This window comes from Actinomadura latina NBRC 106108, from assembly GCF_001552195.1.
Taxonomy (GTDB): Bacteria; Actinomycetota; Actinomycetes; order Streptosporangiales; family Streptosporangiaceae; genus Spirillospora; species Spirillospora latina.
Genome location: NZ_BCQS01000039.1, coordinates 1 through 57,671, shown reverse-complemented (window position 1 = coordinate 57,671; position 57,671 = coordinate 1). Strand labels below are relative to the sequence as shown.

46 protein-coding genes and 1 pseudogene (1 of these 47 running past the window's edge) are annotated in these 57,671 nt (G+C 73.7%); 29 read left to right on the top strand and 18 right to left on the bottom strand.

Features of this window, described 5'->3' with window-relative positions:
* The 4 genes from AL2_RS32975 to AL2_RS32960 all read left to right on the top strand — a co-directional run.
* Window positions 1–10,100, top strand: partial view of a non-ribosomal peptide synthetase gene (locus AL2_RS32975; protein WP_083947145.1) — the 3' portion only. It extends 1,951 nt beyond the left edge of the window; only the last 10,100 of its 12,051 coding nucleotides appear in the window; the start codon falls outside the window, past its left edge; it ends in the stop codon at window positions 10,098–10,100.
* A 99-nt stretch (window positions 10,101–10,199) separates the two neighbouring features.
* The gene (locus tag AL2_RS32970) at window positions 10,200–11,216 is read left to right on the top strand and encodes an ABC transporter substrate-binding protein (protein WP_083947144.1); all 1,017 of its coding nucleotides are present in this window, start codon (window positions 10,200–10,202) and stop codon (window positions 11,214–11,216) included.
* On the top strand, window positions 11,216–12,511 hold the full coding sequence (locus AL2_RS32965) for a lysine N(6)-hydroxylase/L-ornithine N(5)-oxygenase family protein (protein ID WP_067640669.1): 1,296 nt from the start codon (window positions 11,216–11,218) through the stop codon (window positions 12,509–12,511). Before AL2_RS32970 ends, AL2_RS32965 begins: the two co-directional genes overlap by 1 nt.
* Entirely contained in the window at window positions 12,508–12,705 is a 198-nt protein-coding gene (locus AL2_RS32960) for an MbtH family protein (RefSeq protein ID WP_067640668.1), read from the top strand. The genes AL2_RS32965 and AL2_RS32960 overlap by 4 nt, the downstream gene beginning before the upstream one ends.
* A gap of 76 nt (window positions 12,706–12,781) precedes the next feature.
* Here the strand turns inward: AL2_RS32960 and AL2_RS32955 are convergent, their stop codons facing one another.
* The 3 genes from AL2_RS32955 to AL2_RS32945 form a co-directional block, all read right to left on the bottom strand.
* On the bottom strand, window positions 12,782–13,645 hold the full coding sequence (locus tag AL2_RS32955) for a CE1 family esterase (protein ID WP_067640667.1): 864 nt from the start codon (window positions 13,643–13,645) through the stop codon (window positions 12,782–12,784).
* Window positions 13,646–13,744: 99 nt separating this feature from the next.
* Window positions 13,745–14,686 (bottom strand): RNA-guided endonuclease InsQ/TnpB family protein, encoded by a 942-nt coding sequence (locus AL2_RS32950; protein WP_312032882.1) that lies wholly within the window; start codon window positions 14,684–14,686, stop codon window positions 13,745–13,747.
* A gap of 108 nt (window positions 14,687–14,794) precedes the next feature.
* Window positions 14,795–16,477 (bottom strand): MFS transporter, encoded by a 1,683-nt coding sequence (locus AL2_RS32945; protein ID WP_067640665.1) that lies wholly within the window; start codon window positions 16,475–16,477, stop codon window positions 14,795–14,797.
* 290 nt (window positions 16,478–16,767) lie between these two features.
* Here AL2_RS32945 and AL2_RS32940 point away from each other — a divergent pair, with 290 nt between their 5' ends.
* The 3 genes from AL2_RS32940 (at window position 16,768) to AL2_RS32930 (ending at window position 20,331) form a co-directional block, all read left to right on the top strand.
* On the top strand, window positions 16,768–17,790 hold the full coding sequence (locus tag AL2_RS32940) for a phosphotransferase family protein (RefSeq protein WP_067640662.1): 1,023 nt from the start codon (window positions 16,768–16,770) through the stop codon (window positions 17,788–17,790).
* Between the two features lie 329 nt (window positions 17,791–18,119).
* Entirely contained in the window at window positions 18,120–18,572 is a 453-nt protein-coding gene (locus tag AL2_RS32935; RefSeq protein WP_067640660.1) for a MaoC family dehydratase, read from the top strand.
* Between the two features lie 112 nt (window positions 18,573–18,684).
* A complete protein-coding gene (locus tag AL2_RS32930; protein ID WP_210748120.1) occupies window positions 18,685–20,331 on the top strand; it encodes a long-chain fatty acid--CoA ligase in 1,647 nt (548 codons plus the stop codon).
* A gap of 14 nt (window positions 20,332–20,345) precedes the next feature.
* On the opposite strand, the gene AL2_RS32925 is transcribed toward AL2_RS32930, so the two are convergent.
* Entirely contained in the window at window positions 20,346–20,951 is a 606-nt protein-coding gene (locus AL2_RS32925; protein ID WP_067640655.1) for a TetR/AcrR family transcriptional regulator, read from the bottom strand.
* 231 nt (window positions 20,952–21,182) lie between these two features.
* Between AL2_RS32925 and AL2_RS39915 the strand changes: the two genes are divergently transcribed.
* The 5 genes from AL2_RS39915 to AL2_RS32900 are packed head-to-tail and all read left to right on the top strand — an operon-like array spanning window position 21,183 to window position 25,963.
* Complete coding sequence (locus AL2_RS39915) at window positions 21,183–21,962, top strand: ABC transporter ATP-binding protein (protein ID WP_067640652.1); 780 nt, start codon at window positions 21,183–21,185, stop codon at window positions 21,960–21,962.
* Window positions 21,955–22,662, top strand: a complete 708-nt coding sequence (locus tag AL2_RS32915; RefSeq protein WP_067640649.1) for an ABC transporter ATP-binding protein — start codon at window positions 21,955–21,957, stop codon at window positions 22,660–22,662. Before AL2_RS39915 ends, AL2_RS32915 begins: the two co-directional genes overlap by 8 nt.
* Window positions 22,662–23,540 carry a branched-chain amino acid ABC transporter permease gene (locus AL2_RS32910; RefSeq protein ID WP_067640647.1) on the top strand — a complete coding sequence of 293 codons (879 nt, stop codon included), beginning with the start codon at window positions 22,662–22,664 and terminating at the stop codon, window positions 23,538–23,540. The genes AL2_RS32915 and AL2_RS32910 overlap by 1 nt, the downstream gene beginning before the upstream one ends.
* 4 nt (window positions 23,541–23,544) lie before the next feature.
* Window positions 23,545–24,729 carry a branched-chain amino acid ABC transporter permease gene (locus tag AL2_RS32905; protein WP_067640643.1) on the top strand — a complete coding sequence of 395 codons (1,185 nt, stop codon included), beginning with the start codon at window positions 23,545–23,547 and terminating at the stop codon, window positions 24,727–24,729.
* Window positions 24,650–25,963 (top strand): ABC transporter substrate-binding protein, encoded by a 1,314-nt coding sequence (locus AL2_RS32900; RefSeq protein ID WP_157438519.1) that lies wholly within the window; start codon window positions 24,650–24,652, stop codon window positions 25,961–25,963. The genes AL2_RS32905 and AL2_RS32900 overlap by 80 nt, the downstream gene beginning before the upstream one ends.
* Window positions 25,964–26,050: 87 nt before the next feature.
* Here AL2_RS32900 and AL2_RS32895 read toward each other — a convergent pair whose 3' ends face one another.
* From AL2_RS32895 to pfkB, 7 genes are all read right to left on the bottom strand, one after another.
* The gene (locus AL2_RS32895) at window positions 26,051–26,812 is read right to left on the bottom strand and encodes a DeoR/GlpR family DNA-binding transcription regulator (protein WP_067640639.1); all 762 of its coding nucleotides are present in this window, start codon (window positions 26,810–26,812) and stop codon (window positions 26,051–26,053) included.
* A 164-nt stretch (window positions 26,813–26,976) separates the two neighbouring features.
* Window positions 26,977–27,261, bottom strand: coding sequence for an HPr family phosphocarrier protein (locus AL2_RS32890; RefSeq protein ID WP_067640637.1), 285 nt, complete (start codon window positions 27,259–27,261; stop codon window positions 26,977–26,979).
* Between the two features lie 25 nt (window positions 27,262–27,286).
* A complete protein-coding gene (locus tag AL2_RS32885; RefSeq protein WP_067640632.1) occupies window positions 27,287–28,327 on the bottom strand; it encodes a zinc-dependent dehydrogenase in 1,041 nt (346 codons plus the stop codon).
* A complete protein-coding gene (locus AL2_RS32880) occupies window positions 28,324–28,827 on the bottom strand; it encodes a PTS mannitol transporter subunit IIA (protein WP_067640630.1) in 504 nt (167 codons plus the stop codon). Before AL2_RS32880 ends, AL2_RS32885 begins: the two co-directional genes overlap by 4 nt.
* Window positions 28,811–29,110: a PTS lactose transporter subunit IIB gene (locus tag AL2_RS32875; RefSeq protein WP_245667097.1), complete on the bottom strand. Its 300-nt coding sequence runs from the start codon at window positions 29,108–29,110 to the stop codon at window positions 28,811–28,813. Before AL2_RS32875 ends, AL2_RS32880 begins: the two co-directional genes overlap by 17 nt.
* 51 nt (window positions 29,111–29,161) lie before the next feature.
* Window positions 29,162–30,340: a mannitol-specific PTS transporter subunit IIC gene (mtlA, locus tag AL2_RS32870; protein ID WP_067640626.1), complete on the bottom strand. Its 1,179-nt coding sequence runs from the start codon at window positions 30,338–30,340 to the stop codon at window positions 29,162–29,164.
* A 40-nt stretch (window positions 30,341–30,380) separates the two neighbouring features.
* On the bottom strand, window positions 30,381–31,319 hold the full coding sequence (gene pfkB / locus AL2_RS32865; protein WP_067640624.1) for a 1-phosphofructokinase: 939 nt from the start codon (window positions 31,317–31,319) through the stop codon (window positions 30,381–30,383).
* Window positions 31,320–31,589: 270 nt separating this feature from the next.
* Between pfkB and AL2_RS38840 the strand changes: the two genes are divergently transcribed.
* From AL2_RS38840 to AL2_RS32855, 4 genes and pseudogenes are all read left to right on the top strand, one after another.
* Window positions 31,590–32,138: a helix-turn-helix domain-containing protein gene (locus AL2_RS38840; RefSeq protein ID WP_210748119.1), complete on the top strand. Its 549-nt coding sequence runs from the start codon at window positions 31,590–31,592 to the stop codon at window positions 32,136–32,138.
* Complete coding sequence (locus AL2_RS38835) at window positions 32,032–32,304, top strand: transposase (RefSeq protein ID WP_245667096.1); 273 nt, start codon at window positions 32,032–32,034, stop codon at window positions 32,302–32,304. The genes AL2_RS38840 and AL2_RS38835 overlap by 107 nt, the downstream gene beginning before the upstream one ends.
* A pseudogene (locus tag AL2_RS38830) lies at window positions 32,270–32,509 on the top strand (zinc ribbon domain-containing protein); the annotation flags it as partial. The gene AL2_RS38835 and the pseudogene AL2_RS38830, both read left to right, overlap by 35 nt.
* Before the next feature lie 182 nt (window positions 32,510–32,691).
* Window positions 32,692–33,627: an AraC family transcriptional regulator gene (locus AL2_RS32855; RefSeq protein ID WP_067640622.1), complete on the top strand. Its 936-nt coding sequence runs from the start codon at window positions 32,692–32,694 to the stop codon at window positions 33,625–33,627.
* On the opposite strand, the gene AL2_RS32850 is transcribed toward AL2_RS32855, so the two are convergent.
* Complete coding sequence (locus AL2_RS32850) at window positions 33,624–34,739, bottom strand: carbohydrate kinase family protein (protein ID WP_245667095.1); 1,116 nt, start codon at window positions 34,737–34,739, stop codon at window positions 33,624–33,626. The genes AL2_RS32855 and AL2_RS32850 overlap by 4 nt on opposite strands.
* A gap of 254 nt (window positions 34,740–34,993) precedes the next feature.
* Here AL2_RS32850 and AL2_RS32845 point away from each other — a divergent pair, with 254 nt between their 5' ends.
* Together AL2_RS32845 and AL2_RS32840 are read left to right on the top strand one after the other, a co-directional pair.
* Window positions 34,994–35,215, top strand: coding sequence for a phosphoheptose isomerase family protein (locus AL2_RS32845; RefSeq protein ID WP_067640620.1), 222 nt, complete (start codon window positions 34,994–34,996; stop codon window positions 35,213–35,215).
* Window positions 35,216–35,312: 97 nt separating this feature from the next.
* The gene (locus AL2_RS32840) at window positions 35,313–35,567 is read left to right on the top strand and encodes an EF-hand domain-containing protein (protein ID WP_067640618.1); all 255 of its coding nucleotides are present in this window, start codon (window positions 35,313–35,315) and stop codon (window positions 35,565–35,567) included.
* A gap of 46 nt (window positions 35,568–35,613) precedes the next feature.
* Here AL2_RS32840 and pgi read toward each other — a convergent pair whose 3' ends face one another.
* Window positions 35,614–37,260: a glucose-6-phosphate isomerase gene (gene pgi / locus AL2_RS32835; protein ID WP_157438518.1), complete on the bottom strand. Its 1,647-nt coding sequence runs from the start codon at window positions 37,258–37,260 to the stop codon at window positions 35,614–35,616.
* Window positions 37,261–37,464: 204 nt separating this feature from the next.
* Here pgi and AL2_RS32830 point away from each other — a divergent pair, with 204 nt between their 5' ends.
* From AL2_RS32830 to AL2_RS32820, 3 genes are all read left to right on the top strand, one after another.
* Window positions 37,465–38,262, top strand: a complete 798-nt coding sequence (locus tag AL2_RS32830) for an acyl-CoA thioesterase (RefSeq protein ID WP_067640616.1) — start codon at window positions 37,465–37,467, stop codon at window positions 38,260–38,262.
* Window positions 38,263–38,375: 113 nt separating this feature from the next.
* Window positions 38,376–39,395 (top strand): lactonase family protein, encoded by a 1,020-nt coding sequence (locus AL2_RS32825; protein WP_067640614.1) that lies wholly within the window; start codon window positions 38,376–38,378, stop codon window positions 39,393–39,395.
* Between the two features lie 70 nt (window positions 39,396–39,465).
* Complete coding sequence (locus AL2_RS32820; protein WP_067640612.1) at window positions 39,466–40,845, top strand: NADP-dependent succinic semialdehyde dehydrogenase; 1,380 nt, start codon at window positions 39,466–39,468, stop codon at window positions 40,843–40,845.
* A 4-nt stretch (window positions 40,846–40,849) separates the two neighbouring features.
* Here the strand turns inward: AL2_RS32820 and AL2_RS32815 are convergent, their stop codons facing one another.
* Window positions 40,850–41,827, bottom strand: a complete 978-nt coding sequence (locus AL2_RS32815; protein WP_067640610.1) for an ornithine cyclodeaminase family protein — start codon at window positions 41,825–41,827, stop codon at window positions 40,850–40,852.
* Between the two features lie 159 nt (window positions 41,828–41,986).
* Between AL2_RS32815 and AL2_RS32810 the strand changes: the two genes are divergently transcribed.
* Genes AL2_RS32810 through AL2_RS32795 form a run of 4 tightly spaced genes read left to right on the top strand, consistent with a single transcriptional unit; the run spans window position 41,987 to window position 46,570 of the window.
* Complete coding sequence (locus tag AL2_RS32810; protein ID WP_067640608.1) at window positions 41,987–43,192, top strand: branched-chain amino acid ABC transporter substrate-binding protein; 1,206 nt, start codon at window positions 41,987–41,989, stop codon at window positions 43,190–43,192.
* Window positions 43,192–44,091 (top strand): branched-chain amino acid ABC transporter permease, encoded by a 900-nt coding sequence (locus AL2_RS32805; RefSeq protein WP_067640607.1) that lies wholly within the window; start codon window positions 43,192–43,194, stop codon window positions 44,089–44,091. The genes AL2_RS32810 and AL2_RS32805 overlap by 1 nt, the downstream gene beginning before the upstream one ends.
* Complete coding sequence (locus AL2_RS39570) at window positions 44,088–45,839, top strand: branched-chain amino acid ABC transporter ATP-binding protein/permease (protein WP_067640605.1); 1,752 nt, start codon at window positions 44,088–44,090, stop codon at window positions 45,837–45,839. Before AL2_RS32805 ends, AL2_RS39570 begins: the two co-directional genes overlap by 4 nt.
* On the top strand, window positions 45,836–46,570 hold the full coding sequence (locus AL2_RS32795; RefSeq protein WP_067640603.1) for an ABC transporter ATP-binding protein: 735 nt from the start codon (window positions 45,836–45,838) through the stop codon (window positions 46,568–46,570). Before AL2_RS39570 ends, AL2_RS32795 begins: the two co-directional genes overlap by 4 nt.
* Here the strand turns inward: AL2_RS32795 and AL2_RS32790 are convergent.
* Entirely contained in the window at window positions 46,554–48,704 is a 2,151-nt protein-coding gene (locus tag AL2_RS32790) for a thiamine pyrophosphate-dependent enzyme (RefSeq protein ID WP_067640601.1), read from the bottom strand. The genes AL2_RS32795 and AL2_RS32790 overlap by 17 nt on opposite strands.
* A gap of 186 nt (window positions 48,705–48,890) precedes the next feature.
* On the opposite strand from AL2_RS32790, the gene AL2_RS32785 reads away from it, so the two are divergent.
* The 3 genes from AL2_RS32785 (at window position 48,891) to AL2_RS32775 (ending at window position 52,101) form a co-directional block, all read left to right on the top strand.
* Window positions 48,891–50,354: an aldehyde dehydrogenase family protein gene (locus tag AL2_RS32785; protein WP_245667094.1), complete on the top strand. Its 1,464-nt coding sequence runs from the start codon at window positions 48,891–48,893 to the stop codon at window positions 50,352–50,354.
* 84 nt (window positions 50,355–50,438) lie between these two features.
* Window positions 50,439–51,584, top strand: coding sequence for an NAD(P)/FAD-dependent oxidoreductase (locus tag AL2_RS32780; RefSeq protein WP_067640599.1), 1,146 nt, complete (start codon window positions 50,439–50,441; stop codon window positions 51,582–51,584).
* Window positions 51,577–52,101 carry a Glu/Leu/Phe/Val dehydrogenase dimerization domain-containing protein gene (locus AL2_RS32775; RefSeq protein ID WP_210748615.1) on the top strand — a complete coding sequence of 175 codons (525 nt, stop codon included), beginning with the start codon at window positions 51,577–51,579 and terminating at the stop codon, window positions 52,099–52,101. The genes AL2_RS32780 and AL2_RS32775 overlap by 8 nt, the downstream gene beginning before the upstream one ends.
* On the opposite strand, the gene AL2_RS32770 is transcribed toward AL2_RS32775, so the two are convergent.
* Both AL2_RS32770 and paaZ read right to left on the bottom strand, forming a co-directional pair.
* The gene (locus tag AL2_RS32770; RefSeq protein ID WP_067640595.1) at window positions 52,079–53,005 is read right to left on the bottom strand and encodes a LysR family transcriptional regulator; all 927 of its coding nucleotides are present in this window, start codon (window positions 53,003–53,005) and stop codon (window positions 52,079–52,081) included. The two genes, AL2_RS32775 and AL2_RS32770, sit on opposite strands and share 23 nt — an antisense overlap.
* 60 nt (window positions 53,006–53,065) lie before the next feature.
* Entirely contained in the window at window positions 53,066–55,123 is a 2,058-nt protein-coding gene (gene paaZ / locus AL2_RS32765) for a phenylacetic acid degradation bifunctional protein PaaZ (RefSeq protein ID WP_067640594.1), read from the bottom strand.
* 154 nt (window positions 55,124–55,277) lie between these two features.
* On the opposite strand from paaZ, the gene AL2_RS32760 reads away from it, so the two are divergent.
* Window positions 55,278–56,852, top strand: coding sequence for an AMP-binding protein (locus AL2_RS32760; protein ID WP_067640592.1), 1,575 nt, complete (start codon window positions 55,278–55,280; stop codon window positions 56,850–56,852).
* Window positions 56,853–56,878: 26 nt separating this feature from the next.
* On the opposite strand, the gene AL2_RS32755 is transcribed toward AL2_RS32760, so the two are convergent.
* Window positions 56,879–57,553, bottom strand: a complete 675-nt coding sequence (locus AL2_RS32755; RefSeq protein WP_157438516.1) for a hypothetical protein — start codon at window positions 57,551–57,553, stop codon at window positions 56,879–56,881.
* Window positions 57,554–57,671 lie beyond the last annotated feature (118 nt).

Below are 57,671 nucleotides of genomic sequence, written 5' to 3'. Positions count from 1 at the left end.
TCGCGATCCCGCACGGCGCGCTGGCGAACTTCCTGCTCGCGACGCGCGCGCAACTGGACCTGAGCGCCGGGGACCGGCTCGTCGCGGTGACGACGATCGCGTTCGACATCGCCGCACTGGAACTGTTCGTCCCGCTGATCAGCGGCGCGACCGTCGTCCTCGCCGACCGGGCGGCCGTCCGCGACCCGGCCGCGCTGGCCGGGCTGCTGAAGGACGCCACGGTCGTGCAGGGCACCCCGTCGCTGCTCGGCACGCTCGACCCGGCCGCGCTGACGGGGCTCCGGGTGCTCGTCGGCGGCGAGGCGCTGCCCCCGGCGCTCGCCGAGACCCTGCGGGCGCGGGCGGCGCTCGCGACGAACATGTACGGGCCGACGGAGGCGACGATCTGGGCGACGTCCGCGGACCTGCCCGCGCCCGGCATCGGCGGCCCGTTCCGGAACACCCGCGCGCACATCCTCGACGCGCGGCTCCGCCCCGTCCCGCCGGGCGTGCCCGGCGAGCTGTACCTGGCGGGCGCCCAGCTGGCCCGCGGCTACACCGGCCGCCCCGGCCTCACCGCGGAGCGGTTCACCGCCGACCCGTACGGACCGCCCGGCTCCCGCATGTACCGGACGGGCGACCTGGCGCGGCGCGCCCGCGACGGGTCGATCGAGTACCTCGGCCGCACCGACGACCAGGTGAAGATCCGCGGGTTCCGGATCGAGCCGGCCGAGACGCAGGCGGTCCTCGCCGCGCAGCCGGGCGTCGCGGCGGCGGCCGTCGTGGTCCGCGAGGACCGCCCCGGCGAGCCCCGGCTCGTCGGCTACTACGTCCCGGCGGGCCGCACCGACGAGGCGGCCCTCCGGGACGCGCTCGCCGGCGCGCTGCCCGCGTACATGGTGCCGTCCGCCCTCGTCGCCCTCGACGCGCTGCCCCGCACGGTCAACGGCAAGCTCGACCGCGCCGCGCTGCCCGCGCCCGAGGCCGGCGTCACCGGCCGCGCCCCGCGCGACGCCCGCGAGGCCGCCCTGTGCGCGATCTTCGCCGAGCTGCTCGGCGTCGAGGGGATCGGCATCGACGACGACTTCTTCGCGCTCGGCGGGCATTCGCTGCTTGCGGCCCGCGTCGCGGCGAAGGCCCGCGCCGTCCTCGGCGCGGACCTGTCCATCGCGGACGTGTTCGAGGCCCCGACCGTCGCCGCCCTCGCGCCCAGGCTGGTCGCGACGGACGTGCTGCGGGTGCGCGATGTCGGACGCCCCGAGATCGTCCCGGCGTCGGCGGCGCAGCGCGGGCTGTGGCTGGAGGAGCGGCTGCGCGGCCCGTCCGCGTCCTACGCGCTGCCCCTCGGCCTGCGCCTCCGCGGCCCGGTGGACGCGGACGCGCTCGACGCCGCGTTCGCCGACGTCGTCGCGCGCCACGAGGCGCTGCGGACGCTGCTCGTCGAAGGACCGGACGGCCTTCCCGTCCAGCAGGTCCGGGAAGCGGACGCCCGCCTCTCCGTCATCGACGCGCGAGGCGAGACCCCGGGACGCGTCGCGGCCATCGAGCGGGACGCCGCCGCGCACGTCCTCGACATCGGCCGCGACCTGCCCGTCCGCGGCACCCTCGTCCGGACCGGCGACGACGAGTGGTCGCTGATCCTGCTCCTGCACCACGCCGCCGCCGACGAATGGTCGTTCACGCCGCTGCTCGCCGACCTGGCGCGCGCCTACGATGCCCGGCGCGGCGGGCGCGCGCCCGACTGGGAGCCGCTGCCGGTCCAGTACGCCGACTACGCGGCCTGGCAGCGCGACGCCGCGCCCGACCCGGCCCCCCAGCTCGGCTTCTGGGCGGAGGCGCTCGCCGGCCTGCCCGCCGAGACCGTCCTGCCGTTCGACCGGCCGCGCCCGGCGGAGGCGGGCCACCGGGGCGGGCTCGTGCCGTTCCGGCTCCCGGCCGGCCCGGTCCGGCGGCTGGCCCGCGACACCGGGACCAGCGTGTTCATGGTGCTGCACGCCGCCGTCGCCGCGCTGCTCCAGCGGTCCGGCGCCGGCGACGACATCGCGCTCGGCTCGCCCATCGCCGGACGCGCCGACGAGGACCTCGCCGGCCTGGTCGGGGTGTTCGTCAACCCGCTCGTCCTGCGCGCCGACCTGTCCGGCGACCCGACGTTCGGCGAGCTGCTCGACCGGGTGCGGGCCGCCGACCTCGCCGCGTTCTCGCACGCCGACGTCCCGTTCGAGCGGGTGGTGGACCGGCTCGCCCCGGAACGCTCGCTGGCCCGCAGCCCGCTGTTCCAGGTGATGATCGTCCATCAGCGGCTGGACGACGTGCGCCTCGCGCTGCCGGGCGTCCGCGCCGAGCCGTTCCTGCCCGAGACCGGCGGCGTGAAGTTCGACCTCGACCTCTACTTCGCCGAGGGCGGCGACGAGGTCGAAGGGTTCGCCGCGTTCGCCGCCGACCTCTTCGACGCCGCCACCGTCGAAGGGCTCATGGACGGCCTGGGCGACCTGATCGCCCAGGTCACCGCCGACCCCGGACGGCGGCTCTCCTCCCTCGGCACACCCGTCGAGCACCCCGACACCACCCGGGAGTTCCCGATCCGGACGGCCGCCGCCCTCATCGAGGACCAGGCCGCGCGAACCCCCGGCAAGGCCGCCGTCGTCTTCGGCGACACCGTCCTCACCTACGCCGGCCTCGACCGCCGCGCCGAGGCGCTCGCCGACCGGCTCGCCGCCGCGGGCGCCGGCCCGGAGCAGGTCGTCGGGCTCGCGCTGCCGCGCTCGGACGCGTTCGCCGTCGCGCTGCTCGCCGTGCTCAAGACGGGCGCGGCCTACCTGCCGGTCGACCTGTCGTATCCGCCCGCCCGCGTCGAGGCGATGCTGGACGCGGTCCGGCCGCTGCTCGTCCTCGGCCGCGACGAACCGCCCCGGGACGCGCCCCGCCGCGTCCGCCCGGACCCGCACCCGGACCACCCGTCCTACGTGGTCTTCACGTCCGGGTCGACCGGGACGCCGAAGGCCGTCGCCGGCACCCAGCGCGCCCTCGCCAACCGCCTCGCCTGGGGCGCGGACCTCGCCGCGCCCGGCGTCCGCGTCGCCAAGTCGTCGCCCGCGTTCATCGACGGCACGACCGAACTGCTCGGCGGCCTCGCCGCAGGCGACACGGTCGTCATCGCCGACGCCGCGACCGCGGCCGACGCCGTCGCGCTCGCCGACTTCATCGAACGGCACCGCGCCGGGCTCGTCACGCTCGTCCCGAGCCTGCTCGCCGCGTTCGCCGAGAACGGGCTGCCGCCGTCCGTCACCACCTGGATCAGCAGCGGGGAGGCGCTGCCCGCCGCGCTCGCCGAGCAGGTCCCGGCCCGGCTGATCAACCTGTACGGGTGCTCGGAGGCCGCCGGCGACAGCCTCATCGCGGAAGCGGGGGGATTGGCGCCCATCGCCAACACCCGCGCGCACGTCCTCGACGCCGCGCTGCGCGAGGTCCCCGCCGGGGAGCTGTACCTGGCGGGCGACGGGCTCGCGCGCGGCTACCTCGGCGACCCGGCCCGCACCGCCGAGCGGTTCGTCGCGAACCCGTTCGGCCCGCCCGGCTCCCGCCTGTACCGGACCGGCGACCGGGTCCGGCGCCGCCCGGACGGCGGGCTCGACTTCCTCGGCCGCACCGACGACCAGATCACGATCCGCGGCTTCCGGATCGAGCCGGGCGAGGTCGAGGCCGTGCTCGCCGCCCGGCCGGGCGTCCGGCGGGCCGCGGTCGCCGCGCACGGGTCCCGCCTCGTCGGGTACATCGTCGGCGACGCCGACACCCAGGCCCTGCACGAGTCGCTGCGGAGCCTCCTGCCCGGCCATCTCGTCCCGGCCGACCTGGTCGTCCTGGACGAGCTGCCGCTGAACCCGAACGGGAAGGTCGACCGGCGCTCGCTCCCCGAGCCGGGGCGGCCCGCCGGCGGGCGGGCGCCGTCGACCGAGCCGGAACGCGTCCTCGCCGCGATCGCCGCGAGCGTCCTCGGCCGCGACGGCGTGGGCGCCGACGACGACTTCTTCCGCACCGGCGGCGACAGCATCGGCGCGGCGCTCCTCGTCGCCCGCGCACGCCGCGCCGGACTGGTGTTCACCGTCCGCGACGTCTTCCGCCTCCGCACGGTCGAGCAGCTCGCCCGGACGGCCGCGCCCGCCGCCGACGCGGTCACCGCCCAGGCCGCCGAACCGGCCGGCGAGCTCCCGCTCTCGCCGCTCCAGGAGGGCCTGCTCTTCCACCTGATGCTCGCCGGCGAAGGCCGCGACATCTACGTCCAGCAGGCGGTCGTGACGCTGTCCGGGCCGGTCGATCCCGGCCGGATGGCGGACGCGGCGCGCGCCGTGCTGACCAAGTTCCCGAACCTGCGCGCCGGGTTCCGGACGGACGGCGACCGCGCCGTGCAGTTCGTCCCCGACGACGTCGACGCGCCCTGGACCTACGCCACCGTCGCCCCGGACGACCTCGAAGCCTTCATCGACGCCCAGCGGGCGGAACCGTTCGACCCGGGCCGGCCGCCGCTCATCCGGTTCGCGCTGGCCACCCTCGCCCCCGGCGACCACCGCCTGATCCTGACGTCCGAGCTGATCCTGCTGGACGGCTGGTCGGGCGGCCTCCTCGTCACCTCGCTGCTCGGCTCCTACACCGATGCGGCGGAGGAGGCGGCGCGTCCCGTCCCGCAGTTCCGCGCGTTCCTCGACTGGGTCGGCACCCGCGACAAGGCCGCCGCGGTGGACGCCTGGCGCCGCGCGCTCGACGGCTTCGACGAGCCCGCCCTCGTCCGCCCCGGCCTGGTCGGCGCGCCGGCCGACCTCGCGGACGCCGGGGAGGTGCACCGGCCGCTCCCGCCCGCCCTCGCCGGACGGCTCGACGCCGTCGCCCGCGACCGCGGCGTCACCCCCGGCACGCTCTTCGAGACCGCGTGGGGCCTGGTCCTGATGGGCCTGACCGGGCGGGACGACGTCGTCTTCGGCGCCTCCGTCTCCGGACGCCACCCCGACGTGGACGGCGTCGAATCCATGGTCGGCCTGCTGTTCAACACGATCCCCGTCCGAGTCCAGGCAGGCCCGGCGGACCCGCCGGCGGCCGTGCTCGACCGCGTCCAGCAGGCGCAGTCCGAGCTGTTCGACCACTCGTACGTCGCGCTCGCCGACGTCCAGCGCGCCACGGGCCTCGGGACGCTCTTCGACACGCTGTTCGTCTTCCAGAACTTCCCCGGCATGCCGACCGGCCGCGGCTTCGGCCCGGACGGCGACCTCCGCGTCCTCGGCCGCGACGTCCGGGACGCGACGCACTACCCGATCACGATCGTCGTCGAGCCCGGTGCAGGGCTGCGGGTCATGTACCGGAAGGACGCGTTCACCGGCGCCGAGGCCGAACGCGTCACCGACCGCTACCTCGGCGTCCTCCACCAGCTCGCCGACGACCCCGCCGCGCCCTGCCACCGGCTCGACCTCCTCGTCCCCGAGGAGCACGCCGGGCTCCGCCGCGCCTGGGAGGAGGCGCGGCACCCCGTCCCCGAGCTGACGGTCGCGGAACTGCTCGCCGAACGCGCCGCGGAGCAACCCGAAGACCTCGCGCTCGTGTCCTTCCCCGACGTGCGCCTCACCTACGGGGAGCTGAACGCCGAGGTCAACCGCCTCGCCCGCCTCCTCATCGCGAACGGCGCGGGCCCGGAACGGGTCGTCGCGCTCGCGCTGCCCCGCTCCGCGCAGATGGTCGTCGCGCTGTTCGCCGTCCTGCGCACCGGCGCCGCGTACCTGCCGCTCGAACTCGACTACCCGGCCGACCGGCTCGACTACATGCTGAAGGACGCGGCCCCCGCCTGCCTGGTCTCGCACAGCGTCATCGCCGCCGGCCTAGCCTTCGCCGGCCCGACCCTCGCGCTGGACGACCCCGGGACCGCCCGCGCCCTCGCCGACCTCCCCGGGACCGACCCGGCCCCCGGCGAACTGGGGGACTTCGCCCCCGGCACCCCGGGCCGGCTCGACCACCCCGCCTACGTCATCTACACGTCCGGCTCGACGGGACGGCCCAAGGGCGTGGTGACGCCGTACCGCGGCCTCACCAACATGCAGTTCAACCACCGCGCCAACATCTTCGACCCGGTGGTCGCCTCGGCGGGCCGCCGCCTCCGCATCGCGCACACCGTCTCCTTCTCCTTCGACATGTCGTGGGAGGAGCTCCTCTGGCTCATCGAAGGCCACGAGGTCCACGTCTGCGACGAGGACCTGCGCCGCGACGCCGAGGCGCTGACCGCCTACCTCCGCCGGCACCGCATCGACGTCATCAACGTGACCCCGACCTACGCCCAGCAGCTCCTCGACGAGGGGCTCCTGGACGGCGGGCACCGGCCGCCGCTCGTCCTCCTCGGCGGCGAGGCCGTCCCGGCCTCCGTGTGGGACCGGCTCGCACGGGCCGACGGCGTCCTCGGCTACAACCTGTACGGGCCGACCGAGTACACGATCAACACGCTCGGCGGCGGGACCGAGGACAGCGCCACCCCGACCGTCGGCAGGCCGATCTGGAACACCCGCGGCTACGTCCTCGACGGCTGGCTGCGGCCCGTCCCGCCGGGTGCGCCCGGCGAGCTCTACATCGCGGGCGACGGCCTGGCGCGCGGCTACCTCGGCCGCGCCGACCTGACCGCCGAGCGCTTCGTCGCCGACCCCTTCCGCACCGATCCGTCCGCGGGCGGCCGCATGTACCGGACGGGCGACCTCGTCCGGGTCCGCGAGGACGGCAACATCGACTTCCTCGGCCGCACCGACGACCAGGTGAAGATCCGCGGCTACCGGGTCGAGCCGGCGGAGATCGAGACCGCGCTCGCCGCCGAACCCGGCGTCGGGCAGGCCGCGGTCGTCGCCGCCGGCACCGGCGTCCCCGGCGTGCAGCGCCTCCTCGGCTATATCGTCCCGGACGGCACCCGCGAGGGCGCCGCCGACGAGCAGCTCGCCGAGTGGCGGCAGATCTACGACGCCGAGTACACCGAGGTCGGCACGGTCGTCCGCACCGAGGAGTTCGCCGGCTGGGACAGCAGCTACGACGGGAGCCCCATCCCCCTGGACGACATGCGCGAATGGCGCGAGACGACGGTCGAGCGCATCCAGGCCCTGCGCCCCCGCCGCGTCCTGGAGATAGGCGTAGGCGCCGGCCTCCTCCTCACCCGCCTCGCCCCCGAGAGCGAGGAGTACTGGGGCACCGACTTCTCCGAACCGGTCATCAGCAAGCTGCGGCACGACCTCGGCCCGGACTCGCCCGTCCGGCTGAGCTGCCGGCCGGCCCACGACACCGCCGGCCTGCCCGAGGAGTACTTCGACACGATCGTCATCAACTCGGTCGTCCAGTACTTCCCGGGCGCCACCTACCTCCAGGACGTCATCGCCAAGGCGATGCGCCTCCTCGCCCCCGGCGGGACGCTGTTCATCGGCGACGTGCGCGACCTGCGAACCGTCCGCCACCTGCACACCGCGATCCAGCTCGGCCGCGGCACCGGCGACCTCGACGCCATCGAGCGCGCCGTCCGGAGGGAGAAGGAACTCCTCCTCGACCCCGCCTTCTTCACCGCGCTGGACGGCCCGGCCCGCGTCGACGTCCTCACCAAACGCGGCACCCACCACAACGAACTGACCCGCCACCGCTACGACGCCGTCCTCCACAAGGACGCCCCGCCCGCCCCGCCGACCAGGAACACCCCCTGGACCACCCTCGACGATTTCGTTGACCTGCGGCGTGTTGTTGTTATGGAGGCCCGGATAACAACAACACGCCGCAGGTCAACGGGGGAGGGCGGGGCGGTGCGGGTGTGGGGGATCCCCGATCCGCGGGTTTCGGGGGAGGTCGCCGCGTTGCGGGTGCTGCGGGACGGCGGCTCGGCGGACGAGGCCCGGCGGGCACTGGCCGCGCCTCCGGAAGGGATCGAGCCGGAGACGCTGTACGCGTTGTTCCCGGACGTCGTGCTCACTCCGTCGGAGCGGGCCGGATGCTACGACGCCGTGTTCGGCGGGGGAGCGGCGTGCCTTCCGGCGGAGCCGGGACGCGCGCCAGCCTCGTACGCGAACGACCCCGTCGCCGCGCGCGACCACGGGGTGCTCGCCGCGCGCGTCAGGGAGGGCCTCAAGGCCCGGCTGCCCGGCTACATGGTGCCGAGCGCGATCATGACCCTGGACGCGCTGCCGCTCACGGTCAACGGCAAGCTCGACCGGCGCGCCCTCCCCGACCCCGGACGGGACGCGCCGCGCCGCGCCGGCCGCCCGCCGCGCACGCCCGTCGAACGGCTGCTGTGCACGCTGTTCACCGAGGTGCTGGACGCGCCGGGCGCCGGCATCGACGACGACTTCTTCGACCTCGGCGGCCACTCGCTGCTCGCGACGAGGCTCGTCGGCCGCGCCCGTGCCGTGCTCGGCGCCGAGCTGGCGATCCGCGACCTGTTCGAGGCGCCGACCGTCGCCGAACTGGCCGCGCGGGTCCACCGCGACGCGGGCGCGCGGCCCCGGCCCGCGCTGGAGCCGAGGGAGCGGCCCGCGCGCATCCCGCTGTCGTCCGCGCAGCGCCGGCTGTGGCTGCTCGACCAGCTGCTCCGCGAGGACGACGGGCCGCGCGGCGCCTACCATCTGCCGCTCGCGGTCCGGCTCCGCGGCGACCTCGACCTCGCGGCGCTCGAAGCGGCGATCGGCGACGTCGCCGCCCGGCACGAGAGCCTCCGGACGGTCTTCCCCGAGCACGACGGCACCCCCTACCAGCGGATCCTCGGCCCGGAGGAGGCGCGCCCCGCGCTGGAGGTCGCGGCCTGCCCGCCCGAGGACGTCATCGCGCGGCCGTTCGACCTGGCCGAGGACGTCCCGCTGCGCGTCGCGGTGTTCCCCGAAGGGGAGCGCGAGCACCTGCTGCTGGCCGTCTTCCACCACATCGCGTTCGACGAGTGGTCGTTCGGGCCGTTCGCCCGCGACGTCGCGGAGGCGTACGCGGCCCGCCTGGACGGGAGGGCGCCGGCCTGGGAACCGCCGCCCGTCCAGTACGCCGACCACGCCCTCTGGCAGCGGGAGCTGCTCGGCGACCCGCTCGACCCCGGCAGCGTCCACGCCCGGCAGCTCGACCACTGGGCGCGGACCCTGGCCGGCCTCCCCGAGGAGATCCCGCTGCCGGTGGACCGGCCGCGCCCCGGCACCGTCGGGCAGCGCGGCGGGACTCTCGCCGCCGACCTGCCGCCCGGCCTGGTGCGGCGCCTGCGCGGCGTCGCGCGGGACGGCGGCGCCAGCATGTTCATGGTGTGCCAGGCCGCCGTCGCGGCACTGCTGCACCGGACGGGCGCCGGCGACGACATCCCGCTCGGCGGCCCCGTCGCCGGCCGCACCGAGGAGGCCGCGCGCGACCTCGTCGGGTTCTTCGTCAACACGCTCGTGCTGCGCGCGGACGTGTCCGGCGATCCCGCGTTCGCGGAGCTGCTCGCCCGCGTCCGGGACGCAGATCTCGCCGGGCTCGCCAACCAGGACCTCCCCTTCGAGGCGGTCGTCGAGGCGCTGCGCCCGCGCCGCGTCCCCGGACGCAACCCGCTGTTCCAGGTGATGGTCGGCTACGAGAACCAGGGCGCGGGCGACGTGCGGTTCCCCGGACTGGAGCAGCGGGAGGCGCTGTTCGGGCCGGGCGCGGCGAAGTTCGACCTCGACTTCATCTTCCGGGAGGCCGCCGGCGGCCTCCGGCTGGTCGTCGACTACTCCGCCGACCTGTTCGACCCGGCCACGATCGACGCCCTGGCGGCCGGGCTGATCCGCCTGCTGGAGGCGGTCGCGGACGATCCCGGCGTGCGGGTCGGGGCGCTTCCCTCCGTGCTGACCGCCCGCGCCGCGACCTCGGCGGCGGCCACGGCGTCGGCTCCGGCGGTCGCGGCCCCGGCCGCACGGCGGGACGGCGAGCGGGAGGCGGCGCTGTGCCGCATCTTCGCCGAGGAGCTCGGCGTCCCGGACGTCGGGCCGGACGACGACTTCTTCGACCTCGGCGGCCACTCGCTGCTCGCGATGCGGCTCGTCCGGCGGATCAGGACCGAGCCCGGCTGCGCGGCGGCGAAGATCGCGACCCTGATGGCCGCGCCGACCGTCGCCGGCCTGCTGGCACGGCTGGAGTGAGGTGCCTCATACCTGGGCGCCCATTGCATGGTTAGGTGAGGCTAACCTAAGATCCTTGATCAGTTACCCCCGAAGCACCCGGAAGGACACCGGTCCTCTATGCGCACCATGATGCGGCGCCTCGCCGTGACCGCCGCGCTCGTCCTGAGCGTCGGCACGGTCGCGGCGTGCGGCGGCGACGACGAGCCCGCCGGCGCATCCGGCGGCACGGCCGCCGGGGCGTTCCCGGTCACGATCACCCACAAGCTCGGCACCGCGAAGATCGAGTCCGCGCCGGAGCGCATCGTCGCGCTCGGCGAGGTCGACCAGGACACCCTCCTCGCGCTCGGCATCACGCCGGTCGGCATGGCCGAGCTGACCGGGGTCCAGCCCGACGGGCTGGCCCCCTGGACCGCGCCGAAGCTGACCGGTGCGAAGCCCAGGCTGCTCAAGGCCGGCGAGGCCGGGTTCAACCTGGAGGAGATCGCGGCGCTGCGCCCCGACCTGATCCTCGCGGGCGGCGACTTCTTCATCGACAAGGAGTACGACAAGCTCGCCAAGCTGGCGCCGACGGTCGCCTACGAGACCGGCCCGGCCGAGGACTCCTGGCAGAAGATCGCGATCCAGACCGCCAAGGCCGTCGGCAGGGAGGCCGACGGACGCCGGATCGTCGCCGAGGCCGATGCCCAGATCTCCGGAGTGCAGACCAAGTACCCGCAGCTGAAGGGCAAGGGCTTCGCGTTCACCAGCGTCTTCCCCAACGGCAACATCGGCGTGATGAAGTCCAAGGACGACACGAGCGTGAAGCTGCTGGAGCAGTTCGGCATGGTGCTGCCGGAGCGGCTCGCGAAGCTCCCCGGTGACGGGTTCGCCGCGGAACTGAGCATGGAGAAGGTCGGCGTGCTGGACGTCGACGTCCTGCTCAGCCACTACAACGACGACCCGGCCACGCAGAAGAAGATCGAGGGCTACAAGCTGTTCGCCGACCTCGCCGTCGTCGAGCGCGGCTCGTACGTGCCGCTCGACCTGAAGTCGTTCTGGCCGCTGCGCACCCCCACCCCGCTCGCCGTCCCGTACGTCATCGGCAACGTCGTCCCGAAGATCGCCGAAGCCGCGGGCAAGGCGAAGTCCGCCTGATGCCGGAGGAGCGCATGGAGCCCCGCGTCCACGACGTCATCGGGATCGGCTTCGGGCCGTCCAACCTCGCGCTCGCCGTCGCGCTCGACGAGCTGCGCGAGCAGGACGGCGGCGGCGTGGACGCGGTGTTCTTCGAGAAGCAGCCGGAGTTCGGGTGGCACCGGGGAATGCTGATCGACGGCGCCACCATGCAGGTCCACTTCCTCAAGGACCTGGTGTCGCTGCGCAACCCCGCCAGCCGGTTCTCGTTCCTCGCCTACCTGCACGCCCGCGGCCGGCTGGTCGACTTCGTCAACCACAAGACGATGTTCCCGACGCGGGTGGAGTTCCACGACTACCTGGCATGGACGGCGGACGCGTTCGCCGACCGCGTCCGCTACGGGGCGGAGGTCGTCGCGCTCCGCCCCAGCGACGACGAGACCCTCGAAGTCGTGGTGCGCCGGGACGACCGGCTGGAGACGCACCTCGCCCGCGACGTCGTCATCGGCGTGGGCCTCGAACCGTCCCTGCCCGAGGGCGTCCAGGCGGGCGAGCGCATCTGGCACACCGAGGACCTGCTCACCCGGCTCGACGAGCGCGCGGGCTGGAACCCGCGCCGGCTCGTCGTCGTCGGCGCGGGGCAGAGCGCCGCCGAGGCCGTCGAGTACCTGCACCGCACGTTCCCGGAGACCGAGGTCTGCGCGGTCTTCGCCCGGTACGGGTACTCGCCCGCCGACGACAGCTCGTTCGCCAACCGCATCTTCGACCCGGCGGCCGTCGACCACTACTACGCGGCCCCCGACGACGTGAAGCGGATGCTGTTCGAGTACTCGCGCAACACCAACTACTCCGTGGTGGACCTCGACCTCATCGACGAGCTGTACCGGCGCGCCTACGCCGAGAAGGTCGCGGGCGCGGAGCGGCTCCGCATCCTCAACGCCTCCCGCCTGCTGGACGTCCGGGACGGCGCCGGGGGAGTGCGGGTCACGGTCGGCTTCCTGCCCACCGGCGAGGCCGCCGACCTGGACGCCGACGCCCTCGTCTACGCCACCGGCTACCGCGAGCGCGACCCGTTCGACCTGCTCGGCGAGGCGGGCGGCGACTGCCTCGCCGGACCGGACGGGCGCCCCGCCATGGAGCGCGACTACCGCATCGCCACTCGCCCCGGCCGCTCGTGGGGCGTCTACCTGCAGGGCGCGACCGAGCACAGCCACGGGATCGCCTCGTCGCTGCTGTCCATGACCGCCGTCCGCACCGGGGAGATCGTCCGGTCCATCGCCGGACGCTCCGCCCGCATCGTTCAGGAGGCCCGATGACCAATCCGTTCGACGACGCGGACGCGGAGTTCCGAGTCCTCGTCAACGCCGAGGGGCAGCACTCGCTGTGGCCGGCGTTCGCCGACGTCCCCGCCGGATGGACGACGGTCTTCGGGCCCGAGCCGCGGTCCGACTGCATCGGCTACGTCACGGCCAACTGGAAGGACATCCGGCCGCGGAGCCTCTCCGGCTGACCCCGCCGGCCGGCCCGTCCGGCCGCCGCGGGCCCGGGGCGGGCGGCGTCCCCCGCGCCGCCCGCCCTCCGGTTCGTCAGCCCGCCGGCAGGGACGGCCGCGCGGCGAAGAACCGGCCGATCATCGCGCTGGCGTAGGACGGCCACTCGTGCCCGCCGCCCTGCTCGGTGCACAGCGCGACGAGGAGCGTCCCCGGCCCGGTGCCGACGCAGCCCTCCGGGCCGCCCGGGACCGGCCACGACAGCGCGCCGAGCCCGTCCACCCAGCGCCAGAACTCCATGACGACCTGGACGGCGATGAACGGGAAATGGACGTCCGCGTCCATGTTCCCGCCGCCGGTGTAGGGGACGGACGGGTCGAGCGTCCCGTGGAACGCCAGCACCGACACCGGTTTCGACGGCGTGCAGCCGATGGCGAGCGCGCCCGACACCACGGCGATCCCGGCGAGCCGCTCCGCGCGCTGGCACGCGTACCGGTAGGCCATGCCGCCGCCGTTGGAGAAGCCGGTCATGAACACCCGGCGCGGGTCGGCGACGCCCTGCGCCACCAGCGTGTCGATCAGCGTGTCGAGGAAGGCCATGTCGTCGATGCCGGCCCAGCGGGCGAACGAGCAGCAGGCCCCGGCGTTCCACGTGCCGAGGAACCCCTCCGGGTAGACGACGGCGTAGCCCTGCTCGTCGGCGACGCCGTCGAGCCCGCTCTGCCTGCGGACGTACTCGGGGTCGTTCAGGCCGCCGTGCAGGGCCACGATCAGCGGCAGCGGCTTCCCGGCCGGGGAGCCGGGCGGGATGTGCAGGAGGTAGGGGCGGTCCCAGCCGCCCATCGCGATGGTGTGCTTCGTCGTTCCTGGGGCGTCCTCGGACGCCCCGGCGGGCAGGGGGTGGGCGACGAGCGCGGCGAGCAGCGCCACGATCGTCGCCGCCCGCGCGGCGATCTTCATAGCGCTGTTTCTAACGCCCGCCGCACCCTCCCGGCTATGCATTCGCGAGCGGAAAAGATCGGCGGCTTTTGGCGGCCGGGTGCGTAGCGGGTGAACGTTCTACGAGCCGGACCCGGAGCCGGCCTCCGCGGCCTCGGTCACCTCGGGGTCCGGCTCGCCCCGGCCGGCGTGCGCGTCGGCCTCGGCCTGCCTGCGCTCCGCGTTCGCGAGGTCACGTGCCCGGTGGCCAGGATCGCGATGCCGGCGACGATCACGCCCGCGCCGATGGCGAACGGGACGTGGATGTTCGTGTGCTCGACGAGCCGTCCCGCCGCGTGCCGTGGACAGCCGGTGGTGGAACTCGCGCCGCGCGTCGGCGACCCGCGCATGCGCACGGGCGGCCTTGGTGCGGGCCTTGTCGCGATTGCTCGAGCCCTTCTGCTTGCGGCACAGGGCTTGCTGCGCCTTACGCAGCTTCTTCTCGGCGCGGCGCAGGAAACGCGGCGAAGCGATCTTGCGGCCGTCCGATAGCACGGCGAAGTGCTCCAGCCCCAGATCGACCCCCGTTTCGGTGCCGGGCTCTGGGAGCGGTTCGTCGCTGCTCTCGACGACGAAGGAGGCGAAGAACCTCCCAGCGGCGTCCTTGACCACGGTCACCGTCGAGGGGATTGCCGGCAGCCGCCGCGACCAGCGCACCTTCACCTCGCCGACCTTGGGCAGCGCGAGCTTGCCGCCCGGCGTGATCGACGAGCGGGCGTTGGCGGTGAACCGGACCGACTGGCGGTTGTCCTTGCGGGACTTGAACCGCGGCGCCCCCACCTTCGGGCGCCTGCCGGCCAGGCCTTCAAAGAACGCCCGGTAGGCCGCCTCCAGATCCCGCAGCGACTGCTGCAGCACCACCGACGACACCTCACCCAGCCAGCAGCGCTCCGGCGTCTTCTTCGCCGCCGTCATCGCCGCCGACAGCGCGGCCGCCGTCGGGAACGGCAGCCCGGCCTCGCGGGCGTCCCGGCGGTGGGGTAGAGCTGGAAGGAATACCGAAGCTGCACATGACCACCCTATTACCGTCCGGAGGCGGATGTGTGCACAACGTGAAGAATGCTTGGGGCGCGGCGAGCCCCCGGCTGGGGGGAGGGCCCGGCCGGGGGCTCGTGATCCGAGATGGTCCGATCAGTCCTTGTTGAGCGCCGCCATCTCCTTCTCGATCGCGCGCTGGTGCGCCTCGGCGTCCTCACGGGCCCGCTTGGGGCTCCAGCGTCCCGTCATGATGAAGATGAACGGCAGGAAGAGGATCTGGCCGCCCAGGCAGACGTACCACCACGTCCGCCACTGGCCGGGGCCCTCCTCCGACGCCTTCTGCACCTCGGCGCCGTGCTCCTTCAGGACCGCCAGCTGCGGCTGCGCCTTCTGCACGGTCGCGAGGCCGGGCAGGCCGACCTCCTTCGCGGCGCGGGCCTGCAGCTCCGGCGGGGCCTGGCCGGAGGGGTACTTGCCCAGCTCGGCGAACAGCTGCGGATGCTGGTTCACGACGGCCAGCGCGGGGGCCGCCTCCTTCGAGGCGACCTGCACCTCGTGCCCGTGCTCCACGAGGGGCGTCACCGACGTCACCACCAGCGGGACGAAGGCCGCCGAACCGGCCACGACGAGCCGCAGGATCCATCCCCATACGGCCAGCCCGGTCGCGGTGGCGGCCGGGTTGTGCTTCTCGACGGTCTCGGTGAAGCCGGCCATCCACGGCGCGTACGCCAGGCCGCCGAAGACGCCGATGGCGATGAAGAGCCACGCGAAGGTGTAGTAGCCGGTGTCGGGGTGGACGGCCAGCTGCGCGAAGTACGCGGTGGCCGCGACGGAGCCGACGCCGCCGACGACCATCAGCGGCTTGCGGACGCCGAGCCGGTCCGACAGCAGCCCCGCCACGACGAGCGCGATCGCGTTCGCCGCCCAGTACCAGTTGGCGAGGCCGTTGGTGCGCTGCTCGCTGTAGCCGAAGGTGGCGGAGAAGTAGATGACGAAGTTGCCGACGGCCGCGTAGTAGAGCAGCAGGTAGACGCTGATCGCGAAGGCGGAGCCGACGACGTCCAGCCGCATCATCTGCCGCCAGTGGCCGGACAGCTGCTTGTCGGGGTCGATGCCCTTGGCGCGCGCCTCGATCAGCGCGCGGTCGCGCATGCTGACCATGATCTGGTCGCGCAGCGCCGGGGACAGCTCCCGCAGCCCGAACAGCGCGATGACGAACACGACGAGGGCCGTGTAGCCGGAGTAGCGCAGCTCGTCCTGCCAGCCGGCGGTGTCGAGCGTCGCGCTGGTCACGGTCGTGACGACGAGGCTGCCGAGCACCGGGCCCATCGTCCAGAAGCCCATCGCGGTGGCGCGGCCGAGCTGCGGCGAGAAGTCGCGGATCAGCGCCGGGGTCGCGACGAGGACGATGCCCTCGATGAAGCTGAGCGCCGCGAACAGCACGAGGAACGTGTGCTTGCCCGGCGAGTGCGGCAGCGCCAGCACCAGCAGGCCGGCGATCAGCAGGCCGTACACGACGAGGTTCGCGCGGCCCCAGCGGTCGGCGAGCCCGGCGAGCAGCGACGCGAACGCGCCGATCGCGTTGCCGATCACCGACAGCAGGATGAAGTAGGCGAACGTCATCGAGTAGTGCGACATGATCGACGTCGCGACGGCGTACTGGATGTAGAGCAGGTAGTACAGGACGATCGTGGTGACGACGACGATCGCGAGATAGCCGTAGCGGCGCCCCGACTCGGGGTAGTGCGGGAGGTCGCGGCGCCACAGCCGGGCGGCGAGGCCCGGTGCGGCGGCGCCCTCGGCGGCGCCGGCGTCGGTGGACGAGGAAACGGACATGCAGGGACTCCTCCGGGCGCTGTTCTCCCCCGAGAACCGGTCCTGACCAGAGCGGCGAAATGCGCCTCCGCCGCCGGTCGTGCGGTCACGTTAGACCCGCGAAGCATGAATGGCAATAACTTTCTGCCATTGAAACCGACCAGTCGGTATGGTCTCATCTACGTGCGGATACCCGCCCGGGGGCGGCGTGGGCCGGGACATCGGCATGCGCGCTCACCAGTGCGTCCACCCCGGCATCCTGCGCCATACCGACCGGACGGTACAAGGCTTTGGACGGCTGAGGAGACACAGTGCGGGCATTCGAGGAGAGCGACGTCCCGGGGCTGGCGCTGGACCGGTTCGCGGAGTTCTTCCGGCGGGTCCGCCCGGAGGCCGCCGGCCCGCTGCGCGCGCGGCTCGTCGACGGCGGGCGGTCCAACCTCACCTACGAGGTGACCGACGGGCGCGGCTCCTGGATCGTCCGGCGGCCGCCGCTCGGCCACGTGCTCGCGACCGCCCACGACATGGCGCGCGAGTACCGGGTGATGACGGCGCTGGCCGGCACCGCGGTGCCCGTCCCGGAGACGTACGCGCTGTGCGAGGACCCGGACGTGATCGGCGCGCCGTTCTACGTCATGGAGATGGTCGAGGGCACGCCGTACCGGAGCGCCGCCGAGCTGGCGCCCCTCGGCCCGGCCCGCGTGGCGCGGATCGCCGACCGGATGATCGACACGCTCGTCGACCTGCACGGCGTCGACCCGGCGGAGGTGGGCCTGGCCGGCTTCGGCCGTCCCGACGGATTCCTCGCCCGCCAGGTGCGCCGCTGGAAGAAGCAGCTGGACGCCTCCCGCAGCCGCGATCTCCCGGCCGCCGACGAACTGCACGCGCTCCTGGAGGCGAACCTGCCGGCCGGGTCGGCGCCCGCGATCGTGCACGGCGACTACCGGCTCGACAACCTCCTCGTCGACTCGCGCGGCCGCATCGCCGCCGTCCTCGACTGGGAGATGGCGACGCTCGGCGACCCGCTGACGGACCTGGCGCTGCTCCTGGTGTACATGGGGCACGGCGCCCCGGCCCCCGGCGCGCGCGACGCCGCGAGCGCGCCCGGCTTCCCGGCGCCGGACGAGGTGGTGGCCCGCTACGCCGGGCGCAGCGGCCGGGACCTGTCGTCGATCGGCTTCTACGTCGCGCTGGCCTGCTTCAAGCTCGCCGTGATCTCCGAGGGCATCCACTACCGGTACATCCACGGCCAGACCGTGGGGAGGGGGTTCGACTCGGTCGGCGCGGCCGTCGAGCCGCTGCTGCGGTCGGGTCTGGCCGCCCTGGACGGCTGAGGGCGCTGGTCCATGGAAACCGCCGCAACGCATCGCCGCTGGTAGACCACCGTACCGCTATCGTGTGTGACACATCACGGGCTGTGCGCGCTGTGCATGGTGGAGCCGGATCGCGGCGGTGCCGGCGGGCGCGGAGGGGAGCCCGCGCGTCACCCGCCCCGCGCCGGCGACCTGCCGGCGGGCTGGACGGTTCCGCGGTGCCGGGGCGGACGCCGCGGAACCGTCCCGTCCGCCGGCCTCTTCGCCTCCACCGTTGCATACCAACCGGTCGGTATGTTGTCATCGAGGCGCGCGCCCGGCGGGCGGGCGCCCGGACGGAGGTCACTCCCATGCGGACGTTCAGCGGCGTGGACGACTACGAGAAGGCCGTCGGAACCCACCTCGGCCACAGCGGGTGGCACACGATCACGCAGGAGCAGGTGAACCTGTTCGCGGACGCGACCGGCGACCACCAGTGGATCCACGTCGACCCGGAACGCGCCGCCGGCGGGCCGTTCGGCGGGACGATCGCGCACGGCTACCTCACGCTCTCGCTGATCCCGATGCTCGCCGCCGAGATCTACCGCGTCGAGGGCCTGCGGATGGGCGTGAACTACGGCGCGAACAAGGTCCGCTTCCCGGCGCCGGTCCCGGTCGGCTCCCGGGTCCGCGCGGGCGCCGAGCTGCTGTCACTGGACCGCGGCTCCGCGGGCGCCCGCGCCACGGTCCGCGTCACGATCGAATGCGAGGGCGGAGGCAAGCCCGTCTGCGTCGCAGAAACCCTCTCCGTCCTCGTCGGCTGATTGACGGCGCCAGGCCACGGAAATTATGGTGAACCGACCGGTCGGTATGTGCTGTGTCCGCACGCTTCCCGACCCCATTCCCCCGCCGTCGCGCGTCTTTCGGAGAATTGCCATGATCCCCAGCACGATGCAGGACTTCCCGCTGTCGGTCGCCGCGATCCTGCGGCACGGGGCGCGCGTCTACGGCGGCAGCGAGTGCGTGACCTGGACGGGCGGCGGCCCGCCCCGGCGGGCGGCGTTCGCGGAGATCGCCCGCAACGCCGAGCGGCTGGCGTCCGCGCTGGCCAGGCTGGGCGTCCGCCGCGGCGACCGGGTCGCGACCTTCTGCTGGAACAACCAGGAGCACCTGGAGGCGTACTTCGCGGTGCCGGCCATGGGCGCGGTGCTGCACACGCTGAACATCCGGCTGTTCCCCGAGCAGCTCTCGCACATCGTCAACCACGCAGACGACCAGATCATCATCGTGGACGACAGCCTCATCCCGCTGCTGGCGCGGGTCGTGCGGGAACTTCCCGCCGTCGAGGCGTACGTGGTGGTCGGCGACGGCGACGCCGCACCGCTGGAGGAGAACGGCAACGGCGCGCCCGTCCTGCGGTACCACGAGCTGCTCGCCGCCGAGGAGCCCGGCTACGCGTGGCCGGACGTGGACGAACGCTCCGCCGCGTCCATGTGCTACACCAGCGGCACCACGGGCGACCCCAAGGGCGTCGTGTACTCGCACCGCTCCACGTTCCTGCACGCGATGGCGGTGCAGTCGGCCTCCATGGTGGGCATCACCGAGGCCGACCGCGTCCTGACCATCGTCCCGATGTTCCACGTCAACGCGTGGGGCCTGCCCTACGGCGCGTTCCTCTCCGGCGCGACGCTGCACATGCCCGGCCCGTTCATGCAGCCGGAGCACCTGGTCGCGTTCATCGCCGGGGAGAAGAGCACCCTGGCCTCCGCCGTCCCCACCATCTGGAACGGGATCCTGGCCTACGGCGAGCAGCACGAGATCGACCTGTCGTCCCTGCGCTCCGGCACGTCCGGCGGCGCCGCCGCGCCGCGCGTCCTGCTGGAGCGGTTCGAGCAGCGCTACGGCCTGCGCATCATCCAGGGCTGGGGCATGACCGAGACCAGCCCGCTCGGCGGCATGGCGTTCCCGCCGCCCGGCGTGGAACCCGGCACCGACGAGGACATGGACTGGCGCCTCAAGTCCGGCCGCGTCGCCGCGGGCGTCGAGATGCGCATCGTGGACGACTCCGGCGCCGAACTGCCGTGGGACGGCGAGGCCGTCGGCGAGATCGAGGTCCGCGGCCCCTGGATCACCGGCTCCTACCACCGCGACCCGGCGCCGCAGAAGTTCGACGGCGGCTGGCTCCGCACCGGCGACATCGGCACCATCGACGAGCGCGGCTTCTTCCAGATCACCGACCGCGCGAAGGACGTCATCAAGTCGGGCGGCGAATGGATCTCCTCCGTCGAACTGGAGAACCACCTGATGGCCCACCCGGCCGTCGCCGAGGCCGCCGTCATCGGCATCCCGGACCCGCGCTGGGACGAGCGGCCGCTCGCCTGCGTCGTCCTGCGCCCGGAGGCCGCCGCCACGTCCGCGGAACTGGCGTCCTTCCTGGCCGGCAAGGTGGCCCGCTGGCAGGTGCCCGAGTACTGGACCTTCATGGACGAGATCCCCAAGACCACCGTCGGCAAGTTCGACAAGAAGCCCCTGCGCGCCCACCACAAGAACGCGGCGCTCAAGGTCGAGCACATCGAACGCTGACGGCCCCTGGGGGACTACGCGTCCTTCAGGCCGTTGAGGAAGAGGTCCACGTAGTGGCTGCTGATCGCCTCGGTCTTCAGGGTGCCGCCGGGGCGGTACCAGACTCCGATCTGGTGGACGGTGCCGAAGAAGAAGTGGACGGCGATGTCGGCGGGCGTGGCGGTGCGGAAGGCGCCCTCGCGCTGGCCCTCCTCGACGAGGGCGCGGAAGCGCTCGTGGTAGCGGCGCCGCTCGGCCCGGACGGCCTCGCGGCGGTCGCGGGGCAGCAGGTGCGTGGAGCGGAAGAAGACCGTGAAGTCGTCCAGGTAGAGGAACGAGGTGTTGAGGACGTCGACGGCGGCGGCGTGCAGGCGGTCCTCGGCGGTGCCGGGGCCGCTCGCGATCTGCTCCAGGCGCGACATCTGCAGGCCGAGGAGCCGGTGGTAGATCTCGTAGAGGAGATCGTCCTTGGAGCCGAAGTAGTGGTACATGGCTCCCTTGGTGACGCCGGCGGCGTTCACGATCTCCTGCACCGAGGTGTTCTCGAAGCCCTTCTCGGCGAACAGGCGGGTCGCCACGGCCAGCAGCCGGTCGGGCAGTGGCAGGTTGCCGGGCAGTCGGCCTGCGGGCGCCTGCGTCATGACTCCACCTCCGTTCCGGGAATGCCCCGGGGTCGCGGGCCGTCCCGGCGGCGGCCGCCCGTAGATCGCCGACAGCCTACCGGCGGTGCGGGGCGCGGCTGTGCGGAGACCTGGGCTTCGGCTGTTGACCGGGGGTGCCCGATGATTCTATCTTCATGGAATCCGACCAGTCGGTATGTGTATTTCGGCCTCGGTGGATTCACGATGATTCATCGGGGGAGGTGAGGCGATATGTCCGGCTCCTCTGGGATCCTGGAACTACGAGAGGTGACCGTCCGCTTCGCCGGGCTGGTCGCACTGGACGGCGTGTCGCTGTCCGCGCCGCAGGGCCGGGTCACCGGCGTGATCGGCCCGAACGGCGCCGGCAAGACCACCCTGTTCAACGTCGTGTGCGGATTCGTCCGGCCGGAGTCGGGCGAGGTGCGGTGGCGGGGCGGGGCGCTCGGCCGGCATCGGCCGCACGACCTGACCCGGCTCGGCATCGCCCGCACGCTGCAGGGGCTCGGGCTCTTCCCGGGCCTGACGGTCCTGGAGAACGTGATGGTCGGGGCCGACAGGCGGGCGCGGGCCGGATTCTGGTCCGGGCTGTTCGCGCTGCCGCGCGCCGACCGCGACGAGGCCGCGCTGCGGGAGCGGGCGATGGCCCGGCTCGCGGAGCTGGGCGTGGCGGGGGAGGCCGGGCGGCTGCCCGGCCAGCTGCCCTACGGCGTGCAGAAGCGGGTCGCGCTGGCGCGGGCGCTGGTCGCCGAGCCGGAGCTGCTGCTGCTGGACGAGCCGGCGGCCGGGCTGTCGGCGGCGGAGATGGACGAGCTGGCGGAGCTGATCCGCGGGCTGCGCGGCGGGCCGGCGGTCGTGCTCGTCGAGCACCACATGGATCTCGTGATGAACGTCTGCGACCGGGTCGTCGTGCTGGACTTCGGCAAGGTCATCGCCGACGGCGCGCCCGCGGACGTGCGCGACGACCCCGCCGTCCTGGACGCCTACCTGGGCGAGGAGGTCGCCGGTGCTTGAGGTGAAGGACCTCACGGTCCACTACGGGGCGGTCCGCGCGCTCGGCGGCGTGGACCTCTCGGTGGACGAGGGCTCCGTGACCGCCGTGCTGGGGGCGAACGGGGCCGGGAAGACCACGCTGCTGCGCACGATCTCCGGCCTGCTGCGGCCCAGGGCGGGACGCGTCGAGCTGGACGGGAAGGACATCACCCGGTCGCCGGTCGAGGACATCGTCCGGCTCGGGGTCGCGCACGTCCCGCAGAGCGGCGGCGTCATCGTCGAGCTGACCGTCGAGGACAACCTGCGGCTCGGCGGCCTGTGGCGGCGCGACCGGGCCGCCCTGACGCGGCGGATCGCCGAGATGTACGAGCTGTTCCCGGCGCTCGCCGAGCGCCGGGCGAAGACCGCGGCGACGCTGTCCGGCGGCGAGCGGCAGATGCTCGCGCTGGCCCGCGCGCTCACCGGCGCGCCGCGGCTGCTGCTGGTGGACGAGCCGTCCCTCGGCCTGGCGCCGCGCGTGGTCGCGCAGCTCATGGCCGTGCTGCGGCGGCTGTGCGACGAGGACGGCCGCACCGTGCTGCTCGTCGAGCAGAACGCCCGCAGCGCGCTGTCGGTCGCCGACCGCGCGGTCGTGCTCGACCTCGGCTCGGTCGTGGCGGCGGAGGCCGCCGCGACCATCGCCGCCGACGACCGCCTCCGCCACGCCTACCTGGGGTTCTGATGGTCCGCTTCATCAATCTCACGCTCGCCGGCATCACCTCCGGCGTGGTGTTCGCGGCGGTCGCGCTCGCGCTGGTGCTGATCTGGCGGGCCACCCGGATCGTGAACTTCGCGCAGGGCGGGATGCTGATGTTCACGACGTTCCTGGCGTGGAGCGTCATCGACGGCGGCGGCTCCTACTGGCTGGCGCTCGGCGTCGCGCTGGTGTCCGGGCTGGTGCTCGGCGCCGTCATCGAGCGGGTGGTGGTGCGGCCGGTGGAGAACAAGCCGCCGCTGAACGCCGTCATCGTGACGCTGGGGCTGTACGTGCTGCTGCAGGCCGGGGCGGGGATGATCTGGGGCGACACGCCGCACTCCTACCCGCCCGCCTTCACCATCAAGGGCCTGTCGGTGGCCGGGACGCGGCTGCTGCTGTCGCCGTTCGACCTGTTCGTCATCGGCGCGGTCGCGGGAGTCATGGTGCTGCTGACGCTGCTGTTCGTCCGCACCGACCTCGGGCTGCGGCTGCGGGCGTCCGCGTTCGCCCCCGAGATCGCCCGGCTGCAGGGCGTCCGCGTCGGCCGGATGCTGACGCTCGGCTGGGCGCTCGCGGCGCTCGTCGGGTCGCTCGCCGGGGTGCTGATCGCCCCGTCGGTGTTCGTGGGGCCCGCCCAGTTCGACGTGATGCTCGTCTTCGGGTTCACCGCGGCGGTGATCGGCGGGCTGGACAGCCCGGCCGGGGCCGTCATCGGCGGGCTGCTGCTCGGCTGCGCGCTCAGCTACGTGTCCGGCTACGTCAGCTCGGACCTGGTCACCTTCGGGGCGCTCGCCGCGCTCATCACCGTCCTGATGGTCAGACCCAACGGCCTGTTCGCGGTGAGCACCGGAAGGCGGGTGTAGCGCGGTGGACACCGTCCTGAACGTCCTGCGCCGCTCCACGCTGACGCGGCACACCGCGGGCGCCCTGGCGGCGATCGCCGCGCTGTACTTCCTGACGACGGCGGTCGGCCCCTACCGGGACCTGCAGATCGCGCAGGTCGCCTACCTCACCTGCGCGGTGGCGGGCCTGACCGTGCTGACCGGCCTCGGCGGGCAGATCTCCCTCGGGCACGGCGCGTTCATGGCGGTCGGCGCCTACACCGCCGCGCTCGTCATCGGGCACTGGGGCTGGCCGCTCGCCGCCGTCCTCGCCGCGGCGGCCGGCGTCACCGCGGTCGCGGGCGTGCTGGTCGGCGCGGTCGCCGCCCGGCTGCACGGCCCCTACCTCGCCGGCGCCACCCTCGCGTTCGCGGTCGGGCTGCCCGGCCTCGCCAACTACGAGCCGCTCACCGACCTGCTCGGCGGGCAGAACGGGCTGACGCTCGTCCCGCCGATCCCGCCCGAGTCGCTCGGCGCCACGTTCCCGCTGGAGCGCTGGCAGGCGTGGATCGCCTGCCTCGGCGCCGTCATCACGCTCTTCCTGCTCGCCAACCTGACCCGCGGCCGGTTCGGCCGGACGCTGCGGGCCAGCCGCGACGACGAGATCGCCGCCGCGCTCAGCGGGGTCCGCGTCGCCCGGCTGCGGATCGCCGCGACCGTCGTGTCGGCGGCCTGCGCCGGCCTCGGCGGCGGGCTGCTCGCCGTCGTCGCGACGCTCGCCGCGCCGGGCGCGTTCCCGCTCACGCTCTCCCTCCAGCTGATCGCCGCGATCATCATCGGCGGCCTCGGCAGCCTGACCGGGGCCGTGTGGGGGTCGCTGATCCTCGTCTACGTGCCGACGTGGGCGTCGGACCTGTCGTCCTCGTCCGGCCTGTCGCACAACATCGCCTCGAACCTGCCCCTCGCCGTCTACGGCCTCGTCCTCATCGTGGTGACGCTGGCCTTCCCGCGCGGTCTCCAGGGAGGACTGCGCGACATCGGCGGCGCCGTCCGGCGCCGCGTGCTCATGAGGCGCGACCAGGCTCCCGGGCCGCGCGGTTCCGCATCGACAGCCACATCGGGGCCAACCACCACGCACTCAGGAGGAGCAGATGAAGAGAATGCGGACAAGGGCGCTCGCCGTGATGACCGCGGCGACGCTGGCGGTCGCGGCGAGCGGCTGCGGAGGTGACGGCGGGGACGGCGGGGACTCCGGCGCGCCCGGCGTCACCGCCACCACCGTCACCATCGGCAGCCACCAGCCGCTGACCGGCCCGGCGGCGCCCGGCTACAGCGCCAACTCGGCCGCGTCGAAGGCGTTCTTCGACTACGTCAACGCCAACGGCGGCATCAACGGGCGCAAGATCGTCTACAAGTACGTGGACGACGCCTACAACCCGACCCAGACCGTCAGCGTCACGCAGAAGCTCGTCCTCCAGGACAAGGTCTTCGCGATGTTCAACGGGCTGGGCACCCCCACCCACTCCAAGGTCGTCGACTACCTGAACGCCCAGCGCGTCCCCGACCTGTTCGTCGCGTCCGGATGCGGCTGCTGGGACCAGCCGAAGGAGCACCCGCAGACGTTCGGCTGGCAGGTCGACTACATCCGCGAGGGCAAGATCCTCGGCGACTACATCAAGAAGACGTTCGCCGGGAAGAAGGTCGCCTACTTCTTCCAGAACGACGACTTCGGGCAGGACGGGGTGAAGGGCCTCGACATGTACATCCCGAAGGCCGACGTGGTGTCCCGGCAGTCCTACCAGCCGGGCAGCACCGACATCGGCGCGCAGGCCCAGGCGATCGCCCAGTCCAAGGCGGACGTCGTCGTGCTGTTCAGCATCCCCACCTACACCGCGCTGTTCCGGCTCGCCGCGCTGAAGCTGAACTACAAGCCGACGTTCGCCGTCAGCAACGTCGGGTCCGACCCGATCACCCTCACCGGGCTGCTGGAGAGCTTCGCCAAGAAGGGCGGCAGCGAGGTCAAGGGCAACCCGCTCATCCAGGGCATGATCACCAACGGCTACCTGTCGTCGCCGGGCGACACCGCCAACAGCTGGACCCAGCTGTTCAAGAAGGTCCACGACCAGTACATCCCGAAGCTGCCGTTCAACGGCAACATCGTCTACGGGATGTCGGTCGCCTACACCTTCGTCCAGGCGCTGCAGGCGGCGGGGAAGAACCCGACCCGCAAGAGCCTCGTCGAGGCGCTGGAGAAGTCGCACTTCACCGGGCCGGGCGTCGTCCCGTTCGGCTTCAGCGCCGACTCGCACGCCGGCTACACCGGCACGCAGATCGGCAAGATCGACGGCGAGAACATCGTGCCCGAGGGGCAGCCGATGACGACCGACGACGGTGACGGGCCGATCCAGCCCTACACGAACCCGCAACCGCAGGCGCCCGCCAACGGCATTCCCGCCGCCGGCTGACGGGTACCGCCGCCGTCCCGCGCGACCGCCCCAGCGGCGCGGGACGGCGGCCCCCGCCGCCTCGCCCGGACGCCCGCGCCCGCGTTCTCAGGCCCGGACGATCTCCGGGCCGGCGGCGGCGAGGTCGGCGGCGAGGTCGGTGTCCAGCCCGGTGTCGGTGATCACCACGTCGACATCGGACAGATCGCCGAAGCGCACCAGATGGTCGTGCCCGATCTTGGTGCGGTCGGCGAGCAGCACCCGCCGCCGCGACGAGGCGATCATCGCCCGCTTCACCGCCGCCTCCGCCTGGTCGGACGTGGTCAGCCCGCGCTCCACCGAGCAGCCGTTGGTCGCCATGAACGCCACGTCCACCCACAGGTCGGCCAGCGGGCGCAGCACCCACTCGTCCACGGTGGCGAGCGTCCGGCCGCGCACCCGGCCGCCCAGGATGATCACGGTCAGGTTGGGGCGGGTCGCGAGCACCGACGCGTGCGGCGGCGAGTTCACGATCACCGTCAGCTCGCGGTCGGTGGGCAGCAGCTGGACGAACCGGGCCGTGGTCGTGCCCGCGTCCACGATGATCGACCCGTCGGCGGGCAGTTCCGCCAGCGCGGCCTTGGCGATGCGCTGCTTCTCCTCGGTCATCACCGCGTCCCGCGCCGCCAGCTCCGGCTCGAACCCGAGCCGCTCGACCGGCATCGCGCCGCCGTGCACCCGCCGGACCGTCCCGGCCCGCTCCAGGACGGTCAGGTCCCGGCGGATCGTCTCGGTCGTGACCGAGAACTCCTCGGCCAGCGCGACCACGTCCACCCGGCCCTTCGAGCGCGCCAGCGCAAGGATCGCCTGCTGTCGTTCCTCGGCGTACATGACCGTCCCACCCGTCCCGCGTCGGCTCCGTCCGCGTCCATTGTCGCGGGCCCGGGCGGTCTCCCGCGCCCCGGCCGGACCATCGGCGGCGGAGGCTCGGGCGGCGGCCCCATCGCCTCCACCGGGCCGGCCGCCGCCCCCGGGCTCACCCCGGGACCGTCGGTTCACGCATGGTCGGGCTCCTCGGCGTCCAGGTCGCGGGCCAGGAGACCGGCCAGCTCGTCCAGGGCCTCGGCGGCGCCGTCCCCGTCGGCGGACAGCGTCACCTCCGTCCCCCGCGCGGCCGCGAGCGACAGCACGCCGAGGATGCTGCTCGCCGGGACGGGGGCGCGGTCCCCGGCCCGGATGGACACTTTGACGGGCTGCCGCGCGGCGATCTGCACGAAGATCTTCGCGGGCCTGGCGTGCAGGCCCTGCGCGGAGCCGATGATGACGCTGCGTTCGGGCACGGCTGCCTCCTTGGGGGTTGCGCGGTCAGGGCTCGATCGTGACCTTGATGGCCGCGCCCCGGGTGACGAGGTCCAGGGCGTCGTGCAGGGCGTCCAGCGGAAGCCGGTGGGTGATGAGGTCCTCGACGGGGACCTGCCCGGAGCCGATCAGCTCCAGCGCACGCGCGTTGTGGGCGGGGCTGGACCCGTTCGCGCCGACCAGCGACAGCTCCCGGTAGTGGACGCGGTTCGCGTCGACGGAGATCACGGGGTCGTCCTTCGGCAGGCCGCCGAACAGGCTGACCCGCCCGCCCGGCGCCATCAGGCGCTGCGCCTGCTCCTGCGCGGCGGCCGACGCGGCCGCGGTGATCGCGACGTCGGCGCCGCGCCCGCCGGTGCGGGCGAGGACCTCCTCGACCACGTCGGTGGCGCTCGCGTCGATCGCGGCGTCCGGCTTGACGAGCGCGGCGGCCCGGTGCAGCCGCTCGGCGTTGACCTCGACGAGGAACACGCGGGCGGCGCCGCGGGCGCGCGCGACCCGCACGTGCAGGCAGCCGACCGGGCCGGAGCCGAACACCACGACGTCGTCGCCCTCGCCGACCCGCGCCAGTTCCTGGCCGTTGAGGACGCAGGCGAGCGGCTCGGCCACCGACGCCTCGGCGAACGACACGCCGTCCGGGACGCGGTTCACCCCGTCCACCGCCAGCACCTTCGCCGGGACGATCATGTACTCGGCGAACGCGCCGTCGTAGTGGTACCCCATCGACTCCTGCGCGGTGCAGACCGTCATCCGGCCGCGGCTGCATTCGGAGCACGTCCCGTCCGGGATCGCCGCGATGACCTGGACGCGGTCGCCCGCCGCCCAGCCCTCGGCGCCGTCGCCGGCCCCGGCGACCTCGCCGGCGATCTCGTGGCCCATCACCCGCGGCGGGACGATGTGGTGGTGCCCGAAGCGGGAGATCTTCACATCCGTCCCGCAGGTCGAGCAGTTCCGGACGCGGATCTTCAGCTCGCCTGGGCCGGGCTCCGGCTCCGGCGCGTCCTCCAGGCGGATGTCGCCGGGTGCGTAGAAACGGGCGACCTTCATACGGCGTGTCCCTGTCCTGTCGGTTGCTGTGCGGTCGGTTGCTGTTCTCCGGTCTGCGGGTCGAGCAGCGCGAGGACCTCCTCGGGGCCGGTGGCCTCGCGCAGCGCGCGGGCCCGGTCCGGGTCCAGGAGGATCTCGGCGAGCTCGGCGAGGATCTCCATGTGCCCGCCGCCGCGCGCCGCGATCGCGATGCACACGACGACCTCGTCGCCGTTCCAGTCCGTCCCCTCGGGGAACCGGACGACGGCGAGGGCGTCCCGGCGGATGAGGTCGCGGCCCTCGTTCGTGCCGTGCGGGATCGCCACGCCCTCGCCGAGGTAGGTGGAGACCGAGCGCTCCCGCTCCAGCATCGCGTCGATGTAGCCGGGCTCGACGGCGCCGGTGTCCACCAGCACCTGCCCGCAGAGCCGGACGGCGTGGTCGCGGCCCGCGGCGCGGGCGTCCAGCCGGATCGCCTCCGGCGCGAGCAGGTCGGCGGCCCGGTCAGGCACCGACCTCACCGCCGTCCTTGATCGCCTTGACCAGGCGGTCCACGGCGGGGTCGCCGATGTAGACCTCGAAGGTGATCACCGGGGTGTCCCCGGCGCCGCGCCGGGCCCGCTCGGCGAGCCCGGTGTGGGTGACGACCACGTCGGCGTCGGCGGGGATCGAGTCGACGGGCGTGTGCTCGACCGTCACGTCGCTCTTCTTCAGCTTCCTGCGCAGCTGGCCGGCGAGCATGACGCTGCTGCCCATGCCGGCGTCGCAGGCGATCACGAGCTTGCGGATGTCCTTGCCGTTCATCGTGGGTGTGCCCTCCATCGGACGGGGTGGCGGCTCAGAGCCCGTCATGGTTCAGGAAGCGGTCGTCTCCCTGGCGGTGCCGCCGGCCGCCTTCTTCGCGGCCGCCTTGTTCGCGGCCGTCCTCTCCTCGGCCTCCTTCAGTTCGTCCTCGGCCCCGGACTCCTCGTCCTCGGGCTCGGCGAGCCTGCCGAAGCCGAGCAGCGCCGCGCCGGTGCCGAAGGACACCGCCGCGGAGGCGAAGACGCCGGCGTAGACGCCGATCCAGTTGCCCACGCCGCGCGGCGTCTGCGCGAGGTAGGCGAAGATGCTGCCGGGGGACGGGGTGGCCACGAGCCCGGCGCCGGTCGCGACGAAGATCGCCACGCCGGTCATCCCGCCCGCGATCGCGGCGAGGATCATGCGCGGCTTCATCAGGATGTACGGGAAGTAGATCTCGTGGATGCCGCCGAAGAAGTGGATGATGGTGGCAGCCGGGACGCTCGGGCGCAGCCGCCGCGGCCCGAAGAACCAGTAGGCGAGCAGGACGCCGAGGCCGGGTCCGGGGTTGGACTCCAGCATGAACAGCACCGACTTGCCGTGCTCGGCGGCCTGCTGGATGCCGAGCGGGCCGAGGACCCCGTGGTTGACGGCGTTGTTCAGGAAGAGCACCTTCGCGGGCTCGATGAGCAGCGAGGTGAGCGGCAGCACGTCGTGGTCGACGAGCCAGCTCACCCCGTTGCCGGCCCAGTCGGAGAAGGTGTTCATGACCGGGCCGATCACCAGGTTGCCGGCGACCGCCATGGTGCCGCCGATGATCCCGGCGGAGAAGTTGTCCACCAGCATCTCGAACCCGGTCCGGACCCGGTCCTGGACGAGGCCGTCGAACAGCTTGAGCAGGTACGCGGCGAGCGGGCCGACCAGCATCGCGCCGAGGAACATCGGCACGTCCGCGCCGACCACGATGCCGACGGTCGCGACGGCGCCGACCACCGCGCCGCGCTGGCCGTGCACCATCCGGCCGCCGGTGTAGCCGATCAGCAGCGGCAGCAGGTACTTGATCATCGGGTCGACCAGCTCGCCCAGCCGCTCGTTGGGCAGCCAGCCGGTGGGGATGAACAGCGCGGTGATCAGGCCCCAGGCGATGAACGCGCCGATGTTCGGCATCACCATTCCGGCCATCTTGCCGCCGATGCGCTGGACGTTCGCCCGGAACCCGCTCCCTGTGGGCTCCGGGGTGTACGTGGTGGCCATCTCGGCCTCCTGTCGATCGGGGGGTGGGTACTGCCAGTCGTCAGGTGAGGAGCGGCCGGGTGAGGTCCGGCCGGGGGTGGATGCGGACGATGTCGCGCCGGACGTCGGCCGCGCCCGGCATCCGGCTCGCGGGCATCCGCACGGCCGCGGCGCCCCAGGCCAGCGCCTCGGTGAGCGCGCGGGCCCCGCGGGCGCCGGCGGCGAGGAACCCGGCCAGCAGGGCGTCGCCCGCGCCGACCGTGCTGCGCGGGCCGGTGACGGGCGCCTCCCCGGCGAGGACGCCGTCGTCGTCGACGAGCACCGCGCCCTCCGCGCCCAGGCTGACCAGGACGGCGCGGGCTCCCCGCGCCCGCAGCTCCCCGGCGGCCGCGACGACGTCGGCGATGGTGCCGACCGGCCCGCCGACGGCCTCGGCGAGCTCCTCCCGGTTCGGCTTGATCAGGTCGGGCCCGGCGGCGACGGCGGCGCGCAGCGCCGGGCCGCTGGAGTCGACCGCCACGCGGATGCCGTCGGGCGCGAACCGGCGGCACAGCGCGGCGTAGGTGTCGTCCGGGACGCCGGGCGGGAGGCTGCCGCAGCCGACCACCCAGCTCGCCCCGCCGGCCTCGGCCGCCACCACGGCGCCGATCTCGTCCAGCTCCGCGGCCGACAGCGGCCCGCCCGGCTCGTTGAGCTTGGTGTCGACGCCGCCGGGTTCGACGATCGTCACGTTCGAGCGGGTGCGTCCCGCGACGCGGACGGCGCGGACCCGCATGGCCTCGGCGGTCAGCAGCCGGTGCAGCTGGTCGCCGTCGGCGCCGCCGACCGCCACCACCGCGGTGGACGCGACCCCGTTGGCGAGGAGCGCCCGGGACACGTTGACGCCCTTGCCGCCCGGGTCCAGCCGCGCCGACCGGGCCCGGATGACCGCGCCGCGGGTCAGCACGTCCACCTCGATCGTGCGGTCGAGGCTCGGATTGAGCGTCACCGTGACGATCATGCGCCCGTCGTTCCCCGGAGCATGTGGCTTCCCTTCCGTTTGATTTTGTTTCCCTTGTATTTAGGCCCGTTTGTCGTCGTCGTCAAGGGCTACCGACGAGTTTTCGCAGGAGAAACCGCAACCACGTCCCAAAGTCCGCTGTGGGCATGTGGGAACCGGGCGCGCGACCGTGGGAGGCATCCGGTGGGGGAGGGGAAGCCGGCAACGGGTTCATCGGATACCTACAGCGTGGAGACCCCGTCCTTGAGGGCGGGGAGGAAACGCGGCACGGTGCGGCACTTCGGCCTCCTGGTTTCGTCGGTCGGGGTTTTGTCGGTGGTGGTCGGTAGGTTGCGAGGCGTGTCGCGGTACCGGTTGTGTCCGGCCCCTGCCCAGGAGGCGGGGCTGCTGGAGCATTGCTCGCACGCCCGGTACGTCTGGAACCTGGCCGTTGAACAGCACGCCTGGTGGACGCCGCGGCGCGGCCCGGCGCCGGGGTATGGCGCGCAGGCCCGCCAGCTCACCGAGGCCCGCGCCGCCAACCCGTGGCTGGCGGCGGGTTCGCAGACGGTGCAGCAGCAGGCGCTCAGGGACTTCGCGCAGGCGATGGCGAACTTCTTCGCCGGTACGCACCGCCGCCCCACCTGGCGTAAGGCCGGGGTGCATGAGGGGTTCCGGATCGTGGGGGCCCGCGGCCGTGCCTGGGAGGTGCGGCGGTTGTCGCGCCGCACGGGTGAGGTGCGGGTGCCGCCGGTTGCTGCGCCGCCTGGCCCGCGCGGACCGGGGATCCAACCGCCGTGCCCGCGTCAAGGCCGCCATAGCCCGGCTCAAGGCGCGTGAGGCCGACCGCCGCAGGGACTGGGTGGAGAAGACCTCGACGGATCTGGCGCGCCGGTTCGACGTCATCGCCGTCGAGGACTTGAACATACGGGGCATGACCCGCTCCGCCAAAGGCACCAGGACGGGTCGTCCGGGTCGACCCGGCGTACACGTCGCAGACCTGTAAGGCGTGCGGGCACCGCGCCCGGGACAACCGCGAGAGCCAAGCGGTGTTCCGGTGCGTGGCCTGCGGGCACCGGGCCAACGCCGACGTCAACGCCGCCCGCAACATCAAAGACACCGCCGTGGGACGCACGGTGGCCGCGCGGGGAGGCACGCCATCGGGCGGGCCGATGAACCGCGAACCTCAACCCGCTCTCCTCTCCATATAGGGGACGGGTTGGAATCTCTCGCCTTCAGGCAGGGGAGGACGTCAACGTCGCTCCATTCCGTTGCAGATACCGCCGGCCGGAGCCACCGCCGTGTTCGTCATGCCCTTGAGTCAACAGGGCGGCGGTTTCAGCGACCATCGTCGAGAAGCTCGCCTCCATACGCGAGCGTCTACGCTTGCCCCATGGACGCTCTCGCCGACCTCCTCGACGGGCCTCGCGCCCGGGGGGCGTTCATGCTCCGCTCGACCCTCGCCCCGCCCTGGTCGATCCGCATCCAGGACGAGGCGCCGCTCACGCTGCTCTCCATGGTCAGGGACGACGCGTGGCTCATCCCCGACGACGATGAGCCGCAGCGCGCCGGCCCCGGCGACATGGTCGTCTTCCGGGGGCCCGACCCGTACACGGTCAGCGACCACCCGGCGACCGAGCCGCAGATCGTCATCCATCCCGGGCAGCGCTGCACCACCCCGGACGGGACGAGCCTGTCGGAGGCGATGGACCTCGGCGTCCGCGCCTGGGGCAACGACCCCACCGGGACGGCGGTCATGCTGATCGGCACCTACCAGATGCGCGGCGCCGTGACCCAGCGGCTGCTGTCCGCGCTGCCGCCGATCGCGATCGTCCGCGGCGACACCTGGAAGTCGCCGCTCGTCGACGTGCTCGGCGAGGAGATCGGCAAGGACGAGCCCGGCCAGGACGTCGTCCTCGACCGGCTCCTCGACCTGCTGCTCATCGCGACGCTGCGCGCCTGGTTCTCCCGCCCCGGCGCCGAGGCCCCCGGCTGGTACCGCGCCCACGGCGACGCCGTCGCCGGCCCGGCGCTGCGGCTCCTGCACGCCGGCCTTGCGCGTCCGTGGACGGTCGCGGACCTGGCCGCGGAGGTCGGGGTGTCCCGCGCCGCGCTCGCACAGCGGTTCACGACGCTGATCGGCGAGCCGCCCATGGCGTACCTGACCGGCATCCGCCTCGCCCAAGCCGCCGACATGCTGCGCGAGAGCGACGCGACGCTGGACGCCATCGCGCGCCGGGTCGGCTACGGCAGCGCGTTCGCACTGAGCACCGCGTTCAAGCGCGAGTACGGCGCCAGCCCGCAGGAGTACCGCGCCGGCTCGCGCTAGTGCTGCTTGCGCAGCGTGGGCTCGGCTCGGACGGGCGAGTCGTCCGCCGTGTCCGGGATGAACGGGACGACGAACGCGTACTCCGCCAGCACCGCCTCGGAGACCTCCGCCGACTCGCCGAACGCGGCGATCTCGCCCCAGCACGGCGAGCCCAGCGAGCCGCTGCGGTGCCGCACCGACAACCCGGCGCACAGGTTCGCGAACCGGAGCCGCTCGGCGAGCGGCAGCCCGGCGAGCGTGCCGAACACGAACCCGGCGGCGAACACGTCGCCCGCGCCCGTCGGGTCGAGCGCCTCCACCGGCAGGGCGCCGACCTCGGCCCGCTCCCCCGTCCGCGCGTCGATCGCGATGGCGCCGTCCCCGCCGCGCTTCACCACGACCACCGGAACCCGCTCGGCGAGCGCCTCGGCAGCGTCCGCCGGGGTGCCGGTCCGGGTGTAGGCCATCGCCTCGCCGGCGTTCGGCAGGAACACGTCCACGTGCGCGAGCCGGTCGAGGACCTCGGCCGGCCAGGCGCCGGTCTGGTCCCAGCCGAGGTCGCCGAACACCAGCGCTCCGCGCGCGCGCATCCCGGCCGCCCACGGCGGCACCGGGCGGTCGACGTCCACGAAGCACGCCCGCGCGTCCGGCGGCGCCGCCCCCAGGTCGTCCAGCGGGGGCGGGACGGGCTTGGCGAACGTCACCATGCTGCGGTCGGAGTCGTAGGCCATCGACACGGTGACGGGCGTCGACCAGCCGCGCACCCGCCGCGACAGCCCGAGGTCGACGCCCTCCTGCTCGGCGAGGGTCCGCCACAGGTAGGCGCCGAACATGTCGTCGCCGAACGGCGCCGCCAGCCCGACCCGCAGGCCCAGCCGGCTCATCGCGACCGCGATGTTGGCGACGCCGCCGGGCGCCGAGCCGAGCCCGTCGGTGACGATCTCGGTGCCGGGCGGCGGCAGCCCCGGCAGCCCGGTGAAGATCATGTCCATGAAGACCTGGCCGGACAGGAACACGTCCAGCCGCGGGCCGTCCCCGCCGCCGCGCAGCCGCTCCCCCGCCGGCTCCCGCTCCGCGCAGGGGTCGGTGAGGGACGGCTCGGGCGCCCGTCCCGTCGCGGTCTGCTGAGTCACGAGGCCCCCCGTGGCGAGGCATGGGCAAGATCTCCCGGACCCTAGCCCCCACCTCGGACGTTCTTTATCTAGGAACGTACAACCGGATGTCGTCCGTCCACCCACCCGGGCCTCGTCTTCTTGGAGTTCTCCGCTCCAGGTACGGAGGAGATTCCCGGGCGCGACCCGGCTGGCGGCGGCGGTCGGGTTCGGACATCCTGGCAACGGCCCGGCCGACCCGCTGCCGGCCTGGCCCGCGCGTCCCGCCGGGCGACGTGCTGCATCCGGCGGCGGAGCCGCGCACCGCGGCGGCCTCCACGATCCTCGCCGCGTACGCGTGGTCGCGGGTGCTGGCCGGCCTGGACGACCTCGCGGCGGAGCGCGGAGCGGACCCGCCGCGCTGGACGAGCGCGAACGTCCCCGGCGGCGACGCGGCGAACGCCGCGCTGCTCACGCGCTACCGGCACCGCGTCCCCGAGCTGACCGGGGATGACTAGCCCGGAACATGGGCTCTTCCTGCGGCGTTTCGCATATGGCCCTCTTCGCTCGCTATGACATGATGCGTGGCTACCATCGGACAGAACGAGGAGCGAGATGACGACACGACCGACCGGGGACGACCTTCTCGCGCTGTTCACGCAGGCGGACCTCGGCGGCGACCAGAAGCTCGACCTGATGGAGTTCACGCTCGTCCTGGACGAGCTCGGGCTCTCCTGGACCCGCGCCGAGACGCAGGACAGGTTCGAGCGCGCGGACAGCAACCTCGACGGGTTCATCTCCTACGAGGAGTTCCGCGCGATCATGGAGTCCCAGGGCTGGGCCGGGCCGATGCCGGCCGCCGGCGCCTGACGGGCGGCCGGGCCCGCCGGCGCGGCCGGCGGGCCTTCGCCGGGGGTCAGACCCGCCGGCCGCGCAGCTCCCGGTACCGGCGGACGAGCGCGGCGGTGGACGCGTCGGACGCCTGCGCCGGCGGCTCCCCGGACGTGAGCGCGGGCACGAGGTCCATCGCCATGACCTTGCCGAGCTCGACGCCCCACTGGTCGAAGGAGTCGATCCCCCAGATCGTCCCCTCGACGAACACGATGTGCTCGTAGAGGGCGACGAGGGAGCCGAGGGTCTTCGGGGTCAGCTTCGGCACCAGGATCGTGCTGGTCGGCCGGTTGCCCGGCATGACCTTGTGCGGGACGATCCCCGCGGGCGTGCCCTCGGCGGCGATCTCCTCGGCGGTCTTGCCGAACGCGAGCGCCGACGTCTGCGCGAGCATGTTCGCGGTGAGCAGGTCGTGCATGCCCGCCGGCCCTTCGGCGGCGGGCTCCTCGAACGGCTCGGCGAAGCCGATGAAGTCGGCCGGGACGAGCCGGGTGCCCTGGTGCAGCAGCTGGTAGAAGGCGTGCTGGCCGTTGGTGCCGGGCTCGCCCCAGAAGATCGCGCCGGTCTGGGCGACGACGGGCGCGCCGTCGGCCCGCACCGACTTGCCGTTGGACTCCATGGTGAGCTGCTGGAGGTAGGCGGGGAAGCGGGACAGCCGCTGGCTGTAGGGCAGCACGGCGCGGGTCTGCGCGCCGAAGAAGTCGGTGTACCAGACGCCGAGCAGGCCCATGATCACGGGCATGTTCGCCTCGAACGGCGCGGCGCGGAAGTGCTCGTCGATCTCCCGGAACCCGGCGAGCATCTCGCGGAACGCCTCGCCGCCGATCGCGATCATCAGGGAGAGGCCGATGGCGCCGTCGAAGGAGTAGCGTCCGCCGACCCAGTCCCAGAAGCCGAACATGTTGGCGGTGTCGATGCCGAACTCGGCGACGCGCTCGGCGTTGGTGGACACCGCGACGAAGTGCCGCGAGACGGCCTTGCCGTCGCCGAGCCGCTCGACCAGCCACTGCCGCGCGGCCTTGGCGTTGGTGAGGGTCTCCAGCGTCCCGAACGTCTTGGAGCTGATCACGAAGAGGGTCTGCTCGGGGTCGAGCCCGGCGAGCTTCCCCACGATGTCGGCGGGGTCGATGTTGGAGACGAACCGGCACGAGATGCCCGCGTCGGCGAAGTCGCGGAGGGCCTCGTAGGCCATGGCGGGGCCGAGGTCGGAGCCGCCGATGCCGATGTTGACGACGGTGGTGATGCGCTTGCCGGTGAAGCCCGTCCACTCCCCCGAGCGGACGCGTCCGGCGAAGTCGGCCATCTTGTCCAGGACGGCGTGCACGTCGCCGGCGACGTCCTGGCCGTCCACGGTGAGGGCCTCGCCGGGCGGGAGCCGCAGCGCGGTGTGCAGGACGGCGCGGTCCTCGCTGACGTTGATGTGCTCCCCGGTGAACATCGCCTCGATCCGGGCTCGCAGCCCGGACCGTTCGGCGAGCGCCGCGAGGAGCGTCATCGTCTCGCTCGTGGCGCGGTGCTTGGAGTAGTCCAGGTGGAGGTCCCCCGCGGTGGCGGTCATGCGGCCGGCGCGCCCCGGATCGTCGGCGAACAGCTCGCGCAGGTGCCGCCCGGCGAGCGCGGCGTGGTGCTCGGCCAGCGCGGACCATTCGGGCGACTCGGTGATATCAGCCATTGCCTCTCTCATCTCCTCGCGGGGCGGCCGCCGAAATCCCCCGGACGCCGCCCCCACGGCGATCATAGGTAGACCGCGCGTGACCGTATCAGGGTCGTCCCCCGCCGCGCAGGAGACCGCGCACGAGGCCGCCCCGGATGGCCGCGCCCGTCCCGCCGCCCAGTAATGTCGCGGCCACGGCGCCGGTGGCAGGAGGGTTCCCCGATGAGTGACGGCATCACGCGGATGTTCGACCTGTCCCCGCTCGGCGAGGACTCCTTCCTGGCGACCTCGCCGTCGGTGGGGCGGCCGAGGCTGTTCGGCGGGCAGGTCGCCGGGCAGAGCCTGCGCGCGGCGTGCCTGACCGCCGGCGGGCGCCCGCCGCACTCCCTGCACGCCTACTTCATCCGCCCGGGGACGCCGGACGAGCCGCTGGCGTTCGACGTGGCCCGCACCCGCGACGGCCGCTCGTTCTCGACCCGGCACGTCACCGCGAGCCAGGGCGGCAAGCCGATCCTGGAGCTGATCGCGTCGTTCCACGACCCGGAGGACGGCTTCGACTGGCAGGCCGCCCCGCCCTCGGGCGTGCCGGGCCCGGAGGGGCTGAGCGAGCCGGTGCTCCCGTCGTTCTTCAAGCACCCGCTCGGCTTCGACATCCGGATGGTGAACCCGCCCGGCGACGACGGGTTCCCGATGACGCACCCGTTCTGGATCCGGGCGTCCGCGCCGGTCGGCGACGACCCCGCGCTGCACGCCTGCCTCGTCACCTACCTGTCGGACATGGCCGTGGTCAGCAGCGCCCGCGCGCCGGGCTCGCCGAGGCGCCTCGCCACCGCCGTCACCCTGGACCACGCCATGTGGTTCCACCGCCCGCCGCGCGTCGACCAGTGGCTCCTGTACTCGGTGGACCCGGTCACCAACCACGGCGCCCGCGGCCTGGCCCGCGGAACGCTCCACACGGCGGACGGCACCCTCCTGGTCTCGGTCGCCCAAGAGGCCCTGCTGCGCCCGGCAGCGGAGTAACGTCCCCGGCCGGCCGGGGACACGGCGGCCGCCGTGGCGAAGGATCTTGCGCACCGCCGGAGCTAGGCTCGGCTCCGGCCGTTCAGTGCGGCGGATCACGATCGGGGGACCGGGTGGGCGAGCGGGCGTTCTGGGTGGGCACGTACACCGGCGAGGCCGGGGGCGGCGCGGGGATCTACCGGGTGGCGCGGCGCGCCGACGGGGCCCTGGACGCGCCGGAACTCGCGGCCGAGGCGGTGTCCCCGTCCTATCTGGCCGGCCATCCCGGGAAGGACGTCGTCTACGCGGTCCGGGAGGAGGACGAGGGCGGCGTCGCGGCCTACGGGGCGCACGGCGCGCGGCTGCGGGAGATCGGGCGGCGGGCGGCGGGGGCGCTCCCGTGCCACCTGTCCGTGACCCCGGACGGCGCGCACCTGGTCGCCGCCGACTACGGGTGCGGGACGGTCCGGGCCTACGCCCTCGACCCGGACGGCGGGTTCGCCGGAGAGGCCGGCGCGGTCGAAGGGCACGGCACCGGCCCGCGTGCCGGCCGGCAGGAGGGCCCGCACGCCCACATGACCGCGCACGCCCCGGACGGGACCGTGCTGACCACCGACCTCGGCGCCGACCTCGTCCGCTCCTTCCGGATCGAGAACGGCGCGCTGCGGCTCGCCGGGGAGACGCCCCTGCCGGCCGGGTACGGGCCTCGGCACCTGGTGGTCCACCCGAGCGGGCACGTGCTCGTCCTGGCGGAGCTGGCCGCCGCGGTCCTCGTCCTGCGCCCGCTGGGCGGCCACGCGGCGCTGGAGGTCGTGGCGGAGTCGCCCGCGACGGCCGGGCCCGCGGGCGGCGGGGCCCTGGGCGCGGCGATCAAGCTCGGGGACGGCGGCCGCCACGTCTACACCTCGATGCGCGGCGCGGACGTCGTGACGGCCCACCGGGTGCTGGACGGCGGCGCGGCGCTCAGGCCGGTCGCCGACGTCCCCGCGGGCGGGCACTGGCCGCGCGACCTGCACGTGGACGGCGCGTGGATGCACGTCGCGAACGAGCGGAGCGACACGATCACGACGTTCCGCATCGGCGCGGACGGCGTCCCGGCGCCGGTCGGACAGCCTCTGAGCGTCCCGGCACCGGTGTGCGTGATCCCCGCCTGACCGGCGTTTCCTGCGGGGGCTCCCGGGCACGTCCCGGTCAATAGGCCGGACAATCAGGGAGCATCCCGACATGACGACGATCGCCACGACCAATCCCGCGACCGGGGAGATCGAGAAGACCTTCGACGCGCTGACCGATGAGGAGGTCGACCGGCGCATAGCGCGCGCCGCGGAGACCTTCGCCTCGTACCGGAACAGCCGGCTGGAGCAGCGCGCCGAGTGGATGAACGCGGCGGCGGACATCCTCGACCGGGAGGCCGAGCAGATCGGCGCCATGCTGACCGCGGAGATGGGCAAGACGCTGAAGGCCGCCGTGGCGGAGGCGCAGAAGTGCGCGAAGGCGTGCCGGTTCTACGCGGAGCACGCCGCGGAGTTCCTCGCCGACCGGCGACCCGCCGAACCGGGGGACGTGGGGGCGTCCGACGCCTACGTCCGCTACGAGCCGCTCGGGCCGGTGCTGGCGGTCATGCCGTGGAACTTCCCGCTCTGGCAGGTGATCAGGTTCGCGGCGCCGGGCCTGATGGCGGGAAACGTGGGGCTGCTGAAGCACTCCTCGAACGTCCCGCAGACGGCGCTGTTCCTGGAGGACCTGTTCCGCCGCGCCGGGTTCCCCGAGGGCGCGTTCCAGACGCTGCTGATCGGCTCGGCCGAGGTCGAGCGGGTGCTGCGCGACCCGCGGGTGAAGGCCGCGACGCTGACCGGCAGCGAGCCCGCCGGGCGGTCGGTCGCGGCGATCGCCGGGGACGAGATCAAGCCGACCGTGCTGGAGCTCGGCGGCAGCGACCCGTTCGTGGTGATGCCGTCCGCCGACATCGAGGCGGCGGCGCGGACGGCGGCGGAGTCGCGGTGCCTCAACAACGGGCAGAGCTGCATCTCGGCGAAGCGGTTCATCGTCGACATCGGCTGCGCCGACGAGTTCGAGCGGCTGTTCGTGGCGGCCATGCGCGCGCAGAAGGTCGGCGACCCGATGGACGACTCCACCGACGTCGGCCCGCTCGTCAGCGAGGAGGGCCGCGCCGAGGTGGAGGCGCTGGTCGCGGACGCGGTCGGGAAGGGCGCGACAGTGCTGTGCGGCGGGGAGCGCCCGGACGGGCCGGGCTGGTTCTACCCGCCGACCGTGCTCTCCGGGGTGACGCCCGAGATGCGCATGTACCACGAGGAGGTCTTCGGGCCGGTCGCGTCGCTGTTCCGGGTCCGCGGGGTGTCGGAGGCGGTCGACGTCGCGAACGCGACGGGGTTCGGGCTGGGCTCCAACGCCTGGACGCGGGACGACACCGAGCGGGAGCGGCTGGTCCGCGAGCTCGACGCCGGGCAGGTCTTCATCAACGGCAAGACGACCTCGTATCCGGAGCTGCCGTTCGGCGGGGTGAAGCGGTCCGGCTACGGCCGCGAGCTGTCGGCGGACGGCCTGCGCGCGTTCTGCAACGCCAAGACCGTGTGGGTCGGCTGACCCCTTACAGCTCCACGTGCCGGCCGACGCCGGCCTCGCGGGCGCGTTCGACGATGACGGACGCGGCGGCCGTGTCCTGCACGCCGATGCCGACGCTGTTGTAGAAGACGATGTCGCCGGGATCGTCCCGGCCGGCGGCCAGGCCCGCGACGACGGGGCCGAGCGGCCGGACGTCCTCCGGGCTCAGGTGCCCGGCGCGGACGGCGGCCACGACGGGGCCGGCGTGTTCGAGGGCGGTGGGCACGTGGTCCACGACGACGGCGGCGGCGCGGGTCAGGACCTCGTCGTCGACCTCCGACCGGTCCGGGGCGAACGAGCCGACGCTCAGCACCGTGCAGCCGGGGGCGAGCCATGATCCGAGGACGACCGGTTCGGCGCTGGTGGTGGCGGTGACGATGATCTGCGCGCCCTCGACCGCCGCGCGGGCGGACGGCGCCCGCTCGACCGGCGTCCCCAGCTCGTCCGACAGCTCGGCGGCGACGGGGCAGGTGTCCGGGTGGCGGCACGCCACGGCGACCCGGCCGATCGGGCGGACCGCGGCCATCGCCCGGACGTGCGCGCGGCCCTGCACGCCGCAGCCGACCACCGCGAGCCGGGACGCGTCCGGCGCTGCGAGATGGTCGGCGGCCACCGCGCTCGCCGCCGAGGTGCGCAGCGTCGTGACCGCCTCCCCCTCGATGATCGCGACGGGCCGCCCGTCGACCGGGTCCTGGACGGTCACGAGCGCGGCCACGGTCGGCAGCCCGCGCGCAGCGTTGCCGGGGTTGACGCTGCCGAACTTGGCGACCGCGCCGGTGCCGGGCAGCCGGGACACGTAGCAGAACGCGACGTCGCCGTCCGGGCCGTCCAGCAGCAGCCGGGGCGCGAGCCGCGCCTCCCTGCGGCCGAGCGCGCCGAACGCGGCCCGCTGCGAGGCGATCGCCGCCGGAAGGTCGAACACCGCGCGCACGTCGGCGGCGGAAAGCAGCAGGACATCGGCCATGAGGTGATCATCGCGAGCCCGCGGCGGCACTGTCGAGGGCCGGAGGGCAAGCGGTTCTTACCGATCACTACATGAGATCGCATGCTCGGCCGCCTCGACGGCCGTCCCGGGACGTTTCACGCTGGCATCATCCGGCCCGCGAGCGACGGAGATGCGCCGATGAACCCACTGACACCGCGGGACCGCGGACGCCGGTTCCGTCTCCTCACCGCGACCGGCGCGGGGCTGCTGCTCGTGCCGCTCGCCGCGGCCTGCGGCTCCGGCGACGCGGGCGGCTCCGGCGCCGTCAAGATCGGGGTGCCGGCGCCGCTGAGCGGGGACTCCGCCTCGGCCGGGCAGGACATCCTCGCCGCCGCCAAGGTAGCCGCCGCCGAGATCGACCAGGCGGGCGGGGTGGACGGCCGCAAGATCGAGATCGTGCAGGCCGACGACCAGTGCAGCGCCCAGCAGGGCGCGCAGGCGGCGCAGAAGCTGCTGAACAGCGGGGTCGTCGCGGTCGCCGGCGGGTACTGCTCGGGCGCCGCGGTGCCGGCCATCCCGATCTACGGGCGGCGCGACGTCCCGTTCGTGATGGACGCGTCCACGAACCCGTCCCTCACCGACACCGGGAAGGGCAAGGTGTTCCGCACCTGCGGCCGCGACGACAACCAGGGCGTCGTCGCCGCGAAGTTCATGACGGGCGAGCTGCGCGCCCGGCGGGTCGCGCTGCTGCACGACAACACCACCTACGCCAAGGGCCTCGCGGACGCGACCGCGAACTCGCTCAGGCAGGTCGGCGGGCAGGTCGTCTACGAGGACGCGCTGCAGCCCGGCCAGTCCGACTACAGCCCGGTCCTGACGAAGATCGCCTCGACGAGGCCGGACGTGCTGTACTTCACCGGCTACTTCGCCGAGGCGGGCCTGCTGATGAAGCAGCGCAAGCAGCTCGGGCTGACGTTCACGCTGATGGGCGGGGACGCGACGACCGACTCGACCGTCCTGAAGACCGCGGGGTCGGCCGCCGGCGGCTACATCGCCACGACCGCGCCGCTCGCCGAGGACCTGCCCGCCGCCGGGAGGTTCGTCTCCGCGTACAAGGCCGCCAACGGCGCCGACCCGGGCCCGTTCTCGGTATACGAGTACGACGCGGTGAAGGTCGTCGCCAAGGCCATCGACGACGCCGGATCCACCAAGGGGCCGGACATCACCAAGGCCCTCCACGGGATCAAGAACTTCCCGGGCGTCACCGGTCCCATCACCTTCGACGGCAAGGGCGACCGGACCGACCCGCTCTACATCACCGTCCGGGTCCGGGGCGGCGCGTTCACCGCCTACAAGAAGCTGGACAAGAGCGGCGCCACCTGGGTGGACGCCAAGACCTCCTGATGAGCGAGTTCGTCCAGTACCTGGTGAACGGCCTGACGATCGGGGCGTTCCTGTCCCTGATCGCGCTCGGCTACTCGATGATCTACGGGGTGGTCCGCCTGATCAACTTCGCGCACGGCGACGTGTTCATGATCGGGGCGTTCGCCGGGTTCGGGACGCTGACCGCGCTCGGCGTGACGGGCGGGATGGCGCTGCCCGCGATCATCGCCGCCGTCGTGGTCGGCGCCCTCACCACCGGCGCCGTCGGCACCGGAATCGCCAAGGCCGCCTACGTCCCGCTGCTGTCCTCGCCGCGCCTGGCGCTGCTCATCTCGGCGATCGGGGTGTCGCTGGCGCTGGAGGAGGGCGTGAAGGTCCTCACCCACGCCCGGTTCAAGTCGTACCCGAACACGCTGGACGGCGGCCAGATCTTCAGCGGCGCCGTCCGCGTCACCTGGGGCCAGCTCGCCCTCGTCGTGCTGTCGGTGGCGCTGATGGCGGCACTGTGGCTGTTCGTCACCCGGACCGTGACCGGGACTGCGATGCGCGCCCTCGCGATGGACCGCGATGCCGCCCGGCTGCAGGGCATCGACGTGGAGCGCCTCATCCTGGCGACGTTCTTCATCGGGTCGCTGCTGGCGGGCGCCGCCGGCGTCATGTACGGGCTGTACTACGTGCAGATCAGCTTCGGGATGGGGTTCCTCATCGGGCTGCGCGCGTTCACCGCCGCCGTGCTCGGCGGCATCGGGAACCTGCCGGGGACGATGGTCGCGGGGGTGGCGATCGGGCTCGTCCAGTCGTTCTCCGCCGGGTACGTCTCGTCCCGCTGGACGGACGTGATCATCTTCGGGCTGCTCATCGCGGTGCTGGCGCTGCGGCCGACCGGCCTGTTCGGCGAGCGCGTCGTGGAGCGCGCATGAGGCGGCCGGCGCGCGGGGGGACGGCCGCCCGGTACGGGGGCTGGCCGCTGCTGGTCGCGCTGGCGCTGGCCGCCGGGCAGTTCCTCGACGACTACGCGCTGACCGTCGCCGGGACGATCCTGATCTACGCCATCCTGGGGCTCGGCATCAACATCGTCGTCGGGTACGCCGGGCTCCTGGACCTCGGCTTCGCGGCGTTCTTCGCGATCGGCGCCTACACGTCCGGCCTGCTGATGCTGAAGCTGGAGTGGAACTTCTGGCTGACGCTGCCCGCCTCCATCGCCGCCGCCGCGGTCGCCGGTGCGGTGATCGGGTATCCGACGCTGCGGCTGCGCAGCGACTACCTCGCGATCGTCACGCTCGGCTTCGGCGAGATCATCCGGATCACGGTGGTGAACCTGCAGGTCACCGGCGGGCCGAACGGGCTGACCGGCATCCCGCCGGTGTCGGTCGGCGGCCGCCAGATCGTCCTGCCGCAGGACTTCTTCCACCTGGCGCTCGCGTTCTTCGCCGTCGTGCTCGCCGCGACGGCGCTGCTGGCCCGGTCGCGGCTCGCCTACGCGTGGCGGGCCATCCGGGCGGACGACACGGCGGCCGAGGCGGTCGGCGTCCCGGCGCGGCGGGTGAAGCTGCTCGCCTACGTGCTCGGCGCCGTGGTCGGGGCCGTCGCCGGGCCGCTGAACGCGGCGCAGCTCGGCACCGTGGACCCGTCCAGCTTCACCTTCCTGACCTCGCTGATGATCCTGCTCGTGGTGATCATCGGCGGGATGGGCTCCCGGCCGGGCGTCATGATCGGCGCGGTCGTCATCGTCGCACTCCCGGAGGTGCTGCGGACCGTCCAGGAGTACCGGGGGCTGTTCTTCGCGCTGCTGCTCATCCTGATCGTGATCCTGCGCCCGCAGGGGGTGTGGCCGCACCGGCCGCGCCGCCTCCGGCTCCCCGCCGAGGCCGGCCCGGCGCCGGAGCGGCCGCCCGCGGCGGGCACGCTGCTGGAGGTGGACGGCCTGGCGCGGGCGTTCGGCGGCGTCACGGCGGTGGACGGCCTCGCGCTCCGCGCGGGCGCCGGGCAGGTGGTGAGCGTGATCGGCCCGAACGGCGCGGGCAAGACGACCGCGTTCAACTGCATCACCGGGATGATCCGGCCGTCCGCCGGGACCGTGCTGCTCGCCGGGCGCAGCGTCCGCGGCCTGTCCCCGCACCGGGTCGCCGCCGCCGGGCTCGCCCGGACGTTCCAGAGCATCCGCCTGTTCGACGAGATGACGGTCGCGGAGAACGTCCTCATCGGCCGGTTCGCCCGGGACCGCGGCCTGCTGCGCCCGCCGTCGCGCGCCGACCTGGACGCGGTGCACCGCTGCCTGGACTTCGTCGGCCTGCTGGACGCGGCGGACCGCCCGGCGGGCGGGCTCCCCTACGGCGACCGGCGCCGGCTGGAGATCGCGCGGGCCCTCGCCGCCGAGCCCCGCGTCCTGCTGCTGGACGAGCCGGCGGCGGGCGCCAACCCGACCGAGAAGCGGGCGCTGATGGCGCTGATCGCCCGCATCGGCGCGCTCGGCGCCGCCGTCGTGCTGATCGAGCACGACGTGGCGCTGGTCATGTCGATCTCCGACCGGGTGACCGTCCTGGAGTACGGGCGGACGATCGCCGAGGGCCCGCCCGCCGACGTCCAGGAGGACCCGCGGGTCATCGCCGCCTACCTCGGCGTCCCGGACGACCCGGAGAGCGGCCTCGTCACGGAGGTGCCGCGTTGACGCTCTTGCGGGTGAGCGGCCTGCACAGCCGCCACGGATCGGTGGAGGCGCTGTCCGGCGTGTCGTTCGAGGTCGGCGAGGGCGAGATCGTCGCGCTGCTCGGCAGCAACGGCGCCGGCAAGACCACCGCGCTGCGGACGGTCACCGGCCTGCACCGGGCCCGGTCGGGGCGCGTCGAGTTCGGCGGCCGCGACATCACCCGGCTCGGCGCGCACAGGATCGTCGCGGCCGGGCTCGGGCACGTCCCGGAGGGGCGGCGGGTGTTCCCGGCGCTGAACGTCGCGGAGAACCTGCTGCTCGGCGGCTACCTGCGGCGCCGCGACCGGGCCGCCGTCGCGGCCCGCCGGGAGGAGGTCTACGCGATGTTCCCGCGCCTCGGCGAGCGGCGCGGGCAGCTCGCCGGGCTGCTGTCGGGCGGCGAGCAGCAGATGCTCGCGATCGGCCGGGCGCTGATGCTGCGGCCCCGGCTGCTGGCGCTGGACGAGCCGACGATGGGCCTCGCGCCGCAGACGGCGCAGCGGGTGCTGCGGGTCGTCCGGGAGATCAGGGAGCAGGGCACGACGATCCTGATCGTGGAGCAGAACGCGCACCAGACGCTGCGCCTCGCCGACCGCGCCTACGTCCTGGAGACCGGACGGATCGTCCTGGAGGGCCGCGCCTCCGCCCTCGCGCGCGACGACCGCGTCAAGGCCGCCTACCTCGGCGGCGACCCCGTCATCGAGGGGACCTGACGAGCTTCTCCGCCGCGTCCTCGACCGCCTTCTCGGAGAGCAGGACGTGGCCGGCGGCGCCGCCGAGCGGGATGAAGCTGTCCTCGCTCGTGACCCTGGCCGCCCGCCCCTGGAAACCGGCGTCGGCGAGCGCGGCCAGGACGCCTTCGGACACGCCGCCGGTGCGGCGCGTCTCGTCCGCGATCAGGACGGCCCCGGTGGCGCGCGCCTCGCGGAGCAGGTCGTCGACGGGCAGCGGGGCCAGCCAGCGCAGGTCGAGCACCCGGCACCGGACGCCCCCGGCCGCGAGGCGGCGCGCGGCCCGCAGGCTCATGCGCAGGCCGTTGGCGAACGTGACGATGGTGAGGTCGCGGCCGTCCCCGTAGGTGCGGGCCCTGCCGACCGGCACCGTGCCCCGGGCCGGGGCCAGCCAGCCGCCGTCGCCCTCCTCGTGCAGGTCGCGGACGTGGTAGAGCGCGATGGGCTCCAGCATCACGCAGACGCGGCCGCCGGCCTCGGCGGCGTCCGCGCAGGCGCGCAGCATCCCGGCGGCGTCGTCGGGGCGGGACGGTGACGCGATGATGATCCCCGGGATGTCGCGGAGCGCGGCCACCGCGTTGTCGTTGTGGAAGTGGCCGCCGAAACCCTTCTGGTAGGCATATCCGGCGATGCGCACGACCATGGGGTTGCGGTACCGGCCGGACGAGAAGAACGGCAGCGTCGCCGCCTCGCCCCGGATCTGGTCGGCCGCGTTGTGCAGGTACGCGAGGTACTGGATCTCCGGTACCGGCAGCATCCCGGCGAGCCCGAACCCGAGGGCGAGCCCGAGGATCGACTGCTCGTCCAGGATCGTGTCGAACACCCGCGCCGCCCCGGCCTTTCTCATCAGCCCGCGGGTGACCCCGTAGACGCCGCCCTTGCGCGCCACGTCCTCCCCGAACACGACCATGCCGTGGCGCTCGTCCAGCAGCTCGCCGAGCGTCCGGTTGATCGCCTGCGCCACCGTGACTCTCTCCCCTGCCGCGTCTCCCGTCGCCGTGCGGGGCCGCGCCGCGCCGGGAACCCCGGCCCCGGCGCCCTTGAGCGGTGCCATGACCTCGGCCGCGGACGAGAGGCCGGGTGCGCCGGCGACCTCGGCCGCCAGAGCCATGACCTCCGCGCGCTTGGCCTCGTAGCGGTCGATGATCTCGGCCGGTGTGGCCGCTCCCTGCCCGACGAGGAGGCGGGCGGTCCGGAGGAGGGGGTCGCGGCGGAGATCGGCGGCAAGGTCGGCGGGAGTCCGGTAGGACGATTCGACGTCGGAGCCGGCGTGGCCCATCAGGCGGACGGTGCGCAGGTGCAGGAACGCGGGGCGGCGGTGCTCGCGGACCCACGCGGCGGCCTGCGCGGACACGGCGTAGGCGTCGGCGAGGTCGCAGCCGTCGGCGTGGAAGTAGGCGAGGCCGGGGCGCGAGCCGTAGGCGGCGTGGACCCAGCCGGGCGGGGTGCGGACGCTGATCCCGATGCCGTTGTCCTCGCAGACGAGGAGGAGGGGCAGCGGCAGGCCCTGGTAACCGCAGTTGACGGCCGCGTTGACGGCGCCCGTGGCGGTGGAGTGGTTGGCGGACGCGTCGCCGAAGCTGCACACGGTGACGGCGTCGCGCGGCCACGGCGTTTCGAGGCCGAGGCGGGCGGCGCGTTCGATCGCGAACGCCACGCCGAGCGCGCGCGGGAGGTGCGAGGCGATGGTCGATGTCTGCGGGATGACGTTCAGCGGGTGGCTTCCGAAGACTTTGTGGCGTCCGCCCGCGATGGGCTCCTCGGCGGCGGCGACCAGGCCGAGGAGCACGTCGCGGAGAGGGGTCTGGCCGGGGACCTGGCGCGCGCGCTCCAGGAAGAAGGCCCCCGAGCGGTAGTGCAGCAGCGCCGGGTCGCCGGGGCGGAGCACCGCGGCGACGGCGGCGTTGCCCTCGTGGCCGGACGAGCCGATCGTGTAGAAGCCGTGGCCCCGCGACTGGAGCCACCGGGCGGCCAGGTCGAGGTGGCGGCTGCCGAGCTGGGCGTCGAACAGCTCCAGGGCGCGCTCACCCGTCAGCGGCCCGGCGGGAGCGGGTGAACTCGGCGCTGCGAGGGAAGCGGCCGCCTCCAGGAAGTGGGCGTCGGCGGGTTCGGCCATGCGTCGAGCATCGGACGCGGGCGGTGCCGCGGCCAAGCCGGGCGAGGGCGCGAACCGGTGGGGACTTGGCCAAGGATCGCTTAACGCCCGCCCCGGGAGAGGCTCAGCCTGGCTTGGCCTCGCGGTAAGGAAGCCGTGCTCTGCCCGATCTTGGCTCGGGCGCCGTGGTCCGTTCACGCTGGGATGGTGCTCTCCTCCGTCATCGGCGGCGCCCGCGTTCCGGCGGGGCCGCGCTCGTACCGTTCCACCGACCCGTCCCGCACGTCCGAGACGGTCGCCGAGGTGTCCCTCGCGGACGCGGGCGACCTCGTCCGCGCCTGCCGGGCCGCCCGCGCGGCCCAGGACGCCTGGCGGGACGTGCCGCCGCCCGTCCGCGGCCAGGCCGTCGCCGCGATCGGCCGGCTGGTCGAGGCGAACAAGGCGGCACTGGCCCGCGTGGTGACCCGGGAGGTCGGCAAGCCGTACGCCGAGGCGCTCGGCGAGGTTCAGGAGATCGCCGACACCTGCGCGTTCTTCCTCGGCGAGGGGCGGCGGCTGTACGGGCAGACCGTGCCGTCCGAGATGCCCGACAAGCAGCTGTTCACGTTCCGCGACCCGGTCGGCGTCGTCGCCGTCATCACGGCGGGGAACTTCCCGGTCGCGGTCCCGTCCTGGTACGTCGTCCCGGCTCTGCTGTGCGGGAACGCGGTGGTGTGGAAGCCCGCGGAGTACGCGGCGGCCTGCGCCGAGGCGTTCTACGAGCTGTTCGCGCACGCCGGGCTGCCGGACGGCGTCCTCAACGTCGTGTACGCGGACGGGCCGGAGACGTTCGCCGGGCTCGGGCAGGCCCTTGACGAGGGGCTCGTCGACAAGGTCGGCTTCACCGGCTCCACCGAGGCCGGGTCGCGGATCGGCGAGCTCTGCGGCCGCCACCTCCAGTCGCCGTGCCTGGAGCTGGGCGGCAAGAACCCGATGGTCGTCACGGAGGACGCCGACCTGCCGCTCGCCGTCGAGGGCGCGCTGTTCTCCGGGTTCGGGACGGCCGGGCAGCGCTGCACGTCCCTCGGCACGGCGATCGTGCACGCGTCGGTGCACGGCGACTTCGTGCGGCTGCTGGACGAGGCGACACGGGCCGCGGTCGTCGGCGACCCGGCCGGCGACGTCCTGTACGGGCCGATGATCAGCGAGCGGTTCGCGGACGGCTTCGAGAAGACCCTCGGCTGGATCGGGCCGGGCCACACCCTCCACGGCTCGACCGGGACCGGGCGGATCACGGCGGCGAACCCGCGCCGGGGCTTCACCGGCGACGCCGAGCACGGGCTGTACTACCACCCGGTGATCGCGGACGGGGTCGGCCCCGGCGACGAGCTGTTCATGACCGAGACGTTCGGTCCCATCATCGGCGTCGCCGCCTACCGGACGCTCGATGAGGCGATCACGCTCGCCAACGCCCCCGGCTACGGCCTCTCCGCGTCGATCTACACGACCGACCCGGCGAAGGCGTTCGCGTTCCGGCGGCGGATCTCGGCCGGGATGGTGAGCGTGAACAACTCGACGTCCGGCGCGGAGGCGCACCTGCCGTTCGGCGGCAACGGGCGGTCGGGCAACGGCGGCCGCCAGTCGGGCCTCTGGGTGCTGGACCAGTTCACCCGCTGGCAGTCGATGAACTGAGACTACTCGGGACGGCTGCAGAAGGCGCAGATGGACGTCCTGGAGATCGATCCCGACCTCGGCTTCCGCCTCTAGGAGCCGGGTGTGGAGACCGAGGCGGAGGTCGTCATCGTCGGCGGCGGGGTCATGGGCACGAGCATCGCGTTCCACCTCGCCGAGGCCGGCGTGCGGGGCGTGGTGCTCATCGAGCGGAACGAGCTGGGATCCGGCTCTACCTGCAAGGCGGCGGGCGGGGTGCGGGCGCAGTTCTCCGACGAGGTCAACATCCGGCTCGGCGCCCGCAGCCTGGAGGCGTTCGCCCGGTTCGGCGAGCGTCCCGGCCAGGAGATCGACCTGCACCGGGTCGGGTACCTGTTCCTGCTGTCCCGGCCGGAGGACGTCGCGTCGTTCGAGCGCGGCGTCGCCCTGCAGAACGAGCTGGGCGTGCCGAGCCGGATGGTCCCGGTGGAGGAGGCGCACCGGCTGTCCCCGCTGATCAGCGCCGACGGGCTGCTCGCCGCCGCCTTCTCCCCCGACGACGGGCACTGCACGCCGGAGTCGGTCGTCCTCGGGTACGCGACGGGCGCGCGGCGGCACGGCGCGGTGATCCGCACGCACTGCGAGGTCCTCGGCATCGAGACGCGCGGCGGCGAGATCACGGCGGTCGAGACCTCGCGGGGGCGCATCGCGACGTCCGCGGTCGTCTGCGCGGCCGGCGCCTGGTCGGCGGCGGTCGGCGCGATGGCGGGCGCCCGCCTGCCGGTGGAGCCGCTGCGCCGCCAGATCGTGTTCACCGAGCCGCTGCCCGATCTGCCGCGCCCGGTGCCGATGACGATCGACTTCACCTCGTCGTTCTACTTCCACGCGGAGGGCGAGGGGCTGATGCTCGGCATGTCCGATCCGGAGGAGACGCCGGGTTTCGCGCTGGACCTCTCCGACGCGTGGCTGCCCCGTCTCACCGGGGCGATCGGCGCCCGCGCACCCCGGCTGCTCGACGTCGGGCTGACCGGCGGATGGGCGGGCCTCTACGAGGTCACCCCCGACCACAACGCCCTCATCGGCGAGGACGAGCACGTGTCCCGGTTCCTGTACGCGACGGGCTTCTCCGGCCACGGGTTCCTGCAGGGACCGGCCGTCGGCGAGGTGATCCGGGACCTGTATCTGGGCCGGGAGCCGTTCACCGACATCGCTCCCCTGCACGCCGCGCGGTTCGCCCGCGACCGCCTCCGCCCGGAGGCCAACCGTGTCTGACGTGCTCTCGCTGATGGACGAGTGGGGCCCCGAGCGCGTCGTCTGCGTGTCCGACACCCGGACCGGGATGCGCGGCGTCCTGGCCTTCGCCAACACCGCCCGCGGGATGGGCAAGGGCGGCATGCGGATGAGCCCGGCGGTCACGGTCGCCGAGGTGGCGCGGCTGGCGCGCGTGATGACGTACAAGTGGGCGGGCGTCGACCTGTTCTTCGGCGGCGCGAAGGCCGGGATCGCGGCGGCCCGGCGGGCCGCGCGCGGCGTCTCGGTCGTCCCGGACTTCGTCGCGAACGCGGGCGGCGTCGTCGCGGCCGGGTTCGCGATGGACGCCCGCTACTCCGCCTTCCGTCCCGACCCCGGCGCCGTGTTCGCGGCGGTCTCGGCGAAGATGCGGGAGAACACCGCGAAGGTCCTCACCGCCGCGCACGCGCAGGGCACGACCACGCACGAGGCGGCCGTCGTGCTCGCCCAGGAACGGGTCCGGGCCGCGATGGAGCTCAAGGGCCGGTGGCGCCGCTGATCTCCGCCTGGACGCAGCGGGCGACCTCGGCGAGGCCCCGCATGGCGTCCTTGACCAGCGGGTTCGTGTTCGTGGCGCGGCGCAGTACGGTCACGTGCCGGCGCGGGCTGCGGCGGCTGAGCCGCAGCGTCCGCAGGCCCGGCGCGGGCACGCAGCCGAGCGCCGGGACGAGCGCGATGCCGAGACCGCAGCCGACGAGCCCGCACACCACCGCGTAGTCGTTGCTGCGGAACGCGATGTTGGGCGTGAACCCGGCGGTGCCGCACAGCCGCAGCAGCGCCTGCGCGCCGCTGCTCTCCGGCCGGCTCGCGATCCACGTCTCCGCCCGCAGGTCCCGCAGCCGGACGGTGCGTCCCGCGGACAGCGGATGCTCCTGCGGCATGCACAGCACGAGGTGCTCGTCCATCACCGGCGTCTCGATGATCTGGTCGGGCCAGGTGCGCGGGAACAGGTCGTACCGGTAGACGAACTGGAGGTCGAGGTCGCCGTCGAGGAGTTCGGGCAGCAGCTCGTCCGGCTCCCCCTCCGACAGCGTGATCTCGAGGCCGGGCCGGATCCGGGACAGCTCCGCCAGCACCCGCGGCAGGATGCGGGCGCTGGCGGTCGGGAAGCTGCCGAGCTGCAGCGCGCCGCGCTCGCCGCTGGCGACGGTGCGCAGCTCGCGTTCCAGCGTGTCGAGCGCCGACAGCACGTCGTTGCCCTTGCTGACCAGCAGGAACGCGGCGCTGGTCGGCCGGACGCTGCGCGCCCGGCGCTCGAACAGCACCAGGCCGCAGGCGCGTTCCAGCGCGGCGACCTGCTGGGACACGGCGGACGCGGTGTACCCGAGGTTGCGGGCGGCGTCCGCGAACGAGCCGGTGCGGACGACCTCGCGCACCGTCTGGATGTGCAGGGGACTGATCATGGGCGCACCCCGTTCACCAGTGCCTGTGCCGTCTCCCCGCGGACGCCTGTCCTTCCATGGTCAGTCGTGCCTCGGTCGTTTGGCCACCAGCGTCAGGACGTCGTACTTGGCGACCGAGGCGCCCTCCTGGTTGGTGACGTCGGTGTCCCAGCGGACCTCGCCGTGGCCGGCGCCCTCGCGCGGGGTGATCTGCTTGGCGGTGAGGGTGACGGTCAGCTCGTCGCCCGGCTTGACCGGGGTGAGGAACCGCAGCCTTTCCAGCCCGTAGTTCGCCAGGACGGGCCCGGGGGGCGGGTCCACGAACAGCCCGGCCGCGAAGGACACGACGAGGTAGCCGTGCGCGACGCGTCCGCCGAAGAACGGGTTCGCCTTCGCGGCCTCCTCGTCCATGTGGGCGTAGAAGGTGTCGCCGGTGAACTCGGCGAAATGCTCGACGTCGTCCAGGGTGACCGTGCGGGGGCCGCCGACGGCGGTGTCGCCGGGGCACAGGTCCTCCAGGTACTTGCGGAACGGGTGCTCGTCGGTGACCGTCCGGTCGGTGCCGGGCACCCAGCGCCCGGTGATCGAGGTGAGCATCGCGGGCCCGGACTGGACGGCGGTGCGCCGCATGTGGTGCACGACCCCGCGGATCCCGCCCATCTCCTCGCCGCCGCCGGCGCGGCCGGGGCCGCCGTGGACGAGCGGCGGGAGCGGCGACCCGTGCCCGGTCGACTCCTTGTCGTCCTCGGTGTTCAGCACGAGCAGGCGCCCGTGCCAGGGCGCGGTGCCGAGAACGACGTCGCGGGCGAAGTCCGCGTCGCCGGTGACGACCGAGCCGACGAGGCTGCCGCGCCCCCGCGCGGCCAGCTCGACCGCCTCGTCCGCGCCCTCGTAGGGGAGCAGGGTGCTGACCGGGCCGAACGCCTCCACCTCGTGCGGCTCGGCGCGGGCGGCGTCGTCGGCGCGCAGCAGGATCGGCGAGATGAACGCGCCGCGCTCCGCGTCCGCGCCGACGACGTCGACGTGCTCGGGGTCGCCGTAGACGACGCGGCCGGCGTCCATGAGCGCCTTCAGGGAGCGCCGCACCTCCTCGCGCTGGCCGAGGGTGGCGAGGGCGCCCATCCGCACGTCCGGGTCGGCCGGGTCGCCGACCGTCACCGCCGACAACCGGTCGCGGACGGCCTCGGTCACGTCGTCCATCAGCGCGGCGGGGACGAGCGCGCGGCGGATCGCGGTGCACTTCTGGCCCGCCTTCACCGTCATCTCCTGGACGAGCTGCCCGACGTAGAGGTCGAACTCCCTCGTGCCGGGCTCGGCGTCCGGTCCGAGGATGGAGCAGTTCAGCGAGTCGGCCTCGGCGTTGAACCGCACCGCGTTGCCCGCGATCGCCGGGTGGGTGCGCAGCAGCCGGGCGGTGGACGCCGAGCCGGTGAACCCGACGATGTCCTGCTCGGTGAGGTGGTCGAGCAGGTCGCGCGGGTCGCCGCAGACCATCTGCACCGTGCCCTCCGGCAGGATGCCCGACTCGACGATCAGCTCGACCAGCCGGGCGGTCAGGTAGGCGGTCTGGCTCGCCGGCTTGACCAGGCTCGGCACCCCGGCGAGGAACGCGGGCGCCAGCTTTTCGAGGGGCCCCCACACCGGGAAGTTGAACGCGTTGATCTGCACCGCGACGCCCCGCGACGGCGTGCACAGGTGCTGCCCGACGAACGTCCCGCCCTTGCCGAGCGGCTCGACGTCGCCCTCGATCAGCACCCGGTCGTTCGGCAGCTCGCGCCTCCCCTTGCTCGCATAGCCGAACAGGACCCCGATGCCGCCGTCCACGTCGAACCTCGCGTCGTTCAGCGTGGCGCCCGTCCGGGCCGACAGCGCGTACAGCTCCTCGCGGTGCTCCCGCAGGTGCGAGGCGAGCGCCTTCAGCAGCGCCGCGCGCTGGTGGAACGTCAGCTCCCGCAGCACCGGGCCGCCGACCTCCCGCCCGTACCGGAGAGCGGCGCCCATGTCGACGCCCGACGACGAGATCCGGGCGATCTCCTCCCCCGTGACGGCGTCGTGCAGCGGCGCGCCCTCGCCGTCCGGAGCACGCCATGAACCCGACACATAACTGCGCAGCACGACCACCGGGACCTCCTCGTCCATATCTCCTGAGTCTTCCTGCCACCTTCGGGCGTCGTTCACGCCTCGCAGGGATGACAGCCGGGAGGGGTTCCGTTTGTGTACTCATGGGCGATCTGGGGTGAATCAGAGGAACATTTCTTGTGGATCTGTTCCCCGGTTCACTACGCTGCGGCGCATGCTGCTCCGCACCCGGGCCATCGCCGAGCTGACCGCGCTCCGGGCCGCCGCCCGCGCCGGGATGATCGGCCCGATGCCGCCGAAGGCGCTGATCTCGACGGCCCGGGCGATGCGCGCCTACGGTCCGCTCGGTGCCGCCACGGCCGTGCCCGCCCACCGCTTCCCCACCCGGACGGGCCTCGTCGACGACCGCGGGACCCTCACGTTCGCCGAGCTGGACGGCCGCTGCAACGCCCTGGCCAACGCCCTCCTCGCCCGCGGCATCGGCGCCGGGAGCACGGTGGGCGTCCTGTGCCGCAACCACCGCGGCCTGCTGGAGGCGATGTCGGGAGCGGCGAAGACGGGCGCGTCCGTCCTGTTCCTCAACACCGACTTCGCCGCGCCGCAACTCCGCGACGCCGTCGAGCGCGAGGGCGTCACCGCCCTCCTGCACGACGACGAGTTCACCTCCCTCATGGACGGCCTGGACCTGCCCCGCTTCGCCGAGTCGGACATGGACGACCTCATCGGCGGCGCCGACGCCGCCCCGCCGCCCGCGCCGTCCCGGCACGGCTCGATGGTGATCCTCACGAGCGGCACGTCGGGACGCCCGAAGGGCGCGCCGCGCGCGCAGCCGCGCTCACTGGCGCTGCCCGGCGGGATCCTGTCGAAGGTGCCGTTCCGCAGCGGCGGGACGATGTTCGTCGGCCCGCCCCTGTTCCACGGCCTGGGCCTCACCATGGCCCTGCTGGCACTGGGGCTCGGGTCGACCCTCGTCCTGCGCCGCCGCTTCGACGCCGCGGGCGTGCTGGACGACCTGGAGAAGCACCGCTGCACCTCGTTCATCGCCGTCCCGGTGATGCTCAGCCGCATCCTCGCCGTGCCCGGCGTGGAGACCCGCGACCTGTCCCGGCTCAGCGTGGTCCTGACGGGCGGGGCACGGCTGGACGCCGGGCTCGGCGGCCGCGCCCTCGCCGCGTTCGGCCCGTCCCTCTACAACTTCTACGGCTCGACCGAGGCGTCCTGCATCACGATCGCCACCCCGGACGAGCTGGCCGCCGCGCCCGGCTGCGCCGGCCGCCCGCCCGCCGGCACCCGGGTCGCGATCCTCGGCGACGACGACCGCCCCGTCCCGCCCGGCGCCACCGGGCGGATCTTCGTGGACACCCCGGCGCGGTTCGGCGGCTACACGGGCGGCGGCGGCAAGGACGAGGCCGGCGGCCTGATGGCGGTCGGCGACCTCGGCCGCCTCGACGCCGCCGGCCGCCTCCACATCGACGGCCGCGCCGACGACATGATCGTGTCCGGCGGCGAGAACGTCCATCCCGGCGAGGTCGAGGACCTCCTCGCCGCCCACCCCGGCATCGACGAGGCCGCCGTCACCGGCGTCCCCGACGAGGAGTTCGGCCAGCGCCTCCGCGCCCACGTCGTGGCGCGCGGCCTCACCGAGGACGACGTGAAGAGGCACGTCGCGGCGAACCTCGCCCGCCACAAGGTCCCCCGCGACGTGGTCTTCCTGGACGCCCTCCCGCGCAACCCGGCCGGCAAGGTCCTCAGGCACGCCCTGGAGCGGTCGTCAACTACTCGGCCCTGAAGGGACCGGGCTTGTTCCTTCGGTCCTTAGCGGGCCTGCCACCGCCGGTACCGGCCCAACCGGCGGCCTTGGTGGTTGTCGCCGTCTGAGGTGGTGGCCAGGTTGACGATGCCGCGGTCCACCCCGATCCAGTCGGCCGGCTCGAACGGCTCGGGTTCGCAGATGTCGCAGGTGGCGAGCAGGAACCACATGCCGTCCCGGTGCACCAGATCCGATTCGCCCCTGCGGTGCGCGGCCAGCATCTTGGCCTGGTCGGGCGAGCAGGCGAACGGCAGGTTCCTGCACCGCCCGGCCGTCGTCCAGATGCTGACGGTGCCCGCGTCCAACTGCCAGGACAGGCACCGGTCGTCGTAGGTGTGCGCGGCGTCCGGACGGAACACAATCGGCTTGGACTCGGCTTTGCGGCGCCGCTTGGATGCCGGGCCGCCCGGGCGGCCGTTGCGGATGGTGCCGCGCAGGGTGGTGTAGGCGTCCACGACCCGTTTGATCACGTGCTGGGCGGCCTGGGCGCCGAGCCCGGCGGCTTTGAGGTCGCCGTAGCAGAGCCTGCGCAGGGGCAGTTCACGGCAGCGGAGCCCGAACTCCTCGAAGGCCGCGGCCGAGACGTGGTTGGCGGCGGTGTTGACCTGGTGGAGGGTGTGCTCCAGTGCCGCCGCCTGCTCGGGCGTCGGCAGGAGCTTGACCTGCACCACCAGTTTCACAGTCCGTGACTGTATCATTACAGACCCTAGGTTGTGCCGGGGCCGAGACGGTGCGGCGCCGGGGCGCCGCGTCCGAGAGAAGCGATTCCTCCCGGCCCCGACGGACCGGGATTCCTCG

Excerpts from the sequence above, each read along its gene's own strand:
- AL2_RS32970 (WP_083947144.1), top strand. The coding sequence starts at position 10,200 with ATGCGCACCATGATGCGGCGCCTCGCCGTGACCGCCGCGCTCGTCCTG.
- AL2_RS32965 (WP_067640669.1), top strand. The coding sequence starts at position 11,216 with ATGCCGGAGGAGCGCATGGAGCCCCGCGTCCACGACGTCATCGGGATC.
- AL2_RS32960 (WP_067640668.1), top strand. The coding sequence starts at position 12,508 with ATGACCAATCCGTTCGACGACGCGGACGCGGAGTTCCGAGTCCTCGTC.
- AL2_RS32955 (WP_067640667.1), bottom strand. The coding sequence starts at position 13,645 with ATGAAGATCGCCGCGCGGGCGGCGACGATCGTGGCGCTGCTCGCCGCG.
- AL2_RS32945 (WP_067640665.1), bottom strand. The coding sequence starts at position 16,477 with ATGTCCGTTTCCTCGTCCACCGACGCCGGCGCCGCCGAGGGCGCCGCC.
- AL2_RS32935 (WP_067640660.1), top strand. The coding sequence starts at position 18,120 with ATGCGGACGTTCAGCGGCGTGGACGACTACGAGAAGGCCGTCGGAACC.
- AL2_RS32930 (WP_210748120.1), top strand. The coding sequence starts at position 18,685 with ATGATCCCCAGCACGATGCAGGACTTCCCGCTGTCGGTCGCCGCGATC.
- AL2_RS32925 (WP_067640655.1), bottom strand. The coding sequence starts at position 20,951 with ATGACGCAGGCGCCCGCAGGCCGACTGCCCGGCAACCTGCCACTGCCC.
- AL2_RS39915 (WP_067640652.1), top strand. The coding sequence starts at position 21,183 with ATGTCCGGCTCCTCTGGGATCCTGGAACTACGAGAGGTGACCGTCCGC.
- AL2_RS32910 (WP_067640647.1), top strand. The coding sequence starts at position 22,662 with ATGGTCCGCTTCATCAATCTCACGCTCGCCGGCATCACCTCCGGCGTG.
- AL2_RS32900 (WP_157438519.1), top strand. The coding sequence starts at position 24,650 with ATGAAGAGAATGCGGACAAGGGCGCTCGCCGTGATGACCGCGGCGACG.
- AL2_RS32895 (WP_067640639.1), bottom strand. The coding sequence starts at position 26,812 with ATGTACGCCGAGGAACGACAGCAGGCGATCCTTGCGCTGGCGCGCTCG.
- AL2_RS32885 (WP_067640632.1), bottom strand. The coding sequence starts at position 28,327 with ATGAAGGTCGCCCGTTTCTACGCACCCGGCGACATCCGCCTGGAGGAC.
- AL2_RS32875 (WP_245667097.1), bottom strand. The coding sequence starts at position 29,110 with ATGAACGGCAAGGACATCCGCAAGCTCGTGATCGCCTGCGACGCCGGC.
- mtlA (WP_067640626.1), bottom strand. The coding sequence starts at position 30,340 with ATGGCCACCACGTACACCCCGGAGCCCACAGGGAGCGGGTTCCGGGCG.
- pfkB (WP_067640624.1), bottom strand. The coding sequence starts at position 31,319 with ATGATCGTCACGGTGACGCTCAATCCGAGCCTCGACCGCACGATCGAG.
- AL2_RS32855 (WP_067640622.1), top strand. The coding sequence starts at position 32,692 with ATGGACGCTCTCGCCGACCTCCTCGACGGGCCTCGCGCCCGGGGGGCG.
- AL2_RS32840 (WP_067640618.1), top strand. The coding sequence starts at position 35,313 with ATGACGACACGACCGACCGGGGACGACCTTCTCGCGCTGTTCACGCAG.
- pgi (WP_157438518.1), bottom strand. The coding sequence starts at position 37,260 with ATGGCTGATATCACCGAGTCGCCCGAATGGTCCGCGCTGGCCGAGCAC.
- AL2_RS32830 (WP_067640616.1), top strand. The coding sequence starts at position 37,465 with ATGAGTGACGGCATCACGCGGATGTTCGACCTGTCCCCGCTCGGCGAG.
- AL2_RS32820 (WP_067640612.1), top strand. The coding sequence starts at position 39,466 with ATGACGACGATCGCCACGACCAATCCCGCGACCGGGGAGATCGAGAAG.
- AL2_RS32815 (WP_067640610.1), bottom strand. The coding sequence starts at position 41,827 with ATGGCCGATGTCCTGCTGCTTTCCGCCGCCGACGTGCGCGCGGTGTTC.
- AL2_RS32810 (WP_067640608.1), top strand. The coding sequence starts at position 41,987 with ATGAACCCACTGACACCGCGGGACCGCGGACGCCGGTTCCGTCTCCTC.
- AL2_RS32805 (WP_067640607.1), top strand. The coding sequence starts at position 43,192 with ATGAGCGAGTTCGTCCAGTACCTGGTGAACGGCCTGACGATCGGGGCG.
- AL2_RS39570 (WP_067640605.1), top strand. The coding sequence starts at position 44,088 with ATGAGGCGGCCGGCGCGCGGGGGGACGGCCGCCCGGTACGGGGGCTGG.
- AL2_RS32790 (WP_067640601.1), bottom strand. The coding sequence starts at position 48,704 with ATGGCCGAACCCGCCGACGCCCACTTCCTGGAGGCGGCCGCTTCCCTC.
- AL2_RS32770 (WP_067640595.1), bottom strand. The coding sequence starts at position 53,005 with ATGATCAGTCCCCTGCACATCCAGACGGTGCGCGAGGTCGTCCGCACC.
- paaZ (WP_067640594.1), bottom strand. The coding sequence starts at position 55,123 with ATGGACGAGGAGGTCCCGGTGGTCGTGCTGCGCAGTTATGTGTCGGGT.
- AL2_RS32760 (WP_067640592.1), top strand. The coding sequence starts at position 55,278 with ATGCTGCTCCGCACCCGGGCCATCGCCGAGCTGACCGCGCTCCGGGCC.